Origin of the sequence: Prevotella sp. AM34-19LB, from assembly GCF_003468525.1 — a bacterium.
Taxonomy (GTDB): Bacteria; Bacteroidota; Bacteroidia; order Bacteroidales; family Bacteroidaceae; genus Prevotella.
This window is the reverse complement of record NZ_QSIG01000007.1, coordinates 57672-113049: the sequence shown is the minus strand read 5'-3', so window position 1 is coordinate 113049 and position 55378 is coordinate 57672. Positions and strand designations below refer to the sequence as shown.

The 55378-nt window shown below is 45.6% G+C and carries 41 protein-coding genes, 1 tRNA gene and 9 pseudogenes (1 of these 51 running past the window's edge); 24 read left to right on the top strand and 27 right to left on the bottom strand.

From position 1 onward, the window contains the following. The 5 genes and pseudogenes from DW830_RS16310 to DW830_RS03890 all read left to right on the top strand — a co-directional run. A pseudogene (locus DW830_RS16310) lies at window positions 1–183 on the top strand (hypothetical protein); the annotation flags it as partial. A 795-nt stretch (window positions 184–978) separates the two neighbouring features. Beyond that, window positions 979–1962 carry an adenine-specific methyltransferase EcoRI family protein gene (locus tag DW830_RS03905; protein ID WP_119248937.1) on the top strand — a complete coding sequence of 328 codons (984 nt, stop codon included), beginning with the start codon at window positions 979–981 and terminating at the stop codon, window positions 1960–1962. 5 nt (window positions 1963–1967) lie between these two features. Beyond that, window positions 1968–3086 carry an HNH endonuclease family protein gene (locus DW830_RS03900; protein WP_119248936.1) on the top strand — a complete coding sequence of 373 codons (1119 nt, stop codon included), beginning with the start codon at window positions 1968–1970 and terminating at the stop codon, window positions 3084–3086. Window positions 3087–3907: 821 nt separating this feature from the next. After that, a complete protein-coding gene (locus tag DW830_RS03895) occupies window positions 3908–4528 on the top strand; it encodes a hypothetical protein (protein WP_119248935.1) in 621 nt (206 codons plus the stop codon). A gap of 52 nt (window positions 4529–4580) precedes the next feature. Next, window positions 4581–5339, top strand: coding sequence for a helix-turn-helix transcriptional regulator (locus tag DW830_RS03890; protein ID WP_119248934.1), 759 nt, complete (start codon window positions 4581–4583; stop codon window positions 5337–5339). Window positions 5340–5345: 6 nt separating this feature from the next. On the opposite strand, the gene DW830_RS03885 is transcribed toward DW830_RS03890, so the two are convergent. The 4 genes from DW830_RS03885 to DW830_RS03870 all read right to left on the bottom strand — a co-directional run bounded on the left by DW830_RS03885 (window position 5346) and on the right by DW830_RS03870 (window position 9959). Next, window positions 5346–5939, bottom strand: coding sequence for a hypothetical protein (locus tag DW830_RS03885; protein WP_147487194.1), 594 nt, complete (start codon window positions 5937–5939; stop codon window positions 5346–5348). 54 nt (window positions 5940–5993) lie between these two features. Then, window positions 5994–8321, bottom strand: a complete 2328-nt coding sequence (locus DW830_RS03880) for a TonB-dependent receptor domain-containing protein (RefSeq protein ID WP_119248932.1) — start codon at window positions 8319–8321, stop codon at window positions 5994–5996. A 213-nt stretch (window positions 8322–8534) separates the two neighbouring features. Next, a complete protein-coding gene (locus DW830_RS03875) occupies window positions 8535–9092 on the bottom strand; it encodes a hypothetical protein (RefSeq protein WP_119248931.1) in 558 nt (185 codons plus the stop codon). Between the two features lie 93 nt (window positions 9093–9185). Continuing rightward, window positions 9186–9959 carry a helix-turn-helix domain-containing protein gene (locus tag DW830_RS03870; RefSeq protein ID WP_233544371.1) on the bottom strand — a complete coding sequence of 258 codons (774 nt, stop codon included), beginning with the start codon at window positions 9957–9959 and terminating at the stop codon, window positions 9186–9188. A 204-nt stretch (window positions 9960–10163) separates the two neighbouring features. On the opposite strand from DW830_RS03870, the gene DW830_RS03865 reads away from it, so the two are divergent. Beyond that, window positions 10164–12260, top strand: a complete 2097-nt coding sequence (locus tag DW830_RS03865) for a hypothetical protein (RefSeq protein ID WP_158573431.1) — start codon at window positions 10164–10166, stop codon at window positions 12258–12260. A 44-nt stretch (window positions 12261–12304) separates the two neighbouring features. On the opposite strand, the pseudogene DW830_RS03860 reads toward DW830_RS03865, so the two are convergent. The 3 genes and pseudogenes from DW830_RS03860 to DW830_RS03850 all read right to left on the bottom strand — a co-directional run bounded on the left by DW830_RS03860 (window position 12305) and on the right by DW830_RS03850 (window position 14976). Beyond that, a pseudogene (locus tag DW830_RS03860) lies at window positions 12305–13293 on the bottom strand (DMT family transporter). Window positions 13294–13341: 48 nt separating this feature from the next. Continuing rightward, window positions 13342–14163 (bottom strand): bifunctional hydroxymethylpyrimidine kinase/phosphomethylpyrimidine kinase, encoded by an 822-nt coding sequence (locus DW830_RS03855; RefSeq protein ID WP_117663641.1) that lies wholly within the window; start codon window positions 14161–14163, stop codon window positions 13342–13344. A 45-nt stretch (window positions 14164–14208) separates the two neighbouring features. Next, complete coding sequence (locus DW830_RS03850) at window positions 14209–14976, bottom strand: radical SAM protein (RefSeq protein ID WP_022120410.1); 768 nt, start codon at window positions 14974–14976, stop codon at window positions 14209–14211. A gap of 302 nt (window positions 14977–15278) precedes the next feature. Between DW830_RS03850 and DW830_RS03845 the strand changes: the two genes are divergently transcribed. The 5 genes from DW830_RS03845 to DW830_RS03825 all read left to right on the top strand — a co-directional run bounded on the left by DW830_RS03845 (window position 15279) and on the right by DW830_RS03825 (window position 20388). Then, on the top strand, window positions 15279–15758 hold the full coding sequence (locus DW830_RS03845; protein WP_119248929.1) for a sigma-70 family RNA polymerase sigma factor: 480 nt from the start codon (window positions 15279–15281) through the stop codon (window positions 15756–15758). Between the two features lie 17 nt (window positions 15759–15775). After that, window positions 15776–16462 (top strand): DUF4974 domain-containing protein, encoded by a 687-nt coding sequence (locus tag DW830_RS03840; RefSeq protein ID WP_233544370.1) that lies wholly within the window; start codon window positions 15776–15778, stop codon window positions 16460–16462. 17 nt (window positions 16463–16479) lie between these two features. Then, entirely contained in the window at window positions 16480–19065 is a 2586-nt protein-coding gene (locus DW830_RS03835; RefSeq protein WP_158573430.1) for a TonB-dependent receptor domain-containing protein, read from the top strand. Between the two features lie 636 nt (window positions 19066–19701). Further along, window positions 19702–19884, top strand: coding sequence for a type II toxin-antitoxin system HicA family toxin (locus DW830_RS03830; protein WP_040553868.1), 183 nt, complete (start codon window positions 19702–19704; stop codon window positions 19882–19884). A gap of 78 nt (window positions 19885–19962) precedes the next feature. Continuing rightward, the gene (locus DW830_RS03825; RefSeq protein ID WP_006849315.1) at window positions 19963–20388 is read left to right on the top strand and encodes a hypothetical protein; all 426 of its coding nucleotides are present in this window, start codon (window positions 19963–19965) and stop codon (window positions 20386–20388) included. A 278-nt stretch (window positions 20389–20666) separates the two neighbouring features. Here the strand turns inward: DW830_RS03825 and DW830_RS03820 are convergent, their stop codons facing one another. Both DW830_RS03820 and DW830_RS03815 read right to left on the bottom strand, forming a co-directional pair. Further along, window positions 20667–20996 (bottom strand): helix-turn-helix domain-containing protein, encoded by a 330-nt coding sequence (locus tag DW830_RS03820; protein ID WP_233544369.1) that lies wholly within the window; start codon window positions 20994–20996, stop codon window positions 20667–20669. Then, entirely contained in the window at window positions 20980–21276 is a 297-nt protein-coding gene (locus DW830_RS03815; RefSeq protein ID WP_117664352.1) for a nucleotidyltransferase family protein, read from the bottom strand. The genes DW830_RS03820 and DW830_RS03815 overlap by 17 nt, the downstream gene beginning before the upstream one ends. A 185-nt stretch (window positions 21277–21461) precedes the next feature. On the opposite strand from DW830_RS03815, the gene DW830_RS03810 reads away from it, so the two are divergent. From DW830_RS03810 to DW830_RS03790, 5 genes are all read left to right on the top strand, one after another. Then, window positions 21462–21950 (top strand): RNA polymerase sigma factor, encoded by a 489-nt coding sequence (locus tag DW830_RS03810; RefSeq protein ID WP_233544368.1) that lies wholly within the window; start codon window positions 21462–21464, stop codon window positions 21948–21950. A gap of 69 nt (window positions 21951–22019) precedes the next feature. Beyond that, window positions 22020–22799: a DUF4974 domain-containing protein gene (locus DW830_RS03805; protein WP_119248926.1), complete on the top strand. Its 780-nt coding sequence runs from the start codon at window positions 22020–22022 to the stop codon at window positions 22797–22799. A gap of 1 nt (window position 22800) precedes the next feature. Beyond that, entirely contained in the window at window positions 22801–25359 is a 2559-nt protein-coding gene (locus DW830_RS03800; protein ID WP_119248925.1) for an outer membrane beta-barrel family protein, read from the top strand. 438 nt (window positions 25360–25797) lie between these two features. After that, complete coding sequence (locus DW830_RS03795; protein WP_119248924.1) at window positions 25798–27843, top strand: hypothetical protein; 2046 nt, start codon at window positions 25798–25800, stop codon at window positions 27841–27843. A gap of 136 nt (window positions 27844–27979) precedes the next feature. Further along, entirely contained in the window at window positions 27980–28984 is a 1005-nt protein-coding gene (locus tag DW830_RS03790; RefSeq protein WP_119248941.1) for an alpha/beta hydrolase, read from the top strand. 1 nt (window position 28985) lies between these two features. Here DW830_RS03790 and DW830_RS03785 read toward each other — a convergent pair whose 3' ends face one another. Next, entirely contained in the window at window positions 28986–30272 is a 1287-nt protein-coding gene (locus tag DW830_RS03785) for an NAD(P)/FAD-dependent oxidoreductase (protein ID WP_119248923.1), read from the bottom strand. Between the two features lie 122 nt (window positions 30273–30394). Here DW830_RS03785 and DW830_RS03780 point away from each other — a divergent pair. After that, window positions 30395–32136: pseudogene (locus DW830_RS03780) on the top strand (ATP-binding protein). Between the two features lie 85 nt (window positions 32137–32221). Next, on the top strand, window positions 32222–32620 hold the full coding sequence (locus tag DW830_RS03775; protein ID WP_022121977.1) for an FKBP-type peptidyl-prolyl cis-trans isomerase: 399 nt from the start codon (window positions 32222–32224) through the stop codon (window positions 32618–32620). A 51-nt stretch (window positions 32621–32671) separates the two neighbouring features. Here the strand turns inward: DW830_RS03775 and DW830_RS03770 are convergent, their stop codons facing one another. Beyond that, window positions 32672–34888, bottom strand: a complete 2217-nt coding sequence (locus DW830_RS03770) for an outer membrane beta-barrel protein (RefSeq protein ID WP_158573429.1) — start codon at window positions 34886–34888, stop codon at window positions 32672–32674. A 162-nt stretch (window positions 34889–35050) separates the two neighbouring features. On the opposite strand from DW830_RS03770, the gene DW830_RS03765 reads away from it, so the two are divergent. Both DW830_RS03765 and DW830_RS03760 read left to right on the top strand, forming a co-directional pair. Continuing rightward, window positions 35051–36469 carry a sensor histidine kinase gene (locus tag DW830_RS03765; protein WP_158573428.1) on the top strand — a complete coding sequence of 473 codons (1419 nt, stop codon included), beginning with the start codon at window positions 35051–35053 and terminating at the stop codon, window positions 36467–36469. A 34-nt stretch (window positions 36470–36503) separates the two neighbouring features. Further along, window positions 36504–37190, top strand: a complete 687-nt coding sequence (locus DW830_RS03760; protein WP_118201233.1) for a response regulator transcription factor — start codon at window positions 36504–36506, stop codon at window positions 37188–37190. Here the strand turns inward: DW830_RS03760 and DW830_RS03755 are convergent. The 6 genes and pseudogenes from DW830_RS03755 to DW830_RS03730 all read right to left on the bottom strand — a co-directional run bounded on the left by DW830_RS03755 (window position 37174) and on the right by DW830_RS03730 (window position 42948). After that, complete coding sequence (locus tag DW830_RS03755; protein WP_119248920.1) at window positions 37174–37596, bottom strand: hypothetical protein; 423 nt, start codon at window positions 37594–37596, stop codon at window positions 37174–37176. The two genes, DW830_RS03760 and DW830_RS03755, sit on opposite strands and share 17 nt — an antisense overlap. A gap of 38 nt (window positions 37597–37634) precedes the next feature. After that, on the bottom strand, window positions 37635–38570 hold the full coding sequence (locus DW830_RS03750) for a hypothetical protein (RefSeq protein ID WP_119248919.1): 936 nt from the start codon (window positions 38568–38570) through the stop codon (window positions 37635–37637). A gap of 84 nt (window positions 38571–38654) precedes the next feature. Continuing rightward, entirely contained in the window at window positions 38655–39161 is a 507-nt protein-coding gene (locus tag DW830_RS03745) for an RNA polymerase sigma factor (RefSeq protein ID WP_119248918.1), read from the bottom strand. A 140-nt stretch (window positions 39162–39301) separates the two neighbouring features. After that, window positions 39302–40207: a Ppx/GppA family phosphatase gene (locus DW830_RS03740; protein ID WP_119248917.1), complete on the bottom strand. Its 906-nt coding sequence runs from the start codon at window positions 40205–40207 to the stop codon at window positions 39302–39304. A gap of 15 nt (window positions 40208–40222) precedes the next feature. Then, window positions 40223–42248: pseudogene (locus DW830_RS16880) on the bottom strand (RNA degradosome polyphosphate kinase). A 22-nt stretch (window positions 42249–42270) separates the two neighbouring features. After that, window positions 42271–42948 carry a leucine-rich repeat domain-containing protein gene (locus tag DW830_RS03730; RefSeq protein ID WP_119248916.1) on the bottom strand — a complete coding sequence of 226 codons (678 nt, stop codon included), beginning with the start codon at window positions 42946–42948 and terminating at the stop codon, window positions 42271–42273. 308 nt (window positions 42949–43256) lie between these two features. Here DW830_RS03730 and DW830_RS03725 point away from each other — a divergent pair, with 308 nt between their 5' ends. Then, window positions 43257–44318: a porin gene (locus tag DW830_RS03725; protein WP_119248915.1), complete on the top strand. Its 1062-nt coding sequence runs from the start codon at window positions 43257–43259 to the stop codon at window positions 44316–44318. 60 nt (window positions 44319–44378) lie between these two features. On the opposite strand, the pseudogene hisB reads toward DW830_RS03725, so the two are convergent. The 3 genes and pseudogenes from hisB to DW830_RS03710 form a co-directional block, all read right to left on the bottom strand. Next, window positions 44379–45454, bottom strand: a pseudogene (gene hisB, locus DW830_RS03720) (bifunctional histidinol-phosphatase/imidazoleglycerol-phosphate dehydratase HisB). Window positions 45455–45508: 54 nt separating this feature from the next. Next, the gene (locus DW830_RS15645) at window positions 45509–46006 is read right to left on the bottom strand and encodes a hypothetical protein (RefSeq protein ID WP_147487190.1); all 498 of its coding nucleotides are present in this window, start codon (window positions 46004–46006) and stop codon (window positions 45509–45511) included. A 181-nt stretch (window positions 46007–46187) separates the two neighbouring features. Beyond that, window positions 46188–46942, bottom strand: a pseudogene (locus DW830_RS03710) (RNA methyltransferase). Between the two features lie 130 nt (window positions 46943–47072). On the opposite strand from DW830_RS03710, the pseudogene DW830_RS03705 reads away from it, so the two are divergent. Further along, window positions 47073–49216: pseudogene (locus DW830_RS03705) on the top strand (BamA/TamA family outer membrane protein). Here DW830_RS03705 and DW830_RS03700 read toward each other — a convergent pair. Then, the gene (locus tag DW830_RS03700) at window positions 49170–49625 is read right to left on the bottom strand and encodes a hypothetical protein (protein ID WP_119248913.1); all 456 of its coding nucleotides are present in this window, start codon (window positions 49623–49625) and stop codon (window positions 49170–49172) included. The pseudogene DW830_RS03705 and the gene DW830_RS03700 overlap by 47 nt on opposite strands. Window positions 49626–49762: 137 nt before the next feature. On the opposite strand from DW830_RS03700, the gene DW830_RS03695 reads away from it, so the two are divergent. Beyond that, window positions 49763–50566 (top strand): MBL fold metallo-hydrolase, encoded by an 804-nt coding sequence (locus DW830_RS03695; protein ID WP_119248912.1) that lies wholly within the window; start codon window positions 49763–49765, stop codon window positions 50564–50566. Between the two features lie 368 nt (window positions 50567–50934). On the opposite strand, the pseudogene DW830_RS03690 reads toward DW830_RS03695, so the two are convergent. Next, window positions 50935–52217 (bottom strand): annotated as a pseudogene (locus tag DW830_RS03690) (O-acetylhomoserine aminocarboxypropyltransferase/cysteine synthase family protein). A 146-nt stretch (window positions 52218–52363) separates the two neighbouring features. Beyond that, window positions 52364–52732: a DMT family protein gene (locus DW830_RS03685; protein ID WP_089545349.1), complete on the bottom strand. Its 369-nt coding sequence runs from the start codon at window positions 52730–52732 to the stop codon at window positions 52364–52366. A 246-nt stretch (window positions 52733–52978) separates the two neighbouring features. On the opposite strand from DW830_RS03685, the gene DW830_RS03680 reads away from it, so the two are divergent. Then, window positions 52979–53051 (top strand) — tRNA-Lys (locus DW830_RS03680). A gap of 108 nt (window positions 53052–53159) precedes the next feature. Here the strand turns inward: DW830_RS03680 and DW830_RS03675 are convergent. The 4 genes and pseudogenes from DW830_RS03675 to DW830_RS03660 all read right to left on the bottom strand — a co-directional run. Further along, on the bottom strand, window positions 53160–53585 hold the full coding sequence (locus tag DW830_RS03675) for a Fur family transcriptional regulator (protein ID WP_119248911.1): 426 nt from the start codon (window positions 53583–53585) through the stop codon (window positions 53160–53162). Window positions 53586–53607: 22 nt separating this feature from the next. Continuing rightward, a complete protein-coding gene (locus tag DW830_RS03670) occupies window positions 53608–54306 on the bottom strand; it encodes a hypothetical protein (protein ID WP_119248910.1) in 699 nt (232 codons plus the stop codon). Next, window positions 54284–55101: pseudogene (locus tag DW830_RS03665) on the bottom strand (metallophosphoesterase). The gene DW830_RS03670 and the pseudogene DW830_RS03665 overlap by 23 nt, the downstream one beginning before the upstream one ends. 250 nt (window positions 55102–55351) lie before the next feature. Further along, window positions 55352–55378, bottom strand: partial view of a DNA-binding protein gene (locus tag DW830_RS03660; protein ID WP_119248909.1) — the 3' portion only. It continues 573 nt past the right edge of the window; only the last 27 of its 600 coding nucleotides appear in the window; the start codon falls outside the window, past its right edge — the gene reads right to left on this strand; the stop codon is at window positions 55352–55354.

Genomic DNA, 55378 nt, shown 5'->3' with positions numbered 1-55378 from the left:
ATAAGCAAAATGGCCCTCTCCATCTTGAAAAATGACAAGGCGACCAAGGGAAGTCTCAACCTGAAAAGATTGAAGGCAGGCTGGGATGAAGAGTACCTGTCAAAACTTTGGAGGGCAGCGCAATTTAATGCGTCTGCCCTGAGCCTTTTCTATTCCTTTTGTGATAGTTGCTTTCTCCTTTAGACTAAGTTGCCTTCTCCTTATATTAATAGTCCTTTCGGCTGATTATTATAGTTGTTTCAGCTCAAGGTAAATGGTGCGGTGGTAAGCGCAGTTGGTTCTTTTGTCGTTTCCCATGATAGCCGTAGTACTATTGGGGTGTTGAATTCTCCTTTCACACTTAAGTGGTTGATTATTAGCATACTCTGATGTTTGTGAAAGGAGAATGAAATTTTAATTGCTGTTTTTGAGAAGCTATTTCTGAAGGTGGCTTTGTGTTGAATCGGCTCAAAATACCATTGTATATTCAAGTTTTGCAAGTTCAGAAGTTAAAGAAGTTATCGCTCGTTGCGGTCGTTGAGGAGTTAAGACAATAGTCTTTTTGGCGTAGTTTTTTGTTTGCAGGCATCTAAAGAAGAAAAAAGCATGATTTAATAGAAGTTTTTCGGTGAAAGGTGCGCTCGTTTCAATAAATTGTTGTATCTTTGCAATTGGATTTGGCTACTGCCATTTCCAAGACATCGTTGGTAAACAAAAGCATTCGCTATTATTTCGCGTTCAGCCAAAAGCCTCGGAAACTTATTGGAAATAACGTAACAAGGAATAATTGTGATAAGGCATTCGGTATGGGGTGCCTTGATCCTTCATGTATTAGCAATGCATCTACGCATAGGCGTGGTGCATTCTTATTTGAAGGGTTGAGGTTTCCATTCCGAGGCTGCCTCATAGCTGAACGCAATAAGAGCATCACGCCCTTTTTGCGTCTTGGCGTGATTGATAGTTAGTGCTTGTAACTCATTAATTATCAATCAAAACATTATGGCAAAAAGAACCATAGATAAAGCTAAGGCTGCTAAAAAAGATGAATTCTACACGCAGCTAGAAGACATCAATAATGAACTCCGTCATTACCGTGAACATTTTCGTGGTAAGACTGTGTTATGCAATTGTGATGATCCTCGTGTGAGTAACTTTTTTACTTATTTCGCATACAACTTTGAATTTCTTGGTTTGAAGAAACTAATCACTACTTGCTATAAAAATCAAGATATGGATTTGTTCAGTATGAATAAAAGTGAGCAAGCAGTATATCTTGTTTATGAAGGTGACAAAAATGAAAATCATATTCCTGATGCGGAAGAAATAGGAGTGAAGCCATTAAAGGGTGATGGTGATTTCCGTAGTAAAGAGTGTATTGAACTTCTGAAAGAAGCAGATATTGTAGTAACTAATCCTCCTTTTTCTTTGTTTCGTGAGTATGTGGCTCAATTAATGGAATATGATAAAAAGTTCTTGATAATTGGACATCAAAACGCTTTGTCCTACAAAGAGATATTTCCTTTGATTAGAGATAACAAAATGTGGTTGGGATTTGGCTTTAAGGGAAATGCTGGTCATTTTATTTCCGCTTATGAGGATGTTGCTACTGCTGGAGACCATAGGAAAGGAATGATCAGGGTATCTGGCGTGACATGGTTTACCAATCTTGATTATAAGGAACGCCATGAAGATATTATTCTTTATAAATCTTATTCTCCTGAAGAATATCCTACTTATGATAATTACGATGCTATCAATGTTGGTAAGACCGCAGATATTCCGTGCGACTATGAAGGGGTGATGGGAGTACCGATAACATTTATCGATAAATATAATCCAGACCAATTTGTAATCTTAGGTATGAGTGCTTCGGCTGGTTATAATGCTGATATTGTTGGTATTCCTTTTAGAGGAGATAAAGATGCGCGCCCTTTGATTAACGGCAAGAATACTTATGCAAGAATATTTATCAAGAAAAAATAACTAATATGGATATAAAACAAGAAAAAGTAGCAATTCGTGACTTGATTGCAGATTATAGCAATGACCCAAATAATGGTGTCTACGGCTATCATGGTAAGTTGAATATTCGTCCTCCTTATCAGCGTGAGTTTCGTTATGAGCTAAAACAACAGCAGGCTGTGATTGAAACCATATTGAAAGGATACCCTCTTAATATTATGTATTGGAGTGTTGGCGATAAAAGTAAATATGAAATGATAGATGGACAACAACGAACACTGTCTATCTGTGAGTTTTACCAACATGCTTTCAATATTGTTGATAAAGACCGCCCAGTGCTCTACTTTGACAATCTGACAGAAAAAGAAAAGAAGGACTTTCTTGACTATGAGTTGACAGTCTATTTCTGTACTGGTACAGATATGGAAAAGCTTGATTGGTTCCGTGTGATAAACATTGCAGGTGAGCGTTTGCTCGATCAGGAGTTACGTAATGCTGTATATGTTGGTCCCTTTATTACTGACGCTCGCCGTTATTTCAGTAAATATGGGTGTGCGGCTTATAAGGTAGGTGGTGATTATATGATTGGCAAGCTTGAGGAGCAAGCATATTTGCAGACCATTTTGAAGTGGGCTGCACGTCACGATTGTATTTCGGATCCAGCTCCGATAGATAAGTATATGGCTATTCATCAAAATGATCCGAACGCCAATCAGCTTTGGGCTTACTATATGCAAATAATCACTTGGGTTAAATCTACTTTTCCTAAATATAGAAAGGAGATGAAAGGCTTAGATTGGGGTGCTATGTTTGATGAGTTTGGAAGCAATATCTATGATACGCAACAATTAGAATCAGAAATACATCGCCTGATGGAAGATGATGAAATCATGAAGAAGTCTGGCATCTATAGATATGTGCTGAGTGGAGATTTGCGCGATTTAAGTTTCCGTACTTTTGATAAGAAACAGAAACGTGAGGCTTATGAGCGACAAAAAGGAGTCTGTGCCCATTGTGGTAAACCTTTTAAGTTAGAAGAAATGGAAGCTGACCATATCACTCCTTGGTGTGATGGTGGAACGACTGTTGCCGAGAATTGTCAAATGCTTTGCCGTACTTGTAATAGAATAAAAGGAGGAAAATAAATGATGGATTTGAGCTTTTATAACGATGGACATAAAATGGGGCATCTGAACAACTCATCGTAACGATAGTACTTACAAGCAATAGCGATAGTACTTACAAGGCGCAAAGACGTTACTGAGAGGTCGCCATGATAGTACTGACGATGCGTAAAGCGGCTTGTATCGCTTATTGCCTCACTATGGCACAACATTGCCCCTTGCCAGGGCAATAACCTGCCATTGCCAGGCACAAAACGATACGTCGGGAGCTGGTATAAACAACCACTCTCTTTTTTACTCTTCACTCTTCACCAAATCGGCTGAAACCCCGATAAACACTGGGGGTGCGAGAGGTGAAGAGTTACGCACCACTCTTCACCACTCTTCACCTTCGGATTACGCACGAAATTGAAACGGAAGCTCGCCCTGTTTGGTCGGGGGGCTGAAACCACTTTTTTACGTCCCACAGATTTACACAGATTTTTTCGGGTGAAGAGTGGGTGAAGAGAGGTGAAGAGTGGGGCAGACTCTTCACACGTGCAAGCTTCTAAGTTACAGACATTTATGTTCTTTCTGTGAAGAGTGAAGAGTGTTTTTGAAAGTGGCTTACTATTGCGACGGATTGCGAAGATACGATTTTATTTATGGATATACAAATGTTTGGGGCTATAAAATTATACGTAGCCACACACTTTTGCTGGTGATCCGAAAAAGTTCTGTTAGTATCAATTAGCACCTAGTCAATAACTTTAATTTAGTTAAAAAACAGAAAAAATCTCCTCTGATATAATAATACAGACGATAAAACGTTTTTTTGTTAGAACAATAAATATTGATTAATTATGAAGACAATTAGATTTTTTGTTGGATTAGCATTCGTTCTGTTTGCATCCTTCTTTGTGGTATCCTGCAATGATGATTCCGAGGAAACATTTGAACAGCAATGGGCTTCGGTATTGGATAATCATGGAAGCAACTACGACTTTAGTGAAGGTGGAAAATGTTTTGGTGCTGGTGGCGGCATTAGCAAAGAAAACTTCGACAAAATGTTTATTGGTCATGGCTGGAAGCACTATGGCACATGGGAAATAGACAAGTATGGAAAAAGGTTGCCTCTCGAATATTATCACAATGAGATTGGTGCATCTCCAGATAATTACTATTTTGATAGCAATACTAAATTAACAATTTATCATCGTTCAGCTCTTGCTAAGAACGATATGAAAAAGAAAGAAGTAACATATTCTTTCAATAATAATTACAACGGAATGGGACACACAGTCCTGTTGCTTGACAATAAAGAATACATTCAGATAACAGGCTGGACAATGGGTACTCAACCCTCTTTCTGTATGGTTCATCCTTTGGGAGTAAAATCCAATGGTGAAACCGTCTATGGTGTTTCCATCTATTTGCAAATGACAGATTCTGAATTAAAAACAATGCAGGAGGGTGTAAAATAAAAATGTTAGAATTAATCTCTTTCCTTCAATGATGCAATATTCAGAATAGCTTATGAATAAAGAAAAAGAAGATTTCTTCCTCCATTCCAACGAGGTGAATCATATCAACAGAGAAGATTACGACAAGATAGAATTATTGGTGAATGCGGCAAAGGCTTTTGCCCGCAGCACCTACCAGTGCGTCTATGTTATCGATTATTTTCATCAGGACTTCATCTATGCATCAGATAACCTCGCTTATCTCTGCGGATTGGAACCGGAGCAATTGATGGAGGCTGGCTATCAGATGTATATAGACCATGTTCCGGATGCCGACCTGCAGATGCTGCTCGAAGTGAACAAGAAAGGTTTTGATCTTTTCAATGAATTGCCTGTGGGCGACCGCCTGGACTATACCATCTCGTACGACTTTCATCTTACCAATGGCAGACATAGCCGATTGATTCATCATCACCTCACTCCGATACTTCTTTCTGATGATGGAAGAATCTGGCTTGCTCTCTGCACCGTATCATTGGCAGCAACCGACGAACCGGGACATATCATCATGCAGAAGAATGGTGAGCGCGGCTATTTTGAATATTCTACATTGCGCCACAAGTGGGAAAAGAAAGAAGGCATAACCTTGAGCGAGACAGAGAGAGATGTTTTGAGATTGTCTGCCCAAGGTTACACGATGAATGATATTGCCGACCGACTATGCAAATCGGTGGATACGATAAAGGCTTGCAAGCGCAACCTTTTCGCCAAGATGGGTGTGAAGAACATTGCCGAAGCACTGTTTCATGCCACAAACTATCAGATGATATAATCGCAATCATATCTCTTCCAACAAAGGCGAGAGATAGAACTTGGGGAAGTATTTCACCTCCTTGCCTTCCAAAAGGTTTACGAGGATGTTGGCACAATAGCCGGCGGCAATGTATGCCCCGATGCCCAGTTGCGGGAAAGACTCCTTGGAATAGTGCCTGATGGCTTCATCTACCCAAGGCACAGGCATCTGCCAGAACATACCGTACTGCGAGATATACTTGCCTAATGAGCACCGGAAATCATCCGTTCCTTTTTTCACTATTTCGCTGAAAGGATAGCCTTTCGGTTTCTCTACAGCGAGAAAGGCAGCCTTGCCAAGATTGACGGCATGGATAACGGTGATGCCCTGCTCCTTACATTTCTCATCGAAAGCAAAAGAGGCTTCGTTGTCATGCAAGGTTGCATTTACCGCATACCGGATGCCCGACAAGTCGCATGCATCCACATCTTCCATCGTCAGCGTATCCTTTTCTATGAGATAGATTTGAAATCTATCTTCCTGCCAAGAGCTTTCATGGAAGTTATGGCGCAAGGCACAGGAAGCTATCAAGCTTCCCAAGTCTGCGCCACTAATCAACAATTTTATTGGGTTGTTCATTTATAGAGAGATTTATTGTCATTATACCATTACCGGATGCTGCAGATAGGCAGATTACATTCTGTTCTTCTGACTTTCTCCTGCACCCGTACCCTTATATTTGCTTCTTGTAGTATTGAACTTATATCGTACAGTAAGCGACACTTTACTTGTTGACAGTCCATCATACACCATTTCCTTTATTTTGCCAAAATGAGCAATCATGTGGCTATCGTTTGTCCCGAACAAATCATAGATGAAGAGCTGAAACGACAAACGGTCTTTCAAGAAAGCCTTATATGCAGAAACATTCGTGCAAAACATTGGCTTGTACAGATACTGATTCTCTTCATGGCCTTTCGTGATATACGACATCATCAACGTAAACATTCCCAATTTGGTGTTGAGCGTATTGTCAAAACGGAAAGAAGCCATTGGCTTGTTGAGCGCTTTTCCATCGTGCGTCTCCATATCAAACCATTGTTTGTCGACGGATGCGGTAAACGAAGGATACCAAATGCCAAACGAAGGGCGCAAGTTGATGGATGCCTCTACGTCATTATACGAATTCCCATTCACAGGCTTCATCAAGCTTATTGCAGGATTATCCTTATAAGTCTCCACTGTTGACATAATTGGATGTGAAGTATGACTGTAGGTCATATCAAATGTCAACCATTTGTAAGCCAGCTCGTAGTTGAGATTTCTGCTTATCTGAGATACCAGAAATGGATTTCCCGTTTCATATGTGTATCGGTTGTCATACTGAATGCCGCTGCGCAAATTATGATAGGAAGGACGATTGATGTCGGCTGCATAGCTCAGCTGCATCTGTACCTTGCCCACAGGCATTGACAAGCTGATGGATGGGAACCAATTGCCGTACGACTTGCTTTGCCCAGGCACATACTTGCCATATTCATAGTAATTGAAGTCGATGTACTCGTATCTCATACCTGCCTCCAAACTCAGATTACCGAAATCTCTTGAATAGGTCAAGAATGAGGATGTCATGCTTTCCGTTATACGGCTGTCGTCATCCGATACCAGGTTGGTTGGCACCACTTGATACTTTGAGGTACGATGGGTATTGGAATATTCACCGCCCAAAGACAAATTACCACCTAATAATGGGTAAGAAAGCACCAGTTTGGAAGCGAGCAGATGATAGTCCTTGTTAGTCAAGCTTTGAGCCGTTTGGCTTTGTGCATTCATCCCCACTTCCTGGTATTGCTCTTTGGTAACATCGTTCTGGTATTCCTTCGACCATAGCCAGTCGGTATTGAAATCGATGCCGAGTTTGCCAATCTTTCCTACATAGTAAATATTGCTTGAAAGATTATTCTTCTGCCAAAAGAAATCAGCATGACTATCAGAACTTTCAGACAATTCTTCGTCTTGCAATATCAAAGAACTCATATCGCCGTTCCATGTTTGCTTAGGATTTCTTAGAAAACCAAAGTTGGCTCCTATCGAGTTGTTGGCATCCAACTGGTAGCTGGCATCCAAGCGGAAGTTCATGGCTTCGAGAATACCTACTTGTCTGATTTCACTCTTCTGGTTCCAAGTCTTGTCAAGATATGTCTTCTGCTGTAAATCTTTATTGTCTGGCTGGTATTGTCTTGCTCCAAAGGCGTATGCGCCCAGCTCTAAGCCATTCTTGCGATAGCTCATATTCAATTGGCCAAATCCACCGAAGTTTTTCTTCTCATCATATTCACCTGTGGTTGAGGCATCAAATCCGAAGCCCTCGCCTTGTATCTTCTTCGTTGTGATACGGATGACCGCCTTGGTGCTGGCTGCGTAACGAGCACCAGGGTTAGTGATGACTTCCACCGACTTGATGTTGTCGGAATGCAAACGGTCCAGCTCGCTCTTGTCTCTCATTTGTCGTCCATTGATATAGATAACAGGCTCACCGCGTCCGAATACCTTGATGCTGCCATTCTGGGCAGAAACGTTAGGGATGCGGTCGAGCAGGTTCTCCATGGTTCCTGCCTTCTCAAGTACGGATTCGACAACGGTTGTCGTCATTCCGCCATTCTTCAGGATAGTCTTAGGCAGGGATGATTTTACGACTACTTCGCCGAGCATCTTGCTGTCTTCTTCCATCTTGATGATGCCCACATTCTCGCCCTCGCAATCCTTGCAGATTGTCTTATAGCCTACGGATGTCACCTTGATGATTCCGCCGTGGCAGGAAGAGTCGATGACAAAGCTGCCATCCTCTCCACTCACAGCACCCTTGACGAAAGCCGAGTCAGTTCTATTCAATAATACTACATTGGCATACGCCAAAGGTTCTCCCTTGGTGTTCATCACCTTGCCGGTGATATTCTGCGCCATCATCGGAGTCATAGCCGAGAGGCACAACACTGTGGTAAAAATTACTTTTTCCTTCATATTGCTACAGTTTTGCTTGATTTTTTTATTTTTCTGCTGCAAAAGTATAGCTTTTAAGTAAAAAGCCTTTGACACAAAAGTGTATTTCTCAAGAGTGCGGCTTAAGAATTACACTTTTGTGTATAAAAAGAAAGGATAGATAGCGTTTGGTGATAGGGGATAAATATCGAAGTTGATGCCTACCTTGGTTATTGGCTTGCCGCTTAGCACAAATCAATATGCTCCCAATACTCTCCAGTCGTCTATGAGTTTGAACAGTCGGGGCATGGCTGGCTTGTAGCTGTCGGGATAGGTGAGGGAATAGACGAAGAGTATTCTGCCACTCTTGATGAATTTATCGTAATGACTGTAGCCATCTACTCTTACTCCGTTTTCATAGACAGGACCGGAGAGGATGAATGCTTTATCCGATGCCTGCATCGTCCTTTCCGAATGAAGCTTCTGGGCTAGAGAATCGGCACAAGCCTGGAGGGTGTTGCTATAGTTGGGGGTAACGTAACTCTCCAGGATGATGTTGGCATGGTTGGTGAATGAGAAGCGGGCATAGCCCTGGTATCCCGATACCGAAGTATCCTCCTGCTGGAAGAAGCAAGGATATTTGACAACGTAGCCGAAGTCCGGATCATTGTATTCCTTCATGGGCGCCATCTCTACCTTGGTCTTGAAATCCGCCATCGGTGTATGCTTCTCTTTCGTAACCTCATGGTGGTAGTTGATGATGAAGTTTATCATCATCAGCAAGACAACTGCTATCAAAAAATTCTTCTTCATATCTTTGCTACTTTTATATTTTAGATGCAAAGGTATGAAGAAGATGAGAAACTGCCAAATAATAAGTATGACATTTGGCTGACATTTCTGAACTTATCTGATTATCAGTCGGTAAGACTTGCCTCTTTCCGATTCTATCATGAGGTTGCTATTCAGCTCAATCACCGGTTTGATACGGCGAATCAAGGTATAGAGCGTTTCGCTGGCATCCGGTTTCTTGGGCCAAAGAGCATCACAAATCTCCTGTTTGGAGAGTTGGTGATGCGTATTGTTGAAGAAGAGTTGCATCAGCTGGTGCTGCATCGGAGTAAACTTGATGGCTTGTCCGCTTTCTTGATTGTAGAAGGAATCCTCGTCTTGAGAATAGCACATGGTGCCGAACATATCAGCCTCATGATTCCAGGGTTGTTTTCTGCGATGATAGTATAGCGATGCAATTGCCCAAATCATAGCCATGAGGGTAAGCGTCAAAGATGTCCGCTGGTTGCTCATACTCAAAACATCTGCCATCGAACAGTTAGCATAACTTTGGATAGAATGCTCGTTGAGGAGCATCTGTTTGCTGCTGAGCAGGTTGGCGCTATTTACCAACTGGGAATTGTTCTTCCCTCTTCTTCTGTCTTCCATCACATAGCAGAGATTACTGGTCGATTTCAGTAGGTTGATGCTGAGATGTGAGCGGTAGCTCTGGATGGTATCAGGCGTAATCCATTGATATTTATTTTCCTGAAGAGTCAGAGCCAAAGCTTTGTTCATATCTTGTACAATGGCATACTGTGCCTTGCGGTAGTTGCTTACGCTGGAGAATGCCGCAGACATCACAAGGATGGCGAAGATGAGGATGGAATGATATGCTTTCAGTTTCATATTATCTATTCTGTTTAAATGATATACTGTTTAAAGATTCAAATGCAAAAGTACAGAAATTCTATGAAAGATGGTATAAAACTAGATATAATATTCGTTAATTGATAAATGTCAGACTCATGTCAGTCATATTTTTCGCTTTGGTCTTCTCTTTTTGATACCTTTGCAGCAGAAAACAAGTTTTAGAAAAAGTATATGATGACAATGAAGAAAAGTAAATTGTTAACAGCTATGTTGATGCTGTGGGCATTGATCTCTTGTGCAGAAATAAGTGCCCAGGAGATCCAGAAGGTATCGAATGATTCTATAGCCTTGCAAGAGGTTGTTGTGAAGGCGGCACGAGTAGTCAACAAGGAAGATGGCAAGTTGATATTCCCAAGCGATATTCAGAAGCAGCGTTCTTTTTCTGGTTTTTCGCTTTTAGGAAAGTTGGCTTTGCCTCATATCAGGGTTGATGAGGCTGGCCGTTCCATTTCTGCTACCGATAATAAAGGAGAAGTGCAGATTCGTATCAATGGCATTCTCGCCAATATGCATGACGTGCAGATGCTGGATGTAGCTTCTATTATGAGTGTAGATTATATCGACAGCCCTGGCGTAAGATATGGAAAGAATATTGCATACGTGATAGATATTCATACCCGCAGGGCTTCATCGGGTGGCAGTTTGGGCTTCAACCTGACTAATGCGCTAACTACCAAGCTCGGTTCGAACGATGTCTATGCATCTATCAATAGGGGCAAGAGCCAATTGAATATTTTATATGAGCAGACTTATGTGGATAATAAGGCATCCGAATATAATGAGGATGCTCAGTATCTTCTACATGATGGTTCTGAGTATCAGATATCTCGAAAAATCATGAATGTGGCAACTCGAAATTATGATAATACATTGCAGTTGAAGTATAATCTGGCTGATTCTGCCTTATATGTATTCCAGACAACGCTTACCACGGATTTCAGCAATCAGCCTTATACATCGAATGAGATGTGGTTTTCTGAATCTGGAAAGCCTGCGTATCCTGTTTACAGAACCAGCAAGGGTAGGGATTTTACTCCTGCTCTCGATTTGTATTTCTATCATCAGCTGGGCAAGCATCAGTCTTTGTCGGCAGATGTTTTGGGCACTTATATCCACACCAAAGGAGCCTATTATGAAGGTGAGGGCGAACCCTATCAATATCAGGTAGATGGAAAGACCTATTCGCTCATAGCCGAGGCTATCTATGAAAACCGGTTGAAACCCTTTACTTTTTCTGCAGGAACCAACTTGAACTGGAAATATATGGATAATCAGTATTTGGGTGATGTGGTTAGCGAGAATGGTATCCGTTCATTGGGTATTTATGGTTTTGCACAAATCAAGGGAAGTTTGGAACAATTCAAGGAAGGAACATCCCGTTTAACTTATGTGGCTGGCTTCGGGTTGAGTAATCAGTCTTATCGACAGGGAGATGAGGATTTTAGTTTTTGGCTTTGTCGTCCGAAACTCACATTGGCTTATTCCTTGACATCTTCGTTTCAGATCCGCTTGGGAAGTGAATTATCACAGCATATTTCGCAGATAGCTATGATTTCGGATACCCGTATTCGAAAGAACAGTATGGAATGGACTGTGGGTAATCCTTCGCTTAAGCCTAACAGTAGATATGAGAACTGGGTTGCGTTCTCTTTCAGTAAACCAAGGATAAATACTGATTTTACCTTGAATTATCGCATCAATCGTCATTGCAATTTGGCGAAATACATCCGTACCGAAGATGATCAGTTTCTTTATACCCAGACGAATCAGCCCCATTGTAATATGTTGTATCTTACGAATGATACCCGGTTTGACCTTATTCCCGACCACCTTATATTATCTGTGAATGCAGGTATTTACCGTTTTTTCAATAAGGGCGATGAGTACAGTCATTGTTATACCGCTTATAATTATGGTGGAACATTACAGGGATATTGGGGAAAATGGACTGTGATGCTGTATGCTGATAACGGTTGGAATTTTATGGAGGGAGAGAACATCGGGCATAATCCTCCTTCATTGGCTGCCTCAGCCAGTTATCATATAGGTGATTTCGATTTTACGCTCTATATGCATAATCCGTTTATGGCTCATCCGAAATCCTATTCTGCAGAAATCGTCAACGCATTACTCCGCAAGCAGGTTCGTGGATATGACAATTCGGGAGGTAATTTGTTCCGTATCGGTGTTGCCTGGAATATCAATCGGGGAAAGGAATACCGTAAGATACAGCGGAATATCAACAATGAGGAGCGCGAAACGGGTATCTTGAAATAGGTGGCTTTGCTTTCTATATGGGTTGCATGGGCAACAGCCGGAATTTATTTCTTCCCTTTATTGATGATATAAATTCCGACAGTAGCCAATGCGCCTGCTATCAGATACTTCCAGTAGAAGGTTTCGCCCAGACAGAGACAGGAGGTTATGGCTCCTACTACGGGGATGAGCGAATTGTATATCGCTACTTTTCCTACGGGATTGCAGCTCAATAATTTGTTGTAGAGAGCGAAACTGATGGTTGAGATGGCGATGAGTAGCAGAAGGATAGTGATGCCCCAGAGGCTGATGACTGGCAGATAGCCACCCATTAACAATGCAGGAATCACCAGCAAGGCTCCACCGATGCTCAGCGAATAACCGGTTCCTACGAAAACATCCACTCTTTTGCTCAATCCTCGGGTCAGCAGGGAAGCACTGGCTCCACACAGGGCATTGAGGATAATCATACCATCGCCCAGGAATGTGAAACTTCCGCTTTCCTTTCCGCCAAGGTTCAAGCTAAGATGCCCAGGAATCCGATGATGCAGCCCAATGCCTTTCGCCACGTCATTCTGTCGCTCTTGAAGAAGATGCAGGCAAAGATAACCACCGTGAAGACGCTCATCGAATTGAGTATCGCCGAACGGGCTCCTGCATTATGCGAGAGTCCGAAATAAAAAAAGGCATAATGCAGAGTGGTGTTGAGGAGTGCATAGAGGAGAAGGAACCAGACATTTGAATTTGTCAGGAAACTGAAGCTTCCATTCTTCTGAACATCATGATTCTCCTTCCGGACAGCTTGCTTCTTGAATCCGAATTTTCGATGCGAGCTTCTGGCGATGGCAAGGATGATGATGCCGGAGATGAAGAAGCGGATGCCTGCAAAAAGCATCTTGCTTCCGGTCATGTCTGCTGTAATCTGATATTCTTCCATTCCCATTTTGATCAATGGGTAAGCCCATCCCCACGAGATAGCAGCCGTAAGAGCGAACAGGCTTACCCATATCGGGCGCTGAAATATACTGAGTGTATTTGTTTCTTTCTTTTCCATTATAACTTAATTGGTATTCCCTTGCTTCTGTGTTTGCTAAATGGCAATCTACAAGTCACCCAGATGTCTTTCTATAGGAATACCGCGGTTCTTGTCCTTATCATCCTTGTTGATGTCTATCCAGTTGCGCAGGGTATCCATGGCTATACGGGTGGCATGGCGGAGATGATCGCCATCCTTCAGTCTGCCCACGATGATGCTGGAGAAGATGTCGCCGGTGCCTGGGAACTGAACGGGGATTTCTTCGTAGGGCAGGAGGAAATACTCTTCTGTAAGATGATTGAAACCTACAACGGCATGCTGACCCTCTACGATGCACGAGGTGATGAGCACGGAGTGGGAACCAATGGCTCTCAGTTTATCTATCAGTTCATAGGCTTCCTTCTCCGAGATTCCCTCTTCCTTGTATTCCGAATCCGTCAGCAGGCAAGCCTCGGTATAGTTGGGAAAACAGAGATGCGATACGCTCAGCATCTCCTTCATGCATCTCACGGTACTCTCACTGGCTCCACCATAGAGCTTGCCGTAATCGCCCATCACTGGATCCACATAGATGTCGGTGCCCAGTGCTGCCTGTTCTCTGCAATAGCGTGCCACCAGCTTAGCCTGACGCTCCGAAGCCATGAAACCCGTGGTGATGGCATCGAAGTGAATGCCTAGTTCGTTCCACTTCTGCAAGGCTTCCTCGATATATGAAGTGCATTCTAGAATGGCATACTTGCCGTATGGGAAGGTGTTGCTGATAAGCATGGTGGGCAGATTGAACACGTCGAGTCCCATATAAGAGAGGATTGGCATCTGAACTGCGGCAGATACCTTTCCGTAGCCACACATGTCGCTGATAATAAGGATATTACTTTTCGCTTTCATTCTTTCTTTTTTCTACTTGCTTTTCTTTCTTATCCTGATTATCTCTTAATAGCTGGCTGTACACTTGATGCCCAGTGCCTCTACACGCTCCTTGATGGCATCGAGTACTTCCTTTGGTGCCTTTTCCAGCAACTTGTCTGGTGTTTCGCGGGCGATGGTATAAACCATTACCTGCTGAGGCTGGATGTCTTTCACTGCCTCCAGCCAAGGAGCTACGAAGTGCTCGCTGGTATTGTCCAAACCGTCACCTCTCAGGAACATGGTTTGGATGATGACGTGCCCCTTGAACATCTTCAGATATTTGATCACATCCTTCACGTCGTAGTTAGGCTGCTGAGGGCGGTCCAGCTTCTTGATGTAATCCATATCCACGGTATCCAGTTTCAGGATGTTGTTATCCACGAGCATCAGCGCCTCTCTCACTTCCTCCTTATATATATAGGTGGCGTTGCTGAGTACGGATACTTGTGCTTCAGGGAAATATTTCTTGCAGAGTTCCATCGTATCTTCCACGATTCCCTTGAAGTCTGGGTGTCCCGTAGGTTCACCGTTTCCGGCGAAGGTGATATCGTCCAAAGGCTGGTTGTTGTCGTGGCGCTCTTTCAGAACCTTCTCCAATCCTTCTCTTACCTCCTCGCGGGTAGGGCGCTTCTTCTTAGGACGGAAGTCGGCGTTGAATCCGCATTCGCAATAAACGCAGTCGAATGAGCAGACCTTGCCATCAGATGGCATGAGGTTGATGCCCAGTGAAACTCCCAGACGGCGGGAGTTTACTGGACCGAATATCGGTGATGGATAAATAATCGTTGACATAATCTTATTCTCCTTTATCTAATCTATTCTTTATTTTATCTTGGTAATACCTATTTTATACCAATCTTATTTACTTGTTCGTAATTTGGTGGGCAAAAGTACTAAAAAATGTTGGAATGAACAAATAAATCAACAGAAAATCGATTTATCCTTACCATTTGTCTTCTATCTCCGATAGTTTGTGTACTTTTGCATTCAAATCCGGGGAGATTCTTGGTGATTTCGATTCGGATTTAAAGGAAAAAACAAAAAAGTTGATGTTTTGCTTAGTTTTTCGCTTGGCTCAACTGTATAGATAGTATATGAACAGAAAAAAGGACATAGAACAGTTATTCCGTCAGCATTACGCGAAGATGTACAATCTGGCCAGATGCATTCTTTCGGATGATGACGAGAGCAAGGATGTGGTGAGCGAAGTATTCGCCCAGATTCTTGCCGATGATGTGGTTCTGGTGCCTGGGAGTGAGGATGGTTACTTGATGCGGAGCGTACGCAACCGCTGTCTCAACCTGATAGCTCATAAGAGCGTGAAAGAAAGGGTGGCGAAGCTGCTGCTGGATGATGCCGACGTGATTCTCTCGGAAGAGACCGACGAGCGACTCGACCGGCTGATGCTTCTCATCGAAAACCTGGAACCGCCTATCCGGCAACTCATTTTCCGTCTGCGCTATCTTCAGGAGAAATCTTATCAGGAGGTGGCTGATGAAGTGGGAGTGAGCAAGGTGACGGTATTCAACCATCTCTCGAAGGCGATGGACTGGATTAAGAAACAATTTAAATGAGCAAGACAATGACAAACATGAGTAAAGAAGAAAAGCGGATGATGCTCTTTGACATGCAGGAGCATCCCGAGAAATATACCGACGAGCAGGTGGAGCACCTGCTTGCCGATGAGGAAGTGAAGGAGTTCTTCCATGAACTGGCGATGGCGAGAATGGCTGGCAAGAAAGCCAATCCGAAGGCGGTGGATGTGGATGGGGCTTGGAAGGAGTTTGTTCAGGCACATCACGAGGATAAGTTGGCGATAGATGCCGGCAAATCCAAGGGCGCTTATCGCAACCGGGTGAAGATTGCTGCATCCATCGTCGGCATCATCTTCCTTTCGGGTGTAGCCTTGGCTGCGATTCACAATGGCTGGTTGGGGTTCTCGGCTTCTGATCAGGCAGCGGATAACAAGGCTGCGACAGAACAGCTGGCAACAACCCAGGCGTTGCCGAATGACAGTCTTCGTGCTGCAACAGTAGAGAACAAGGATTCTCTTGATATGAAACCCGAGGTGTTTGATGATGCTGAATTGGGAACCATTCTGGCTCAGTTATCCGGTTTCTATCATGTCAAGGTGGAGTATGTGGATGCCGGTGCCCAGCACATCCGTCTCTTCTTCAACTGGAACAAGACGAAGACTTTGGAGCAGAACCTGGAGATTTTGAATGCTTTCGACCGCATACAGATAGAGTATATTGACGGTATATTGATGGTGAAATAAGATAGGAGGATATGTTTATGAGAGATTTTTGGAAACCAATGCCCGTTAGCGGCAAGCTTATCAGAGAGCTTCTTCTTCTCTTCCTGCTGTTTGGGGTTCAGCAGTCTTATGCCCAGCGCATCACCCGACAATATAATAATGTGTCGTTCTCTGCGGCGTTGAAGGATTTGAATGCCCGCCAGCATAAGTACACCATCAACTTCGTGTATGATGAGCTGGAGGATTTCAGGGTGACCAAGAGCATCAGAAACCAGAGTGTTCCCGATGCCATCATGCAGCTGATAGGATTCTATCCCATCAGAATGACGCAGGTGGAGGATAATATCATGGTGGAGTGTACGCAGAAGACTCCCACCAAGATGATAGGTCGCATCATAGACAATAAGAAACGCCCTGTAGATTTCGCCAATGTTGCCCTACTGAATGTTCGTGACTCTTCATTGATTAATGGCGGCGTGACAAATGAGAACGGCCAGTTCGTGATTCCCTGCGGAGCCAGAAAGGCGATAGTAAGAGTAAGTTGCGTGGGCTATATTACGACAAGCAATACATATAATATAGGTAAGATAGGGACTATCGTGTTGCATGAGAATACGATAAACCTTAAAGGCGTGAAGGTAAAAGCTATGCGCCAGAATATAAAGTTGGGCAAAGAGGGAATGCTTGTGGATATAGAGCACTCAGAGCTAAACAAAATTGGTACTGCAACTGATGTGTTGCGCGAAATGCCTCGCGTTGATGTCAGTTCGGATGGAACGGTGAATGTGTTTGCCAAAGGTTCACCGCTTATTTATATCAACAACCGACAGGTGAACGATCTCAAAGAGCTTCATCAACTGAAGTCGGATAATATTAAGAATGTAGAGATTGTAACCGCTCCTGGTGCCAAATACAATGCAGAGATTAAGTCTGTAATTCGTATCAGAACAATTCGCCGTCAAGGCGAAGGATGGAGTGGCGAGAACTATACTACTACAAAGTTCAACAAGTGGTGGGGTGGTTCGCAATACCTATCGTCAACATATCGCACAGGAAAAGCAGAAGTGTTTGGCGAACTTTGGGGAACAACGACACCAGGCGGTGAGGATAATGTATTGTCTACCGAAATCAATGGCACGAAGAATATATTTATAGAACAGACTTCACCGATTAAGTATCGCTCAAAGGGAACTGGCGCAAAGGTTGCTTTTGCTTATTCTATAGATGATGACAATACATTTGGATTGAGCTATGAGAATCAGTATGGTTCGGGCAAAGGAGGAACGACCGACTCTTATCAGAAGATAATGGAAGACGGGGTGCAAACAGCATTCGTAAACGAAGCGGCCAATATAAGTGATTGCTTTAGTCCGGTGCATAATGCTAACGCCTATTATGTGGGTAAGATTGGTAAATTGGGTGTGGACTTCAACGCCACTTATTTCTGGAAAAAGAAAGGCAGGACTATGTCAATCAAAGAAAGCAGCGCAGATATTGAGAGTCGCGACGTTCATACACGTAACAGACAGCATAGTGACATGGCTGCTGCTAAACTCATTTTGTCTTACCCCGCTTGGAAGGGAGCACTAAGTGTAGGCTCCGAATTTATTTCATCCCGTATTCGTGGCGAATATGCCAATGCCGAGCAATATGTAGATGCATCGAATACAAAGATTAACGAACAGAGCATAGCCGGCTTTGCTGAGTATGGTTTGAAGTTTGGAGCATTCTCTGCAAATGCAGGTGTAAGATACGAGTATGTAAAGTCCGATTATTATTATTTCGGAGGATTGCAGACTGAGCCGAGTCGTAGATATTCCGATTGGTTTCCTTCTGCTTCTATGTCATGGAACAGTGGCAAATGGGTATTGCAACTTGCCTATACCTGCAAGACACGGCGCCCAAGCTATAACAGTCTGCGAGATGAGGTGCAGTATGACAACCGCTATACTTATGAGGGGGGAAATCCTTATCTCCGTCCATGTATAACAAATAATGTTGATTTGAATGTGGCGTACGACTGGTTGTCGTTGAATGCTGGCTACAACTATATAGACAAGCCGATAGTGTGGGTAGCCACACTCTATCAAGGCAAAGACATTGTTTTTCTACGCAATGTCAACTTCAATAATAGTCAGGATGTGTATGTTTCGATAGTGGCTTCGCCCCGTTTTGGTTGGTATAATCCTATGGCAGAGATAGACTACACACAGTCGTTCTTGTGTACTGACGGTTTTGATGTCAACAAACTGTCAAACAGACCATGCTTCAACTTCCGTCTAAACAATCGTTTCAACATAACGTCTACACTAAAGGCTTTTCTCAATATGAGATATAAGACGGGTAGGCTTAATGACCTGCAAAAAACAAAGTCATTTGCTCGTGTGGATATGAAATTCACAAAGTCGTTCCTCAACGACGCTCTTGTAATAGGCGTTTATGCCAACGACTTGTTCAAGACCGACACGGAACAATGGACAATGTATGGCAGCCATACTGTAATGGAAAAAGACTGTTATGGCTATGAGCGTTGTGTAGGTATGAGCTTATCTTATAACTTCAATGCCACCAAGAGCAAGTATAAGGGTACAGGTGCTGGTAATGCAGAAAAGAGCCGCTTGTAGTTTTTGTTAGGAAGAAACTCTCTTAATAAACAATGAATATATGATAATCGGTCAAGCGAAGGCAAAACCATATTGGCTTGCTCTTTGCTTGACCGATTAAAATTTTGTCTTGTGATGGAATCTTTACAGGTGTGGCGTGGGCAAAAAAAGCCTTTAAGGGGATTTGTTCCTTCCCTTAAGGAAAAATATTTTTTCCCTTAAGGATATTTTTATTTTTCCTTAAGGGAAAATTCTAAATCTCTTTATGCCCTGTTTTTCTAGCATTTCAGGCGAATATGTATTTCTTGGAATATTGTTTACATAGATATGTCTTTTATCTCTGTTACTTCCTCTTTTTGGAGGTTGAAATAAGGATATTAACGAAATAAAAAGGCAGACGTTTAGCATATCTCTATTTGTTTTTGTACCTTTGCATAGGTTTTTCGAAAATAATCTATGTTTTGCTTAGTTTTTCGCTTGGCTCAACTGTATAGATAATAAGTAACAGAAAAAAGAGAGACTGATATTTGCGCCCACAAATGTTAAATCTCAGTTAACGTAACAAAATAGTTACCGAAATGTTTGGCGGTAAATAACTTTATTGTTACCTTTGCATCGTCCAATGAGGACAAAGTGTTCTTTAAACGTACTAAGATTATGAAATACAGCGAGCTGTATCGGAAGTTAAAGAAAGCGGGGTGCTTTCTACTTCGTCATGGAGGCCGACACGACATCTGGTCCAACCCTGCCAATGGGAAGAGCGCAGTCGTTCCTCGGCATGGAACTGGAGAGGTGCCGCAAGGCACTCTCAAATCTATCTATCAAGAACTTGGGCTTTAGCCCAGGTTCTTCTTCCATGAGAATCTTGGTATGCGAGAAGAACACTTTTGATTATGAACTTATAACAATATAGAAGATATGGCAAGGAAAGTTACCGTTGTTGTGGAGTCTGGCAAGGATTTATATTCTTGCTTTATGACTGGGACCGATGACCTGACGTTTGGTCTCATCGGTGATGGCAAGACCGCAAAGGCTGCCATGGAGGATTTTCTTATAGCAGATAAGGAGATGAGGGAGTTCTACGAGGAGGAGGGCAAGGAATATCCAGACTTGGAGTTTCACTTCGTCTTCGATGTAGGGGCATTCTTCAACTACTATCCGCTCAGCATCTCGGCGTTTGCCAAATATATCGGCATGAACGCTTCTCTTTTGCGACAGTATGCGGCTGGCATCAAGTCGCCGCAAGGCAAGAGTCTGGAGAAAATTCGCCAAGGCATTGCAAAGATCAAGGAAGATATAGACACTGGACTCTTGATAGATAAGCCAGTTCTACAGTACGTTTAAAGAGCAGTCTCTTTCTAGCAAAGATGATTGTTTCATTTTTATTGTAAAAAGAGCTCGAAGCCCTGGTGCGTGACGCATCGGGGCTTTTATGCTTTGCTTTCAGCCTTCTTTGCCGCATTAACGGCAATCGTTTCTCGTGTGGCTCCTATCGATAAGTTGAGTGTGGTCAATACTCTTACCAGTTGCATAGTTATTGCAAATAGAGGGGTAATATATGACAATCGGTCAAGCGAAGGCAAAACCATATTGGCTTGCTCTTTGCTTGACCGATTAAAAAATCACACACATATTTCTAAATCCTGATGAACTACATTTAATATCGGAGCTTGGAGAGCATCCTCAATAGATACAAGAGTGTCTATTGTAAAATTATGTGTTCCCCGCATCCATTTGCTTATTTCCGCTTCCCGTTTTCCGAGTAGAAGGGCTAGGTCTTTCTGCTTCATCCCTTTAGAAACCAGAATGTCATGTATCTTATCTACGATTTGGAAAGACAAATCTACAGACCTGCGAATCTCAGGATCAACATGTTTGCGGCGTTCTTCTAAAATCTTACTTCTTCTGAGCATGTGCTCTAGGCGGTTTTTATCTCTACTTCGTTCTCTCATATACTAAGATTTTATCACGTTCTACTGATTCCTGTGCAAAAGGGAGTAAGGTTCCTTCTGATACCAAATCAACTTTTCTACCTAAGAGTTCTTCCAAATCGTTCCACATGCCGAAGAATTTTAAACCTATAGGTTTGCTCTTGTCCAAAGAAACCATAATATCGACATCGCTATCCTTCGTTTCTTCCCCTCTGGAGAAAGAACCGAACAGCCAGGCTTTCAGTACGGGTTGGGTGCTGAAATAATGGCGTAAAGCTTCTATGATGGCTCGTTTACCCATAATATAATGATGTTGTTTCTTAGCTGCAAAGATACACTTTTTATTCGAAAGAGCAAGCTTTTTTCTAGTTTTTTATTACCTTTGCATTGCTTTTCCAAAAAAAAGTAGAAGATTTCTTCATTTTAGGGGTAATTGATTTCAGGAAAGCTTGTATATAAGAGTAGAAACAAGAAGAAAATGACGTGATGACAGAAGAAAATGAACAGCGGATGGAACGGCTGTTCCACGACCATTACGAGCAGATGTATCGCTTCGCCTTTGCCTTGCTCCATGATAATGAGGAGGCGAGGGATGTGGTGAGTGATGTGTTCTCCAGATTGTGGGATAAACAGCTGGTTCCAGACCGGGCTTACCTGATGCGGAGCGTGAAGAATGCCTGCATCAATCTTATAGCCAGAAAGAAGAGAGATGAACGACTGAAACGGCTTCTTCCTCTCTCGGAAGAGAAATTGACGGAGGAAGAACCTTCTCGCCTGGAAGAGCGATGGCAGGCTGCCGTGGATTGCATCGACCACGAACTGACCGACCAGACTGCTTCCGTCATCCGATTGTGCTATCGGGAAGGAATGTCGTATAAGGATACGGCGGAGGAGCTGGGCATCAGCGTCTCGGCAGTGAACAAGCATATCGTAAAAGGTTTGCGAACGCTCAGAGAAAAGTTGAAAGGAAAATAGCATAACCATGATTCTATTGTCTGAAGACGTCCTTACAATGGAACCCTAAAATGAAGAAAGGAAAAGAAAATGAAACATGAATTATCTGACATAAATCCTCAGAAGATGGATTCTCAGAAATGGGATATGCTCCTCGATCTCCTGGAGCATCCCGAAAAGTATTCCGAAACCCAGAAGGATGAACTTTTGGGCGATGAGGAAGTGAACGACCTCTATCAGCAGTTGGTAGAGACCCGACAGTCTCTGGATTTCGGCAAGTCGAAGGAAGAGATGAAGATGCCTTCGATTGATGCAGAATGGGAGAAGCTGAAAGACGAGATGAAGCTGAAAGAAAAGCAGCAGAAAGAAGAAAAGCAGCAGAAAGAAGAGATGAGTCAGAATGCAGAAACCCAGCAAACTGCCAAGCTGTTTCCTCTCTGTAGTCCGATGAGAAAGGTGGCTGCCGTTGCTGCCGTCCTTGTCGTCTCCGGCATCACCTTTGCTGCTATTCATCTGGTAACCCGTTCCCATCAGCCATCTGATAAGAACAATACCGAACTCGTGGCATCCCGAAAGGATTCTATCCAGCAGGTTTCTGCTCCTCAGAAATCCAACATAGAAGAAAAGGCAGATTCTGCAAGTCTTGCCCAGCTCCCATTGGTTTACGAAAACGCTGAGCTTCAGAATATCCTGACTCCTATCGCCGGGCATTTCCATCTCCAGGTAACTTATCAGAACGAGTCGGCTCGCCACATTCGTCTTTTCCTGCAACTGGAGAAGAACATGAGTCTGGATGATATCATCGAACTGTTGAATCATTTCGAGAAAGTGAATATTCGTCAAGAAGGTCAAACTTTAATCGTGGAATAAGATGAAAAGATTAAGATATATCATGCTGCTGGCAGGTCTGATGAGCCTTTCTCTTCAGACCATCTATGCCCAACGCATCACCCGCAGCTTCCGCAACACTTCTATGTCAGAAGCGCTCACCATCCTTGCCAAGAGCACCAAGGATTATCGTATCAACTTTATGTATGATGAACTGGAGGATTTCACGGTTACAACAAGTATCGTGAAGCGAACAGCTCCGGATGCCATCCGCCAGATCATGGGTTTCTATCCGATGAAGATGACGATAGATGGCGAAAACATCTTTGTGGAGTGTACGCAGAAGACTCCCACCAAGATGATAGGCCGCATCATCGACAATAAGAAACGCCCAGTAGATTTCGCCAATGTAGCCCTGCTGAATGTTCGTGATTCTTCATTGATAAATGGCGGCGTGACGAATGAGAACGGCCAGTTCGTGATTCCCTGCGAGGCGAGAAAGGCGATAGTAAGAGTAAGTTGCGTGGGCTATATTACGGCAAGCAATACATATAATACAGGCAAGATAGGAACAATAACTCTGAAGGAGGCAACAATGAACCTGCAGAAGGTGATAGTGAAGGCGGTTCGCCCTCGTACCAAGTTAACCCATGGTGGATTCCAGACCCAGGTTCAGGGTACATTGTTGAGCGATGTAGGTATGGTTTCCGACTTATTGAAACAGATTCCTCGTGTAAGAGTGAACGCCGATGGAGGTTGTAGCGTATTCGGAAAAGGTACTCCTGAAATTTATATCAATGGCAGAAAAGTTAACGATACCAAGGAATTACAGCATCTCTCTTCTAAGGAGGTGAAAAGTGTGGATGTCATTACCAATCCTGGTGCACAATATAGTGCCGAGGTGGGGTCTGTTATTCGCATACATACCATCAAAAAACAGGGAATGGGTTTGAGTGGCAGTCTCTATTCCAAGTATTCCTTTGCCGAAAAGAATAATTGGATAGAGAATTTAAATCTCAATTATCGTATGGGTGGCTTAGATATCTTCTCGCTCTTGGCGTGGAATGATACCTATCGTCATCTTTCTCAAACTACGGAGACCACTATTATGGGTAATCAGCATCAGGTAAACTTGGCGATGCCCTATTCAGGAACGTTGCGTTCCCATAATCCATACGGAAAATGGGGAATGAACTATCAGATAGATGATAACAATTCATTGGGTATCTTCTATAGTGTCTATAATAATACCTATGAATATTTCAATCTGCAGTCAGACTATGAGGTGAAGAAAGATGGGAAGCATGTAGGCAAAGTGAAGTATGATGACGATGAAAGTAGTACGATTCAAGGTCCTGTTCATGAGGCGGATGCCTACTATGAGGGAAAACTGGGCAAGATGAGTGTGAATCTGAACGCTACCGCTCTTTGGTCTTCTGATAAGACTTATCAAGATGCCGTAGAAATGAGTGAGGAACTTGGCTCACGTGATGTGAACAGTATAACAAGAAACAAACGCCGCATGTTGGCTGGTAAGTTGGAATTGGGTTATCCTCTTTCTGAAAAAGTAAATCTCAATGTTGGAACAGAATATACCAATAGTCATGTTCATAATTTCTATCAGAACGAACAGGAGTATATCGCCACTTCTGACAGTAGGATAGAAGAGCAAAACTTTGCTGCATTTGCCAATATCGATCTTGCTATAGGCAATCATATTGGCTTACAGGCTGGAGCTAGATATGAGCATGTAAGTCATGACTGCTCTGAACGGGAGATGAGTAGGACATACGATAATGTGTTCCCTACATTCTCTCTTGGTTATCAGAAGGGGAAACTTCAGATGGAGTGGAGTGCATCGATGAAAACTCAGCGTCCTTCTTATGATGTCCTTTCCGGTTTTACCAGATATGACAACCGTTATATTTACGAGGGTGGTAATCCTTCTTTGCTTCCTACCAATATATATAATTTAGGATGGGATGTTCAGTATGGTTGGTTAGGATTTTCTGCCAATTATGGTTATAACAAACATGCCATCACCACTCTTGAAATGCTATATGATACAACCTCAGATATTCTGCTTAGTAAGCCCTATAATATAGATTATTTACAGGTAATGGACTTATCTTTAGTGGCAACTCCTGTGGTTGGTTTCTGGCATCCGATGTGGGAGTTGGATTTTGAACAACAGTTTGTGAATGGTGAGAAGTATGGTTATCATGGTAATCTCCGCAAGCCTCAATTCTCTGTTCGGTTGAACAACTGGTTTTCCTTGAGTCACGATTGGTCGGCTAATGTAGATTATTTCATATCTTCATCTCATAGTTCTGGCTTCTCAGAAGTGGGTAGTGTCAGTGCTTTGAATCTTTCTGTCAAGAAGATGTTCCTAAAGAAAAGTCTTAGCATTCAATTGGAGGCAAACGATCTCTTCCATGGTCTGAACGATAATCAGAAGTCGTTTGCTACATGTATGTCTATGTTCAAGAAGTGCAAGATGAATTCTCGTTCTTTTGTTCTGACGGTAACTTATAACTTCAATGCCACCAAGAGCAAGTATAAGGGTACGGGTGCTGGTAATGCAGAAAAGAGCAGATTATAGCTCATTTTAAAAACACGGACAGATTGAATTTGTCCGGACAAATTGTCCGGTTGGTTCTAAGTATCTGATATTTAGGATATTATAAGCCGACGGACAAAGGGTTCGGACAAATTCAATTTGTCCGTGTTATTTTTTTCTGTGGTTTTGGAGTCAAAATCAGGCTTTTTTAGCTTTTCTCCCTATAGTTTTCTTCTCGTAACCCTATGCTTTTCTCCCCGTAACTCTATGACTTTTGGATGCTATCTCTATGAGTTAGTTTTTTTAAGAGATGATGTATAACAAAACATGGGAATGCATTCCGGGTAGGAGGGATGAAGAACTGGATGGAATTGGTAATTTGATGCAGTTATACAAATTTAACGGAAGAGATGTAATGGCTTTGGATAATAATGTGTACTTTTGTACTAGATAATGATGAAATAAAAACATATTGTAAGAATGAAGACGGTTTTTTGCTCTTTTGGACTGCTGATGGCTGCTGTGCCCGTGTTCGCTCAGAACACTGGGAAGGACTCTATTGTCTCTACTAAAGCTTTGGATGATGTGGTGGTATCAGCCTCCAATATCAGTCGTGTGGGTGATCATCTCGTCATCTATCCCAACAGCCAGCAACGAAAACATGCGGTCAATGGATTCGGGGTGTTGGAAAACCTGAATATCCCAGGACTCATCATCGATGCAAAGTCGAATCAGGTGGATGTGATGGGACTGCAAGCCACCTTGTATCTGAATGGGCAGGAATGCGACATCCGGGAAATACAGATGCTCCGTCCTCGTGACATCGAGAAGATAGAATATCATGATGCTCCATCGGGAAAATACGCCAAGGATAAGCTTGTCGTCAACTTCATCACCAAACAATACCGATATGGAGGATATGTGCAGGCTGACGGACTGCAGATGATAGGATATGACCATGGCGACTATAACGTTGCCACCAATTATGTAAAAGGTAACAATTCCTATACTGTGTTTGTTGGTGCAAACTATAGTCATGTGGATGGTACTGAGACCTGGAACAAAGAGAACTATCAGTTTCCACAATCCCTATTTGATAGGGAGAGCTATAGTAAGAATTCTTACCAGAATCATCAGGAATATATGCAGTTCCGCTATCAGAACCAGAAGGGAAAGAGATATTGGGTGGGCAAGTTTACGCTCGTCAACCTCTCTACTCCAAGAAATGCATCTTCTGGTTTTGCGAAGGAAAGCACAGAGACGGACATCTTCTCAAATATCCGGAAGAAGAGTCTGTCTCCTAAGATTGACCTGAACGCCAACTTGCCATTAAGCAAGAATCAGACGCTTACCTTGGGAGTACATGGCAAGTATTCTGCCAACTCCTATCATCGTCTTTACCAGGAACAGCCTTTCGAGGCAATGACCGATGAAGACGAGAATGCGCTGTCGTTCCAGCTGTCTGCCATCTATAATTATTTCTCTCAAAAGCATTCCTTATCCGTGGAATTGTTTCATTATCACGATGTCTGGAATGCCGATTATTCCGGCAATTGCGAACTTTGGCAGCATCTGTGGAAAGGGGAGTCGTTGGCTTTCTTCTCCTATAATTTCCAGGCTAGCAGGCGCTTGAGCCTGAAAACCCGCATCGGATTGGATTGGCTTCAATATCATCTGCATGGAGACAACAGTTTTAGCCAACTGTCTCCTCGCATCAATACGAATGTGCAATACCAGCTGAATAAGGGAATGCTCTTGTGGTCATTCAACTTTGTGAACTCCAATCATGGTATGGATGTCATCAATCGGGCTATGATTCAGGTCAATTCCCACATGATGGAAAAGGGAATGCCCGAACTGAAGAAATCGCATGACATCAACACCTATTTGTATTATATGGGGCGTTTCAACAGGTTGAGTGTTTCTGCCATCGGACAATTCCGTTACAATCATCATCCTGTAACTGATGATTATTACCTGGATGAAGCAAACGGGAAAATAGTGAAGACTTACTCGAACGGTGGAAATGCTCAATATTATTCTGCTATCCTCGCTTTGCAGTACAAACTGTGTAAGTTTGCCAATCTGTCGGGAGATATCAGATATAACCATGCGGAGGTGAAGACTACCTGGTCGAAGCATAACAACAATTTGACGGGTAATCTTGGGTTGAATATGTTCATGGGTGATTTTGCCTTGAAGCCTTACCTTCATTTTGGCAAGAAGTCTTTGGATGAAGCAGCTTTGGTGATAAGCAAGACTCCTATCGACTATGGAATGTCGTGTTCTTACAGCAGGGGCAACCTCTATGTAGAACTTCAGGTAGTATCGCCTTTCAAAAAGCAGGAGAAGCAATATTGGTTGGATTTGCCTATCTGCAGTTACAGTAAGAGCATCAAAGACCAGACGGCTTCGCAATATGCCAGCATCAAGGTTGCTTACTCCTTAGACTTTGGCAGGAAGACCCAAAAAGTAGAGAAGGATGTTAATAAGAATATAAACAGCTCTTTGTTAAGAGTGGAGTAGAGTTGAATGAATCTGTCGTTGGCTGTGGAATTTACAGGATTTTTCCCTCTGTTTCTTTGCCATTTCCATCTTTTTCCTTAATTTTGCAGCGGAAAGTCTATAATAGATATATGTAATAGCAATAAGAATGAAGAAGATGAAACAGAAGAAGATGAAACAGAAAAGGATGAGAAAGATAGGCATCGCTTCGGCTTTGGGCTTGGTGGTGCTTGTGGTGCTGGGACTGTATGGCGCCAGCAACTATATGCTCAATTATTCGCTCAACTATCCGAAGGAGGAGAGAATGACGGCTGAGCATTGGAAGAACAGAATGAAGAACGAGTGCCCCTGGATGGTTGGCTGGATGGATTCCGTGTATCAGCACCATTGCGTGAAGGATACCTTTGTCACGATGCCATCGGGCTACAAGGCCCATGCCATCTATCTCTATGCACCGAAGACTACGGAAAAGACTGCCGTGGTGGTACATGGCTATCAGGTGCGCTCCGAGGGAATGCTGCACATCGCCTATCTCTATAATCACGATATGGGGTATAATGTACTCTTGCCAGATCTGTATGGACATGGAGAGAGTGAGGGCGACCATATCCAGATGGGATGGAAGGATAGATGGGATGTGATCAGGTGGTCGGAAATCGCCAATGAGATTTTTAAAGTGAAAAGTGAAGAACGAAGAGTGAAGAATACTCAGCAGGTGATTCATGGTATTTCGATGGGTGCGGCAACCACGATGGCAGTATCGGGAGAGAAGACTCCCGATTACGTGAAGTGCTTTGTGGAGGACTGCGGCTATACCAGCGTGTGGGATGAGTTTTCCGCTCAGCTCAAAGACCAGTTTGGCTTGCCTGCCTTCCCGCTGATGAATACCACTTCCGCCCTTTGCCAGCATCGCTACGGCTGGTCGTTTGCCGAGGCTCAGCAGATAGAGCAGGTTCGCAAGAGTACCAAACCGATGCTCTTTATCCATGGCGACAAGGATGCCTTCGTGCCCTACGCCATGCTTCATCCGCTTTATGAGACAAAGACGAAAGGCAGAAAAGCCATCTTCATCGCTAAAGGCTCCGTTCATGCCATGGCATATCGCGACCATCACGAGGAATACACCCGCATCGTGAAAGACTTTGTTTCGAAAGAGGAATAGGCTATTCTCCGATATGTTGTCCCACCACATACCCCGTGGTCCAGGCGGCCTGCAGATTGAAGCCGCCGGTGATGGCATCGATGTCGAGTACTTCTCCGGCAAAGAAAAGGTGAGGGCACACCTTGCTCTCCAGAGTGTGCAGGTCGATGTTGCTGAGGCTGATGCCGCCGCAGGTAACAAACTCCTCCTTGAAGGCTCCCTTGCCATTCACCTGATAGAGGTCGTTGGTGAGGGTTTCTATCAGCAGGTTGCAACCCTTCTTTCCCATTTCGCTCCATTTCTTTTCGGGTGCATATCCCATCTTCTGAATCAGGAAGAGCCAGAGGCGGGATGGCAGATTATAGGGGCGGATGCTTGCCAGCTGCTTCTGTGGGTTGGCGATGATGATGCCCTGGATGTTCTCTTCCACCAGCGAGCGATTGCTTTCGTGTACCCAGTTTACGGAAATCCTGATCTGATAATTGTTCTCGTGTAGATAGCGGGCTGCATGGGATGAGAGCTTTAGCACGGCAGGACCGCTCATGCCCCAATGGGTGATGAGGAGCGGACCCTCTGCCTTCAGTTTGGTGCCCGGAATGCTGGTATATACAGGTTCTACCACCGTGCCCATCAGATTCTTGAAAGCCTTGTCGGCAATGTTGAAGGTGAAGAGCGATGGGATAGGCTGCTCTATTGCATGTCCCAAGTCTGAGAGATGCTTGAAGCTTTCCAGCTTCGGATGACCGCCCGTGGTGATGGCTACCCGGTGGAAGGCAATCTGCCTGATTTCGGAAACGGGATGAGAGGCAGAAGATGCACCCGATAGATTTCCCTTTCCTTTTGAAATCTTGAAATCTAGGAGCAGGCGCTCATCCTCAAGTTCGGTGATGGCGGTGAGCTGGTGGTTGCATTGTATCTTCACCCCCAGTCGCTTGGCGGTATTCACCAGACAGTCGATGATGCTGTGAGAATCCTGCGATTGTGGAAACACGCACTGGTCTTCCTGCGTAACCAGTGGCACGCCGTTCTCCTCAAACCAGTCGAAGGCATGCTGGTAGTCGAATCTCTTGAAGAGTCGCTTCATCAGTTTATGTCCTCGGGGGTACGCCTGTTTCAGGTCGGAAATCTCCTCAAAGGAATTGGTAAGATTGCATCTTCCTCCTCCCGTGATTTCCACCTTGGCGAGAACCTTCGAATTCTTCTCGAATATAGTGATGTCGGCGTGAGGGAAGTTGCGCTTGGCCTCTATCGCCGCAAAGAATCCTGCGGCACCCCCACCAATAATTGCAATATGTAGTGATTGTGGCATATCGTATTTTTTGATGATTAGGGTGCAAAGGTACTGCTTTTCTTTGATAAAAGACGAAAAGTTCCCCTTTTTCTTTTGCAGATACGATAGATTTTTGTAACTTTGCGCAAAAATATCAGTACATGGAAGCAAAGAGAATACCATACGGCGTATCTGACTTCGTTGACGTGATGGAACGGAATCAGTATTATGTAGATAAGACTATGTATATTCCACAGTTGGAAGAAGAAGCGGATAGTTTATTCTTTATCCGCCCTCGCCGCTTTGGAAAGAGCATATTCTTAAGTATGTTGCATGCCTATTACGATTGTCATACCAAGGATAAGTTCCAGCAATGGTTTGGCAATCTCTGGATAGGCAAGCATCCCACACCTTTGCAGGGCAAGTTTCTCGTCTTGCATCTAGACTTTTCGCAGGTGGGAGGAACAATAGAGAAGTTGGAGGATAACTTCAACAGTTATTGTCGTATCAAGCTAGACAGCTTTGTTGATATTTATCGCGACTTCTATTCTGAGAGTTTTGTAGGAAAGGTGCTGGCTTCTACTGAAGCAACAGAGAAACTCAATATGATAAACGATGAGAACAGAAAGCTAGGACTGGATGTTTATCTCATCATAGACGAATACGATAATTTTACCAATACCGTGCTCAATGAGCAGGGTGAGGACATGTATTGGGCAATAACTCATGCAGAGGGTTTTTATCGCGACATCTTCAAGAAGTTCAAGGGTACTTGCCGTCGTATCTTCATCTCGGGTGTAAGTCCTGTTACGCTCGATGATGTTACCAGTGGGTTCAATATAGGATGGCATATCTCTACCAAACTCAAGTTTAATCAAATGCTCGGCTTCTCCGAGGAGGATGTGATGGAACTGTTTGGGTATTACAAAACGGCAGGAAAACTGCCTGCTGACTGTGATATTCAGAGAATGGTAACGGAAATGAAGCCGTGGTACGACAACTATTGCTTTTCAAAGATGGCATTAGATAAGCAGAGCAAGGTGTTTAATTGTGATATGGTGCTTTATTATCTTCGCACGTATGTAAGCACGGGGGCTGCCCCAGAGCAGATGATAGATCCGAATACCAAGACCGACTATAATAAGATGAAGCGCCTTTTGCAGTTGGATAAGCTGGATGGAGACCGCAAGGGAGTAATTCGCACCATTGCTGAGACGGGGCAGATTATCACGAATCTTCGTGAAACTTTTCCTGCCCGTTCCATTACCGACCCCGGCGTGTTCCCAAGTCTGCTTTTCTATTATGGAATGTTGACCATCAAGGATACTTTTGGCGACCAGGTGATACTGGGTATTCCCAACAACAATGTTCGCAAGCAATATTATGAGTATTTGCTGGAAGAATATCAGGATGTAAAGCATGTAAATATTGATGAGCTCAAGACTTTGTTCACTTACATGGCATTCCAGGGGAATTGGTGTGAGGCTTTGGGGCATATGGCAAAAGCATACGCCGAAGTCTCTTCGGTGCGCGATACCATCGGGGGTGAGCGAAATCTGCAAGGTTTCTTTATGGCCTACCTTAGTTTGAACAATTATTATTATACTGCCCCCGAATTAGAACTGAATCATGGCTATTGCGATTTCTTCCTCTTGCCAAACTTGTCTCGTTATCCTACCAAGCACAGTTATATCATAGAATTGAAACTTGTGCCTAAGAAAGAAAAGGGAATTTCGAAACAAACTTTCGAGAAGATGATAGGAGAGCAGTGGGATGCAGCTAAAGATCAAATCAATCGTTATGCCGTGGCTCCAAGGTAGAGGCCTTGCGACAAGGTACCCAACTGCATAAGATTATCATGCAGTTTGATGGCTGGAATCTGATTCGTATGGAAGAGGTGTGAAAAAGGTGTTGTGAAAAAGGTGTGAAAGTGGGTAATAAGATAACCCTATAGATTATTTTTAGATTTAGGATATAAATAAAGTTTTATGGCAAAAAGAGAATATGTTGAGGCCAACAAGCGTTGGCTGGAGGAAAAGGCAAAGGAGGAGGGCGTTATGGCGCTGCCTCGTGGTATATATTATAAGGTGTTGAAGCAGGGCGACCCGAAGGGAGCACAGCCTAGCCGACGCAGCATCGTAACGGCCCATTACACCGGTTGGACCATCAATGGCAAGAAGTTTGATTCCAGCCGTGGCGGTACGCCGTTCGCCATGCGATTGAGCGACCTGATAGATGGCTGGATTGTTGCCATGCAGCAGATGCACGTGGGCGACCAGTGGGAACTTTACATCCCTGCCGAGATGGGCTACGGCAAGTTCTCGCAGCCGGGCATCCCAGGCGGTTCTACCCTGATATTCGAAGTAGAACTGCTGGGTGTGGGATAACCCGGATACTTGAAATTATAAAGATCATTAAGATAAGAGAGTCTTGTCCGGCTATAGTCGGTTCAATTCATCTTCCGCACTGTTCATGCCGTTGTATCTTCCCTTACGCTTGTTGAATTTCCAGGTTACGGTCAACTTGTAGCTCCATAGCTTGTAATCCTCAGTCTGGGAGAAGTCAACGGCATGCTCGTGGGTTCGCTCCTTGAAGAGCTGCTGATGGAAGAGGTCGTTGGCACTGAAGGCAACCTGTAATCTGCCGTCCATCCACGATTTGTTGGCACCAAGACTCCAGTTCTGAGTGGGGCTGAACTTCGTTTTTCCCACTTGTCCTCCGTTGTCAAAACTGTAGAAGAGCGACAGCTGATACTCGTTTGGTAGCGTGAAGTAATTATCAAACGATGCATTCCAAGTTGCTCCGTTATAGCTGATTAGCTCTCCATGATCATTTACGGAGAAGCGCTGGTAAGTGATGCTTGCATTTACATTTGGGCGCCAGCAGCCGAAGACGTGACCCCAGTTGAGATATGTCATGTATTTCTGCATCTTGTTGAAGTTCATGAATGTACTCACGTATCTTACGGGCTTGTCTTCCGGCACTTTATGCACATACATGATGGAGTGGTCGGTACGGGTGTATCTCAGCATTCCCATGAAGTCTTTCCACTGCACGGAGTAGGTCAGACGATAGGTGTTGACAGGCTGTAGCTTCGGATTACTGATCTGATACTGAAAGCGCGAGGTATAGTAGATGTTCCCGCTTAGCTGACTGAAAGAAGGTCGGGCGGTGGTAGTGCGGAAGCTGAGCGAGTGATGCCACGACGGTTCTTTGAGAGTGATACCGAACGATGGAAACCACTGGTCGTAATGGCGCTCCATATTGTCGGGAGATTCCTCCGACAGATTGGTGTATCGGGATGTGAGATGCTCGTATCGGATGCCTGCCCACCAGCTCCATCTGCCAGCTTCACCCTGATATTGCAGGTAAGCTGCCGTCTTGGTATCGTGGTTTTTGTATTCCGTAGTTCCAAGCATATCGGCAGAACTTTCGGTTTTTCCCTTGCCTTCCATCAGGCTCCATTCGCCACCATAGTTGATGGAATGTTTATCAGAGATGAGTTGCTTGACTTCAATTCTTCCACTATAGATATCGTAGTTGGAATTGGAACGGTTGAGGGTTTCCTGCATCTCGCTACCTTCTTTCTCCGTGATAGGCTGGCTGTCAGAATTCTTGTTCCTTGCATAGTCCAGATAAATCTGTGATGAGAAATGCTTCGACCATTTAGCCAGATGGAAGAGGTTGAAGTGGTGACTGCGCTGGTGTCCCCATTGCTGGCTCTCCGCATCAAAATACTTCATCTCGCCATCCGCATCAGAAAGCTTCATCTCTCTATTTGTATCTTCTCCTGCTGGGTTAGGATAGCGATAGTACTGCTGCTGTTTCTCGCTTCTGCCGCCATTCAGCCAAAGCCCTTCCCATTGTATTCCCACTTCGTGTTGCTTGCTGAGCAACCAGTCGAAGTTGAGTTCTGTAGCGTTATAATTTGCCTTGTTCTTGCCATGGCGGTCGGTTCCGAAGAGATATTCGCCATCTTTGGCTCTTACGAGCGCTTCCTGTGGCTGATGCACATTGTATCGGTTGTCTGTGTAGCCGTAAAATCCTGTGAGCGAAATCTTCTTCGTTACCCAACCCAGAGTCAATTCCTCGTGGTTGGTGTTCACCTCGCTCAACTTATCATACACCTGCATCTTGCCGAATATACCCTCGTCTGTTCTTCTCGTCAGGATTCTCAGTACGGCTCCCGTCGTTGCATCATATTTTGCACCAGGAGTGGTAATGAGTTCTATTTCATCTATCAGCTTCACATCGAGATGAGAGAGTTCGGCAGAGGTAGCCTTTTTGTCGTTGAGATAGATGGTGGGTGCTCCCAGTCCGTTTACTTCCAGAGTTCCATCGGCGGTTTGTTTCATGCCGGGGATGTGCTTCAATACATCTTCCAGCGTTGGCTCCTTTGCCAAAGGAGTGTTGCGGACACGGGTAACCAGGGCATCGTTTCTCATCTTGTACATCGGGCGATGACCTATTACGGTTACGGCTTGAATCTCGGCCTCCTTATCAGCTTTTGTCTCAGCCTCCTTATCAGCTTTGATCGAATCTTTTTCCGTCTGTACCGAGTCTGCGGAAACTCCAGATGTCGGGAATTTCCCATTTTGTGCTGTAGCACAGGTGGCGGTAGCTAGCATCGCGCATAAAACTGTTTCTTTCTTCATTTTCTTCCTTGTTTTTTGTTTTCGTCTGCAAAGTAACAGCTTTTCGGGCTCAAAATCGCAAATAATCATTACTGAAACATTACGCTGGCAAAATAATCTTGCTTCACCTTATTATATATAATGAAATCTTCGTACCTTTGCATCGAAAAAAGAAAAAATGATATGAATAGAAGAATCAAACAAGTCTGGCTGCTCGCCATCCTTTCCTCTTTCCTGCTGATAGGCTTGCAGACCTATTGGCTCTACAATAGTGTAACCTATTCGATGGGAGAGATGGGGAAGAAAAACGCCGAAAAGGCGGAACAGGCAATAGTCACTTATCAGACAAATATCGGAGAGGCGGTAAAAGAAAAATCACATATCGGTTATGTCGTCACGGCATATTTTTCAGACTACAAGCGTCCCGTTACAACGGTTTGCTCTCCGCTGGATACGGATACAATCATAGGTGGAGTGGTGTATAGCAAGCCGGGATTCAGCAACGTGATGCAGAAGAGAGATACTTTCGATTTGCGTGAGACGGATTCCAACAATTCTTTTGATTGCCTGAGTACTTACATCACTTACCAGCTTACCCGCTTTGACAAGGCGCATTTTGATCGTTTCATCAGTAGGAAACTGGGCAATGATTTCATCGGGGCAGAGATGAAGACGGGAAAGCATCGTCTGTGGCAGACAAGAATCGTGGAACCTCCTACCTTGTTTCATCACGAAATGTTGGTGGAAGTGCCTTTCAATCCTATCCAGTATCAGTCGATGCAAATGAGGATGCAGGTGCCGATGCTGCCCATCCTGAAGGGAATGATGTGGCAGATGATAGGAAGTCTCCTGGTTACCATCATGCTTCTCCTGAGCATAGCTTATCTCATCAAGGTGATGCTTCTGCAGAAGAAGGTGGATAAGATGCGAAGCGACTTTGTGCATACGATGATTCACGAGTTGAAGCGCCCCGTGCAGACGCTGAAGATGTGTGTATCCGTATTCTCTGCTCAAAAGACAGATGAGAAGGATGAGAATGCTCTCATCATGGAGACGGTAAGAGAGGAGAGCGATAACCTGACCGCCTATCTCGCCAAACTTCGTGAAGTAATCAGGGCAGAGGAACATATCCCGCTCCAGATAACTTCTTTCGATATCCATGCCGCCTTGCAGAATCTGGTGGCTGTGTATCGAAAGAACAGACAGAAGGAGGTGAATGTTTCGCTCGATTACCTGCGCACTGCCGATAGGATGAGGGGAGATAGAGACCAGCTTCTGAATGTGGTCAGTAATCTGATGGAGAACTCGGTGAAGTATTCCGGCGACATAGTCAATATCCATGTTGCCTGCCGAGATACCGAGAAGGAGGAAGTCATGATTTCTGTATCTGATAATGGCATCGGCATCTCGTCCGATGAACAGCAGAGAGTCTGGACGAAGTTCTATCGCAGCAATGCTTACCCGGATATGATGCAGCCGGGCATCGGATTGGGTTTGAGTTTTGTGGATATGATTGTGAAGGCCCATGGGGGTAGAAAAATGATGCAGAGCGAAGTGGGCAAGGGAACCAGAATTTCAATCGTCATCCCGCAGCACTCCTGATGCATCCGGTTTAACGCTATAAACAACAGAAAAAATGATCAAGATATTATTTGCAGACGATGACTTGAAGTATTCCATGTTGCTGAAGAGTTTCCTGCAGCAGCATGGCTACGATGTGACTTATGCCGGCAATGGCAAGAAGGCATGGGAACAGTTCCCGGAAGTGAAGCCCGACCTGGTATTGCTCGACATCAATATGCCGGAGATGGATGGCTATGAGGTGGCAGAACGCATCAGAGCCATCGACCCGAAGGTGCTTATCTTCTTCCTCACCGACCGTACGGAGAAGAACGATCGACTGAAAGGTTTCTCCCTGAAGGCAAACGATTATCTTGCCAAACCCTTCTATCCGGAAGAGTTGCTGGCAAGAATAGAGGAGCGGTTCTCCATGAATGAGAGTGAGACGATAGAAGAGGAGGTGTATCATTTCGGAGAAACCACCTTCTGCTATAACAACAATGAGCTTCGTACCCGTTCATCTCGTGTGCTCATCACCAGCCGACAAGCCGACATCCTCCGTCTGCTGGCGAAGAATATCGGCAATGTAGTAAGCAAGGAGATGATACAGGAGGCGGTGTGGGGTACCGTGAGCTATGCCAACTCCCTGGCTGTGAATGTGCAGATGACGTATCTTCGCCATGCTCTTCAGCATGATGCGACCGTTAAGATTGAGTCGCTGAAGAAAAAGGGATACGTCTTATCTGTTATTTCTCCAGAGTAACGATGATGTAGCTTCTGCCATCCTCCTTCAGACCTCTTTCCTGAATGGCTTTGGTGCCCTCTTTCAAGATCTCGATGGCTTTGATTTTGCTGGGAGAAATCTTGTAGAATTCCTCTTTAGTCAGCTCCTGCTCTCTGCCCTTGATCAGATAGTGAGGGTCTGGCTTGGGGGCAGGAGGTGTGGTAGTGGTGATGATATGAATCTCTATCACATCTCTTTTGGGTGCCGGCAGGACGTTGGTGTTTATCTGGTAATTCTTGATGGTTTTACCGATGAGTTCCTTGCCGGTGAAGTTTGGAATGCGCTCGCCGTCGATGCTGTAGATACGCAGGGTATCTGCCTTGGATGCCATACTGCTGGTTATGCCCAGCAGGGCAAATGCAATGGTGAAAATATACTTTTTCATAAGCGTGAAATGTTTATAATTCAGCGTGAAATGTTTTATCATTCGTTTAACTGTGCCAATGGAAGTAGCTGATAACTACCATCTTGTGTTTCTTTGATATTGATGGTGTAATGCTGCAAGTTGCCATCGTTGTCGATGGTGGAGATAACGATGTTTTCGCCTTGGCGGTTGATGGTCAGCTGCTCGGCAGAAGGCAGGGCGGCAGAGGCTACTTCATAAATCTGATTGAAATCTTCATGAATGCTTCTTTCTGTTTCAGAAGAGGTCTCTTCGGCATTGCCGGAAGTCTTTTCATTTTTTCTTGAAGTCTTCCCCGTATTTTCTGCAGTCTTCTCCGTATTGCCAGAAGAGGTCTCTTCTGTATTTTCTGCAGTCTTCCCTGCATGGTTCTCACTTCTTTCTGCAATATCCTTTCTTTTGGTAAGGGCAATCTTGCTTGACTTCATTTCTTGCGGGGTCACGATATCCTGGGTTGCTGCCAGGAAGAGGGAGTCGGCACGTTCCATCTTTTCGTACGCATTCAGATTCCCGTCTCCATCCTCGGAAGATGGCTGCGAGCGAACCACCTGCTCTGTAGGAATCAGGTTGGTGAAACCAGGTTGTTCAGAAGAGGATGAGAAATAATCCTTGATAGGGAAGAGCAGGAAGATGAGGCCTGCCAGCATCGCCGTAGCGAGAAGTATCGCAGAGAGGCGTACCCATCTTGTTTCGTGCTTCTTGGAAGCAGCAAGGGACATTTCTTCTTTTCCGTCCAGTTCTTCCATCATTTCCATTTCTGTTTGATGGAAATTCGGAGTATAGTTCTCCATTCCCAGCATCAGGTTTCTGATGTCGAGATCCTCATCCGTTAAATCCTTATCCTCGCAATGGCGATAGAATTCAGCCAATGCCTGTTCTTCCTCCACGCTGGTATCCGCATCGAGGTAGCGCTCTATCAGCTCATGGCGATAGGTTATATCTTCTAGTTTCTTCATTTCTTTCATTTTTAGAGTTCCTTTTTTAGAGTTCCTTTTAAGAATTTCCTTTTTAAGAATTTCCTTTTCATCATTTCCTGCCTTTTATGATTTCATCATTTTCAGCAATGATCTTCTTGCTGCAGAAATCATCGTCTTGGTGCTCGTCTTGTTGGCACCGCAGATTTCGGCAATCTCATCGAGGCTCTTTCCCTCGCTTCTCAATAGCAGCATTTTTCTCTGCGTATCCGGAAGTCTGTCCATCGCTTTGTCGAGTCGCCTTTGCGTATCCTCACCAATAATGTTCTGGTCGGTACACTCGGTTGCCGTACAGATTTCTGCAGGATGCTTCATCTGTTCCAGCGATGTCGTCTGGGCTTTGTTGCGTCTCAGATGGTCGATGCAGAGATTCCTGGCTATCGTCATACCTAGGGCCTCGATGCTCTGGTATTCAGAGAGCCTTTCGTGCATCTTCCAGAGCTTCACCAGGGTTTCCTGCACGATGTCATCGGCTTCTTCGGCAAGGGTTCCTGCCGAGAGATAGCGTTGACAATGTGCCGTCAACCTGGTGCGCATTTCCTGGACGATATGTTCAAATTCTGTTTCTTCCATTTGTTTCTTTTTATGTGTATGACGCAAGAAGAGGTGGAAGGTAAACAAAAAAAATGCTACCTTCGCACATTTCCGTGCAAAGATAGCATAAAAAATTGAGATATAGACATATCTTTTATTTTATTTGTGGATGAAGTGGATTATTCTTCTGTTTTAGTCATCATCTTCTCATAGAGTCCATCCACGATGGAGTCGGCGAGTGAGATGTTGGGCACCATGATGCTTTCACACTTCAGGTATTCGCATGCCTTGAGGAAGATTTCAGCGGCAGGAATGATGACGTCGGCACGGTCTTCCTTCAGAGAGAAGGAAATCTCGCGCTCCTCGATGCTCAGGGGCTGCATCATCGAGTAGAGGCGCTTCAGCTCGGCAAGCGTCAGGTTCTTGGCGTCCTGCTTGCTGTGGCGTGCCAGTTTGTTCAACTTGTTGATGTTGCCACCCGAACCGATGATCCTGATGTCGCCGTATTGCTCGGCATATCTCGTCAGGTTCTCCTTAAAGAGCTTTTCGGTTTCGGCAGTCACCTTGCCGCTCAGCATTCTCAGGGTACCCATGTTGTAGGAATAGCTCTCGGCGAGCACACCGTCGTGGATGATGCTCACCTCCGTGGAACCACCGCCCACATCAATGTAGGCAAAGCTGCCCTCGTTGGAGTCAGTTTTCTCTACCAGGTTGTTGTAGAGGAGCTGTGCCTCCTCCTGACCCTTGATGATTTCGAGTTTGATGCCGGTTTGCTTCTCTATCTTCTTGAGCACCTTCTTGCCGTTCTCGGCATCGCGCATGGCTGAAGTGGCACAGGCGCGAAATGCCTCTACGTCGTTGAGTTTCATGAATTGCTTGAAGCCCTTCATCATGTGGAGCATCATCTTCTCACGCTCCTTGGAAACCTTTCCCAGGGTGAAAACATCCTTACCCAATCGCAATGGGATGCGGATGAACATGAGTTTCTTGATGCGGTCTTCCTCTCGGATTGCCTCGGGATCGAAGCGCTTGATGAGGAGTCGGGCTCCGTTGGAGCCGATATCTATGGATGCTAAATTCATCATTATTTATATGCGTTATTATTTATAAGCTTTATAGAGTTCTTCCTGACTGCGGAATGGTTCGCCTTCTACAAACTCGTTGCCGCCCTTGCCATCTACCACTCGGCCGTTCATCGTATCTCTCATGCCGTAGGAGATGGTGCGGAGCAGGTCTGCCTGCATATCCTCGTCATATACCGGGGTGAGCACCTCGATGCGGTTGATGAGGTTTCTAGGCATCCAGTCGGCAGAACCGATGAAGTATCTTGGCTTGCCTCCGTTGGCAAAGATGAGGATGCGGCTGTGCTCCAGATAGCGGTCGATGATGCCCACGCAGCGGATGTTGTCGCTGAGCTTGGCGATGCCTGGCACCAGCGAACAGTTGCCACGGATTACGATGTCTATCTTTACGCCAGCCTTTGAAGCCTGATAGAGTTTGCTTACCATATCGGTATCGGTGATGTGGTTGATCTTCATCTTCACCCAAGCCTCCTTGCCTTCGTTGGCATTCTTGATCTCGGTGTCGAGCATACGCAGGATGCGGCTCTTCATGGAGTTAGGAGATACGAGCAGCTCGTTGAAGCGGAATGGTGAGAATGGGCGGTCGATGAAATCGAATACCTTAGCCACCTCGTTCACCAGCTTGGTACGGGCGGTCATCATCAGATAGTCGGTATAGATCTTGGCGTTGCCTCGTGGAAGTTTCCGGTTCCCACGCAGGCGATGTTACCCTTCTTTGACTCGATATAGAGCAGTTTGGAGTGAATCTTCAGTCCTTCTACACCGAAGATCACGTTTACGCCCTCTTCCTGCATGCGTTTGCTCCACTTGATGTTGCTCTCCTCGTCGAAACGTGCCAGAAGCTCTACCACGGCAGTTACCTTCTTGCCGTTGCGGGCAGCGGTGATGAGTGCCTTCACTACCTTTGAATCCTTGGCCAGACGATAGAGGGTGGTCTTGATGGCCTTCACCTCGGGCTTGGTTGCAGCCTCACGGAGCACACGGATGTAGCCGTTGAAGCTATGGTAGGGTACATGGATGAAACGGTCTTTCTCACGAATCTGGTCGAGGATGCTCTCGTTTGAGAGGAATTCCGGTTTCATGATAGGAGCCCATTTTTCGTACTTCAGTTCCTTGTGGCCGCAATCTGGGAACGACATCAGATCCTTGTGGTTCTGGTATCTTCCGCCAGCTAGAGAAGCATCCAACTCCTTGGTGTTCAATCGCTCACGCAGCTTCTTCTGAAGTTCCTTCGGCATCTCCTGGTCGTAGATCACGCGTACGGCTTCACCCTTCTTGCGGCTGCTTACACCCAGGGCAATCTTTTCCATGGTGCCGAAGTCGGCATCGTTGTCCATCTCCATCTCGGCATCCTTGGTAAACTTGAAACTGAGGCACGGTAGGTGCTCTTCTTGAAACCGAGGAATACCAGAGGCAGACAGTATCTGATTACATCGTCCAGATACATGATGTTGTCGAAACCATCGCTTCCCGGCACCTTTACCCAGCGTCCATAGACTCTATCCGGTACCTTTACTACGGCATATTTCTTCTTCTTGTCATCCTCACTCTTCTCTACGGCTAGGTAGATGCGGTTGTCCTCCAGTGCGGAGAGGTCGTCTATCTCGTTGAGCCAGATAGGGTTGACAGAGCCATTGAGTTTGTCGTAGAAGAACTGCGTGAGGAACTCCTTCTGCTCGTTGTTGAGCTGGTCTTCGGTGAGCAGGCGAACCTTGTGTACTTCAAGCTCTCGGAAAACTGTATCCACCGCTTCAGTGTATTCTTTCGAATAAGATTCATTGAGTTTATTAATTGTTTTGAGAGATTTCTTAATCTGCTGTTCGGTATCCTTGTCGAGTTTCTGGTCGAGCATTCGGTTGAGCGATGCTACTCGTACGCGGAAGAATTCGTCGAGGTTGTTGGAGTAAATACCGAGGAAAGAGAGGCGTTCCAACAGTGGCACATACTCTTTCTCTGCCTCCTGCAGAATGCGATGGTTGAAGTACATCCAACTGATGTCGCGTTCTACATAAGCTTTCTTCATCATATCTTCTTTAGTCATGATTTCACTGGTTTAATCTTTAGAGTTACTTTACTTTTGCAGGCTCTTTCTTAGCCTTCTTCTCAGAATCAGCCTTCTTTTCAGAAACAGCGTTCTTCTCTGAATCAGCCTTCTTTTCAACCTTCTTTTCAGAATCAACCTTCTTTTCAAGATTCTCCAAAACCAGGTAATCGGTGTCTCCGTCGATAAAGTGGAGTTCCTTGCGGAAGAACTTGCTGCTGCCTACAGGCACGATGATGTCGTGCAGCTGGTCGCAGTCGGCAAAGGCATGACGGCTCACCTTGTTAGGAGTACCTGCAAAGGTAACCTTCTTCAACTTGTCGCACTCTGCAAAGGCGTAGCTCTTTACCACCTTTACGCCCGCAGGCACATAAACGTTATCCAATTCGTCACAATCGTAGAAAGCATCGTGCTCAATTTCCTTCACGCTGTTGGCGATGATGATGTTCTTGAGGGCCTTCTTGCCGCGGAACGCCATCTCGCCGATAATCTCCACTCCCTCTGGAATGGCAAAGCTAGCTTCCTGGCTCATGCAATAAACCAAGCGCTTCTTGTCGTTGGTGTAAACTGCATCGCCATCGAATTCAAAACTGTCGCTGTCAATCTTCTGCAAGGCGAGATTGAGCACTAAGTTCTCAAATTTACCGTCTTTCTTAGATTTCTTCTTAAGAATATCTAGGATTGCTTTCTTGTTTTCCTTCATCCTATTATATATGTTAATGTTGTTTTTTCCGGGTGCAAAGGTACGGCGATATTTTCAAACGGGGGAGAAAATCAAGTTACGTGTTTATGACGATGATGTTACGACCGTATTACTGATATTACAGAAGCATTACGGGTGTTACAAATGTGTGATGTAACATCTTTGTAATACTTATGTTTTACGGTAGAAATATCTTCTTCTTACCTTTGCAGTCGAAATGAAGAAGATGTCTTTCCGCATCAGTAGGAAAAGATTTCATTCGGAATAAGCAAAATCAGATTTACGTGTATATAATAATAAGGTAAGAAATGAAGAAGAAAACGTATTTGTTGATGGCACTCTCGATGGTGTCGATGGGAATGAATGCCCAGAATTCAGAAAGCAGCTCTCTGGAGAAGGGCATTGAGGAATTCGCCAAGTCGATGACCATTGGTGGAACCATCCGCTCTAAATATGAGTACCAGACCGAAGAGGGGGAGGGACGTTTCGAGGTGCGCACAGCACGTATCAATGTGGCTGGCAATATAACACCCGTGGTAAGCTATAAGGCGGAAATCGACCTCTGCGACGAGGGTAAGATCAAGATGCTCGATGCCTATACACGCATCAAGCCTTGGAAGACCCTGCAGTTCACCATCGGTCAGGAGCGTGTACCATTCACCATCGATGCTCACCGTTCTCCTCATCAGCAGTACTTCGCCAACCGTTCGTTCATCGCCAAGCAGGTGGGTAATGTGCGCGACGTGGGTGCTGAAATCGGATATACCTGGAATGTAGGTTTCCCTATCGTGGTGAATGCCGGTATCTTCAACGGTTCGGGCTTGACCAACCAGAAGGATTACTGGACCAAGGGCGTTAACTATTCTGCCAAGGCTCAGTTCCTCTTTCCGAATGTGAACCTGGTGTTGAGTACCCAGAAGATCAAGCCATCTGATATTATGGTAACGATGTATGATGGCGGTATCACCTTCCACAAGGGTGGTTTCATAGCAGAGGCAGAGTATCTTTACAAGCATTACAGCAAGGATGCCTTCCACGATGTGCATGCTTTCGATGGATTCGTATGCTATGATATTCCGGTTCGCAATCAGAAGAGCATCATCAGAAAGGTTTCGCCATTGGCAAGATATGATTTCATGAGCGACCACAGTGATGGTATCCGATATGGGGGTTCTGATACAGAGCCTGGTGCCTTGAAGATCAACGATTACAAGCGCCATCGTGTTACGGGCGGTGTAACCCTGAGCCTTGCCAAGCCATTCATCTCGGATATCCGTATCAACTACGAGAAGTATTTCTATCGCAAAGGTGGCATTGCCAAGACTTCAGAAAAGGATAAGATTGTTGTGGAGTTCATGACAAAGTTCTGATAATAAAAGCCCGGCAGGATTCAGTGAATCTTGTCGCTTTTATTATCAATTGTCAATTGATTACAGCATTCCCTTAGAGCTAGGAAGCTCGAAGTGATAGATGTCTCTCTTCACCGCCATTTTCAGCGAGCGGGCAAGCGCCTTGAAGATGCCTTCTATCTTGTGATGCTCGTTCTCGCCCTCAGCCTTGATGTTGAGGTTCATCTTTGCCGCATCACTCAGACTCTTGAAGAAATGCTTGAACATCTCGGTTGGCATTTCGCCCACCTTCTCTCTGTGGAACTCGGCATCCCAGATCAACCATGGACGACCACCGAAATCCAATGCCACCTGACAGAGACAATCATCCATCGGCAGACTGTAACCGTATCTTTCGATGCCACGCTTGTCGCCCAGCGCCTGCAGCAGGCATTCGCCCAGGGCAATACCCGTATCTTCAATGGTGTGATGCTCATCCACATAGAGGTCGCCCCTGGTGTGGATGGTGAGGTCCATCATGCCGTGCTTGCCTATCTGCTCCAGCATGTGGTCGAAGAAGCCGAGACCGGTAGAAATGTCGCATTTGCCGCTGCCATCGAGGTTTACCTTGATGTAGATATCCGTCTCCTTGGTGGTGCGCTTCACCTCGGCGATGCGGTCGCCGGCAAAGAGAATTTCTGCAATCTTATCCCAGTCCATACCGTCTTTTCCGAGAATCAGACTCTTGCAACCCAGATTTTCTGCAAGCTGGGCATCGGTTTCACGGTCGCCGATTACATAACTGTTTGCCATATCGTAGGCTGGATTGTCGATATATTCGGTCAGCATGCCCGTGCCTGGCTTTCTCATTGGCGAGTTATCCTCCGGGAAGTGGCGGTCGATATGCTGCTTGGCGAAGTGGATGCCTTCGCTCTCCAGGGTCTGGATGATGAAGTTGTGTACAGGCCAGAAGGTGTTCTCCGGAAAGGAGTCGGTGCCCAGTCCGTCCTGGTTGCTCACCATCACCAGCTCGTAGTCGGTGTGCTGGGCAATGAAGGCGAGGTTGCGGAATACGCCCTTGGTGAATACCAGCTTCTCGAAGCTGTCAATCTGTTCGTCCGCAGGTCCTGAATCAGGGTTCCGTCGCGGTCGATGAAGAGTAATCTTGTCTGTTTCATGTCTCTTTCTATCTCTTTTATGTTAATATGATTAATACTTCTTGTTTTCCTTTTTTATTCTGCAGCCATTTCTGCAGCCATCTGCAGCTGACTCTCCTTCAGTTTTTTCTTTTCCTCATCCTGCACCTTGTAGGATGCATACTGGTAAGCCAGTGCGATGCCGAGCCAGGTGAGGGCATAGATGATGAGCAGGCTGGTGAGGGTGAAGACGAGGAAGAGGAGTGGGGTGAAATAGCCCGGTACGCCGAGCGGATCGCCCTGAAGTGCACCCAACTGTGAGTAGAGCTGGGCGATGATGAGGATGATGGTAGGCACGGCTGCGATAAAGGTGGCGATGCTACGATCATCATGCCCAGGAAGCAGGTCATGAGGAAGCCTCCGAAGTGGCGGAGGATGCGGACCAGCGATCTGCCTGGCTTGCGCTTTTCGCCCTGAGGGCAGAGCTGCTTGTGGGGCAGGAGATGCCAGAATGATACTGTCGCCATCACAAGGGTGGCTGCGTAGATGATGGTTTGCAATATGAATGAAGCCATCGGATTCGCTTCTCCCCAATCGTGAAGCGACTTGTTGGGGAGGAGAAAGTAAAGTACGATTGCCAGCAATACTGCGAAAGGTACGTGGGTAACCCAGGTCTGCTTGACGAGCGAACGGATATCGCTCGTTACGGTATTGTAGGATGCTTTCATGCAGGCAGTTATGCTGCGTTGCTTAAATAATTCATTTACTTCCATAGTTATAATGATTTAGTTCTTCTGAATTCAGAGCAGGTGATGGCTGTAGCGATAGCTACGTTCAGACTGTCGGCAGTGGCTCTTCCTTCCGGGAAGTTCGGGATGAGCAGTCTGTGGTTCACCTTCTTGGCAAGGGCGGGCGAAATGCCTTTTCCTTCGTTTCCCATCACGATGAGTCCCCGGTTTTCCAGCTGCTGCTGATAGATGTTGTCGCCATCGAGCAGGGTGCCATATACGGGTACATCTGCTGGCAATGACTCCACCAGAGCCAGCAGGTTGCCATATTCCACCTTCACTCTCGCTATGCTGCCCATCGTGGCCTGTACTACCTCGGGTTATACACGTCGGCAGTATCCTGACTGCAGTAGATGTGGGTGATGCCAAACCAGTCGGCAATGCGGATGATGGTGCCCAGGTTGCCCGGGTCTTGTACGCCATCGAGCGCCAGACTCAGTTCGTTGGTGTTAATAGAGTAATCTCCTGATGTTGCCTGTCCGAAAACAGCCAGCACCTGCTGCGGATGCTGCAGGAAGCTCACCTTCTTCAGCTCCTCCTCGGTCACCTCTATCACTTCTGTCTGAGCCGCAAGGTGCTTGCCGTGGAGCCACTCCTGGGTAGCCACAATGAGGTCGGCTGGTTGCAGGGCGAGCAGGTCATCTACTACCTTGAAACCTTCCGCCACGAACTTTCCTTCCTTGTTGCGGTTCTTCTTCAGTTCGAGCGAACGAATGTATTTTATCTTATTCTTGCTAATCATTTGTTGTTGTTTCTAATCTTTAATGGATGCAAAGGTAGCATAAAAAGCAGACAATACAAAATAAAAAGTGCTAAATATTTTGTATTTCCTTCGATTTACACTATCTTTGCAATCTAAAAGGATTAGATTCGTGAAAATACAGAAGATTTCAGTTCTCGCCCTGCCACTGGTTCTGGCTGGATGTTCTGCCAGCAAGTATGTGCAGGAGGGAGAGTATATATTAAATAAGGTGGAAGTGAAGAGCGACTCTGCGGAATATGATGCAGGGGCGCTCAAGCAGTATGTGCGACAGAAAGAGAAGCCGAAGCTCTTTGCACTCTTTAAAAACCCGTTCAGCAAGAAGCCCGTCATCTATGATTCCATCCAGGCTCGACTCACTTGCCAGGACCTGCTCACGGCGATGCAGAACCAGGGATTCCTGCACGCTGGCGTATCCCTCTATACTACCAAGCGGAAGAAAGCCCCGAAGCTGGATGCCACCTATCTGTTGCATCCCGGTGAGCCGTTCCTCATCGGCAAGGTGGAATATGACATTGAGGATAAGAACATACAGGATAGACTGCAGCTGGATAATCCTGATAACCAGATGCTGAAGCCGGGAATGCGTTTCACGGTAGAGGCGCTGGATAATGAGCGCAAGCGTATTTCCAATCTCCTTATTGATGATGGATACTTCCGCTTCAACAAGGATTTCATCCACTTTTCTGCTGATACCATCACGGGCAGGAAAGACATCGGCGTTACCCTGCATCTGATGAACTACAAGGCCAACAGTAATGCGCCGGAAACCCCGCACTCACGATACGAGATCAGGAAAATCAACTATCTCAGCAACGACAGCGACCGCATCCACCTGCGCCATCAGGTGCTCCTGAATGCCACTGCCCTGAAGGAGGGAAGTCCCTACAGCGCCTCTGACCTGCAACGTACGTATAATAATTTCGCACGCCTGCAGGCGGTGAAATATACCAATATCCGATTCGTGGAAGCTCCCGATAGCGGAAAGCTCGATTGCAATATCCAGATCAGCACCAACAAGCCTTCTACCATCTCCTTCCAGCCGGAAGGAACCAATACGGCTGGCGACCTGGGTGCTGCGGCTTCACTCACCTATACCAACAGAAACCTCTTCCGGGGTAGCGAACAGTTGAGTATCGAGCTGCGTGGTGCCTACGAGGCTATCACCGGACTGGAGGGCTATCAGGACCAGAACTATCAGGAGTATTCGATAGAGAGCAAGCTGGTGTTCCCACGCTTCGTGGCACCGCTGCTGTCTAAGAATTTCAGAAGAAGACAGACTGCCAATACGGAGTATTCGGTGGCCTGGGACCTCCAGAACCGTCCGGAGTTCCATCGTCGCGTCTTCTCCATGGCATGGCGCTACCGCTGGGCTGAACCCCGCCATCATCTCAACTGGCGATTCGACCTGCTCGACCTCAACTATGTGTATATGCCTTGGATTTCAGAGACTTTCAAACGTGACTATCTGGATGATGTAGATAACAGAAATGCCATCCTGCGCTATAACTACGAGGATATCTTCATCATGAAGATGGGATTCGGATTGACCTATAGCGATGGGGTAGATGCCTTCCGACTGAATGTAGAGTCTTCGGGTAATCTGCTCAGCGCATTCTCCAAGGCGCTGAATTTCAAGATAAATTCTCAGGGACAGCGTACCTTCATCAATATCGCCTATGCCCAGTATGCCAAGGCTGATTTCGACTACACCCATCTGGTGCGCTTCGACGACCGTAACGTGTTGGCGCTGCATGCAGGCATTGGCGTGGCGTATCCTTACGGCAACAGCAAGGTGCTGCCTTTCGAGAAACGGTATTTTTCGGGTGGTGCCAACTCGGTGAGAGGCTGGGGCGTAAGAGAGCTGGGACCTGGCGGATACAAGGGCAATGACGGGCGCATCGACTTCATCAACCAGACGGGTGATATGAAGCTCGACCTGAATGCCGAGTACCGCACCCCTTTGTTCTGGAAATTCGAGGTGCCCTGTTTGTGGATGCTGGTAATATCTGGACGCTCAGAAAATATGATGAGCAGCCTAACGGACAGTTTAAGTTAAATAAGTTCTACAAGCAGATTGCTGCGGCGTATGGTATGGGTCTGAGGTTGAACTTCGATTATTTCATCCTCCGATTCGATATGGGTATGAAGGCAATCAATCCTGCCTACGAGAGTGGGGATGAGCATTGGGCGATCATTCACCCAAAGCTCAGTCGTGATTTCGCCTTTCACTTCGCGGTAGGTTTACCATTCTAATCTTCCATACCCCGTTCTCGATACGCATCGGCAGGTGGAAGTCGGCCTCTTCTACGAGGTGGGCTTCCTGCCCGATGGTGTCCATCTGCAGAAAATTATATACGGTGATGCTGACGGTGGCGTTTGCTCCGTCGTCGCTGAAGTCGATGTCGTTGATTTCTACCGTGGCATCTTCAGCCTTGGCACGCAGCAGATCTACATCCGCCTGATGCACGTTGCTGGCAGCATAGCGTAGCCAGGGTTCCGAGCTCTGGGTGCAGTACTTCTGAGTCTTGGGGAACTGCCAGTTGAAGTAGTAGGTGGCGAATGAGTCAATGTCATTCTCCAGCTGATTTTCGTCACCCTGATGAGATTGGCATCCCGTAAGGGTGTAAACGCTTGTCAGTATGGCTGCTACGGCGATTGCCATACAGGATATTGTTTTCCTAATCATGTTTTCGAATTCTTAAAATTTCTATTTATTTGCTTATTTTGGGCACAAAGATAGTAAAAAACTTTGTAATAAGAATCTTTTTTGCTAACTTTGCAGGGAAAATAACAATTAAAATGCTAAAATTTATATCCTTTGGCAGTGGAAGCAGTGGCAACAGCTACTATCTTTACACTGAGACGGATTCGCTATTGATAGACGTAGGAGTAGGTATCAGAACCCTGAAGAAGCACTTCCATAACTATGGATTGCGCTTCGAGGATGTGCATCATATCCTCATTACCCATGACCACGCCGACCATGTAAAGTCGGTGGGGAGCTTGAGTACTGACTATCATCTACCAGTATATGCAACCCGTAAAGTTCATGCAGGTATCGAGCGCAACTATTGCGTCCGAAAGAAAATCGTGCCCAATCATGCGCACATCATAGAGAAAGGTGTGCCGTTCCTGGTGGGCGAGTTCAGGGTTACTCCGTTTGGGGTGCCTCACGACAGTACGGATAATGTGGGCTATTTCGTGGAACACGAGGGCGTCACTTTCTGTCTGATTACGGATGTGGGACACATCACGGAGGAGATTCAGGAGTTCATCGGCAAGGCGAACTATCTGGTGCTCGAATCGAACTATAGCGTGGAGATGCTTCAGGCAGGAAAATATCCTCAGTATCTGAAGGACAGAATCCTGGGACCGAACGGTCATCTCAGCAATGATGAGTGTGCCCATGCGCTTGCCGATTTCGCCACTCCGAGCCTCCGCCACGTATGGCTCTGCCATCTCAGCGAGGAGAATAATCATCCCGAACTGGCGAGAAAGACCGTTGAGCAGATTCTCAGGAGCAAGGGCATCGTTGCCGGAAAGGACTTCGAGCTGGAAGTGCTGAAGCGGAAGACGCCTAGCGAGATTTTTAAATTGGTGTAATAAAAGCAGTCTTCCAAATGCAGAAGACTGGCTTTTATGTTTCTGAGGGTGTGTTAAAAGTCCAAGACACACCCTCTTTTTTTGTTGCTTCATTGTTTTTCTTCATCGGATTACGCTGAGTTAACGGAACATTCTTGCTTCACGGATTACGCACGGAATTTAAACGGATTTGGCCTTACGGCCATTGGGCTAGCGCATTCGCATTCCAGCTTTAGGGGGTATCGCCACGACCGCCAGGTCGAGTTTCCGTTTAAAATCCGTGAGTAATCCGAGGAAGGCGGTTAAGGTTCCGTTTATTCCGCGTAATCCGATGAATAATGACACCCCCTCATCTTTCTAGATATTTATGTATCTATGTTTCAATCTTTCTAGATTTTATCCAATGCCTGCTTGATATCATCCAGAATATCCTCTACATCCTCAATACCTACCGAGAGGCGGATCAAGTCTGGAGCAACGCCTGCCTCCTTCAGCTGCTCGTCTGAAAGCTGACGGTGGGTGTGGCTGGCAGGGTGGAGCACGCAGGTGCGGGCATCTGCCACATGGGTTACGATGTTGATCATATCCAGTGAATCCATGAACTTGATGGCAGTCTCACGGTCGCCCTTCAATCCGAGGCGATGACGCCGCAGGTGCCGTTTGGCATGTACTTCTGGGCAAGGTCGTAATACTCGTCGCCCTTCAGTCCGCTATAGTGAACCCAAGCCACACGCTCATCATTCTGCAGGAACTCAGCCACCTTCTGTGCATTCTCGCAATGCTGGCGCATGCGCAGGTGCAGGCTCTGGAGACCCAGGTTCAGGATGAATGAGTTCATCGGAGCAGGGATGGAACCCAGATCGCGCATCAACTGTGCCACGAGCTTGGTGGTGTATCCCATCTTGCCGAAAGCCTTCACGTAGGTGAGTCCGTGGTAGCTCTCATCTGGTGTGCAGAGGCCAGGGAATTTTTCGGCATTCGCCATCCAGTCGAAGTTGCCGCTATCTACTACTACGCCGCCTACCTGCGATGCTGTACCGTCCATATACTTGGTGGTAGAGTGGGTAACGATGTCGGCACCCCACTCGAATGGGCGACAGTTGACAGGTGTGGCGAAGGTGTTATCTACGATGAGAGGCACGCCGTTCTTGTGAGCGATGCGGGCGAACTTCTCGATGTCGAGCACGGCGCAGCCCGGGTTGCTGATGGTTTCGCCGAACACTACCTTGGTGTTAGGGCGGAATGCCTCCTGGATTTCCTCCTCGCTGGCGTTAGGGTTTACGAAGGTGCACTCGATGCCGAGCTTCTTCAGGGTAACGCCGAAGAGATTGAAGGTGCCGCCGTAGATTTCGTTAGAGGTAACGATGTGGTCGCCAGCCTCGCAGATGTTGAATACGGCATAGAAGTTGGCAGCCTGACCGCTTGAGGTCAATACGGCACCCACGCCACCTTCGAGCTGAGCGATTTTCTTTGCCACAGCATCATTGGTAGGGTTCTGGAGTCGGGTATAGAAGTAGCCCTCCTTCTTCAGGTCGAAGAGCATCGCCATCTCCTCAGAGTTGTCATATTTGAATGTAGTACTCTGATAGATAGGCACTTCTATCGGCTCGCCGTTTTTCGGCTCATAGCCTCCCTGCACGCAGAGGGAAGCAACACGTAATTTCTTTTCCATTGTCGGTTATTCTTTTATTTTGTGTTGTTATAATTGTTCTTCTTTCTTTGTTGTTAACGCCCTGAAAGGGCAGAAGCTCTTAGCCCAGGGCATCGCCCTGGGTATTCAGGACGCAAGTCTGTCGCCCTGTAAGGGCAAAAGCTTTATTATTTCATGAAGACGAAATACACGGCAGCGATGAGGCAGACGAATGCGGCAAAGTGATTCCAATGCAGGCCCTGCCCCTGGAAGAGGAGGTTGGCGATGATGGCGAAGACGATGAGCGACACGCACTCTTGTATCACTTTGAGCTGTACCAGATTGAATGGACCGCCGTTGTCGATGAATCCGATGCGGTTGGCTGGTACCTGGCAGCAGTATTCGAAGAAGGCGATCGCCCAACTGAAGGCGATGACTCCGATGAGTGGCCAGTTGCTGCTGGTGCCCGTCTGCTGGAGTTTGAGATGTCCATACCATGCGAGCGTCATGAAGATGTTGCTCAGCACGAGGAGCAGGATAGTGTATATTCCGTTCATATTCTCTTATGTTTTTGATTTCTTAATTGATAAGATTTCTCTTATATTCTCTTATGTTCTTTGATGCTCTACATATATAATAATGTATAAGTGGCTGCAAAGATACACTTTTTCTCTTGAAAATGTATGGAAAATCAGGAAAATGCGCATGAAAAAGAAAAAAGTTGCCGAAAAATTTGGTGGTGTCAGAAAAAAGCAGTACCTTTGCAACCGCTTTTGAGAAATAACTCAAATGCCAAGCTTGCTGCACCCTTAGCTCAGTTGGTAGAGCAACTGACTCTTAATCAGTGGGTCTAGGGTTCGAATCCCTAAGGGTGTACAAAAAAGCTCCGAAGAAGTTCATCTTTCTTCGGAGCTTTTTTTGTTGTTGTAAAAAGAATAGGCATTGCTTTCAGCGATGCCTCTTTCTTTTGAATAGGCATTGCTTTCAGCGATGCTTTTGTCTACATTCAGGGCATTCTCCCTTGATGACGAAGGAGACGGAGTGGGGATAGAATCCTTCCGGCAATTCGAAGCTCGGAATATGGATATCCTCCATGCAGAACGAACGGTGGCATGATTCGCAGTAGAAATGAATATGACCATCATGATGATCACACTCTCCTTCCTCCTCACACACTTCGTAGTTCAATATCCCCCTTCCATCCTCGAAGGCATGAACGGCATCATGCTCCAGGAAGAGCGTCAGCGTGCGGAAGATGCTCGACTTATCCATCGACACCATCTTCTGCTCCAAATCCTTCAGACTCAGTGGATTCTGCTCATTCACCAGAGTCTTCATCACCAGTATGCGGTTGGAGGTGGGCTTGATGCCCTTCGCCTCCAGCTTATGGACAATCTCTTCTGTTTCCATCTTTTTTTCTTTTAAAATAAACTTAGAGTATCTGCATTTTTGCGCCAAACGACAGTCCGAAGACATCCCAGAAACCGGCATTGCCGTTGCGGTAGAACCGCATGAAATAGATATCATTCGTACTCAACTCATAGAAGAGCGTGAGGCTCTTCACGCGCTTGCGCCTGTTGTTCGGAATCTGATACGTAAACCGTTCGCCAAATCCCAGATTCGGGCGGATTCGGGTAGAGAAGGGATAATATCCGCTCTCGTATTTGGTAGGCTGCTTTGTCCAGAAATCGTGACCCAACACCGTGTTCAGGTACAGCGTGCACTCCAGAGGTTCAAACTGCCATCCCTTTCCCCAGTCCTTTCGCCAGGGAATGAAGTTCTCCTTCAGCGTGATTGTCATTTTTACTTCATCCGAATCATATTTCGGAACGATACCGAAGAGCAGATGCGTCTCCCACTGGCTTCGCTTGCCGTAGTCCCATCCGATACCCAGCGAGATGATACCCATGTTGCCGCAGCTCTGTATCACGCTCTGCGTAGGCATCAGCACATCCCAGTGCTTGCGATAGCGGAGGATGCGCCTGTCGTATCGGGTGAGTGAATCTTTTTCTGAACTCTCCTTTCCTAAATTCTCCTTTCCTAACCCCTCCTCGCCGGCGCTTGCCGTTGTGCTTGCCGATAGCAGGAGGATCGCCCATATACTGAACTTAAAAATCGATGACTTCAACATGATAATCCTTTGGTGTGATGGTGAAAATGTAATATTGACGGAAGTGTACGCTGCTTGCCATATAGAACAGGGTGCCGTTGTTGTAAAGGTCTTCCTGCCTAGTATGATGACCGTGACCGTCCAGGCAGAACAGCAGGCGAGGGAAGTCGTGGATGTAATAATTGAATACCTTCGCTACGTTGTTGTAAAACTGCTCGGAGTAGGGAGGTGCATGCATGCATACCACGGTGCGGTCGAAGTCGAGCGAATCGGCAGAGCGTTCCGCCTCCATGAAGTCGAAGTTGGGCACCGGACGGGAGTAGTCGTACTCGATGGCATTGGTGTTGAGGCATACGAACTTCACCTTTCCGGCGATGAAGCTGAAGTCGGGGTTGCCGTAGATGACCTCATAGGTCTGGTTGCCCGTGCCCAGACAGTCGTGATTGCCCAGCAGCACTACCGAGGCATCTGCAGTTTCTGCATTCTTTCTCGTGTCCACTTCATTTCGCGGGTAGCGCCGAAGTCGGAGATGTCGCCGCAGTGAATCACGAAGTCGATGCTGTCCTTGCGTCTGTTGATATCCTTTACGGCATCCGCAAGGTCATCGAGCCACTGGTGGCTGTCGCTGATCACGGCAAAGCGGATGGTGTCCTTGCTCTTCACCGCCTGCTCTATCTTCTGTATGTTCTTGGCATTCAGGTCGGTTTCGCCCTTAATGCGAACATCGTAAGGGTGAACGTCGAATACGGTATCGCAGCCCGTAAGGAGTAGGGCGGCGATACAGACAAGTAGATAAATTTTGATGTGAGATTTCATATCTTATACCTTATTTTAAATACATATTCATATTCTAGTCTATTTGATATTCTAGTCTATCTGATATTTCAGCCTGTTTGATATTCCAGGCTATTGATTTCGCGTGCAAAGTTACAAAAAAAACTTGAATAAAAATGAGGTTTTTACAAAAAGACCATTTTTAAGGAGAAAAAGATAAAAAAGAAGGTGCGCCAGATTCACTTCCTTGTGATCTGGCACACCTTGATGATTTTAGAGCTCTACATTGTTTTTAGAGACTTACGTTGTCGTCGCCTCC

What these genes read in the sequence shown, in the direction of transcription:
- DW830_RS03905 (WP_119248937.1), top strand. Translation starts at nt 979, where the DNA reads ATGGCAAAAAGAACCATAGATAAAGCTAAGGCTGCTAAAAAAGATGAA.
- DW830_RS03900 (WP_119248936.1), top strand. Translation starts at nt 1,968, where the DNA reads ATGGATATAAAACAAGAAAAAGTAGCAATTCGTGACTTGATTGCAGAT.
- DW830_RS03895 (WP_119248935.1), top strand. Translation starts at nt 3,908, where the DNA reads ATGAAGACAATTAGATTTTTTGTTGGATTAGCATTCGTTCTGTTTGCA.
- DW830_RS03890 (WP_119248934.1), top strand. Translation starts at nt 4,581, where the DNA reads ATGAATAAAGAAAAAGAAGATTTCTTCCTCCATTCCAACGAGGTGAAT.
- DW830_RS03885 (WP_147487194.1), bottom strand. Translation starts at nt 5,939, where the DNA reads ATGAACAACCCAATAAAATTGTTGATTAGTGGCGCAGACTTGGGAAGC.
- DW830_RS03880 (WP_119248932.1), bottom strand. Translation starts at nt 8,321, where the DNA reads ATGAAGGAAAAAGTAATTTTTACCACAGTGTTGTGCCTCTCGGCTATG.
- DW830_RS03875 (WP_119248931.1), bottom strand. Translation starts at nt 9,092, where the DNA reads ATGAAGAAGAATTTTTTGATAGCAGTTGTCTTGCTGATGATGATAAAC.
- DW830_RS03870 (WP_233544371.1), bottom strand. Translation starts at nt 9,959, where the DNA reads ATGAAACTGAAAGCATATCATTCCATCCTCATCTTCGCCATCCTTGTG.
- DW830_RS03865 (WP_158573431.1), top strand. Translation starts at nt 10,164, where the DNA reads ATGAAGAAAAGTAAATTGTTAACAGCTATGTTGATGCTGTGGGCATTG.
- DW830_RS03855 (WP_117663641.1), bottom strand. Translation starts at nt 14,163, where the DNA reads ATGAAAGCGAAAAGTAATATCCTTATTATCAGCGACATGTGTGGCTAC.
- DW830_RS03850 (WP_022120410.1), bottom strand. Translation starts at nt 14,976, where the DNA reads ATGTCAACGATTATTTATCCATCACCGATATTCGGTCCAGTAAACTCC.
- DW830_RS03845 (WP_119248929.1), top strand. Translation starts at nt 15,279, where the DNA reads ATGAACAGAAAAAAGGACATAGAACAGTTATTCCGTCAGCATTACGCG.
- DW830_RS03840 (WP_233544370.1), top strand. Translation starts at nt 15,776, where the DNA reads ATGAGTAAAGAAGAAAAGCGGATGATGCTCTTTGACATGCAGGAGCAT.
- DW830_RS03835 (WP_158573430.1), top strand. Translation starts at nt 16,480, where the DNA reads ATGAGAGATTTTTGGAAACCAATGCCCGTTAGCGGCAAGCTTATCAGA.
- DW830_RS03830 (WP_040553868.1), top strand. Translation starts at nt 19,702, where the DNA reads ATGAAATACAGCGAGCTGTATCGGAAGTTAAAGAAAGCGGGGTGCTTT.
- DW830_RS03825 (WP_006849315.1), top strand. Translation starts at nt 19,963, where the DNA reads ATGGCAAGGAAAGTTACCGTTGTTGTGGAGTCTGGCAAGGATTTATAT.
- DW830_RS03820 (WP_233544369.1), bottom strand. Translation starts at nt 20,996, where the DNA reads ATGAGAGAACGAAGTAGAGATAAAAACCGCCTAGAGCACATGCTCAGA.
- DW830_RS03815 (WP_117664352.1), bottom strand. Translation starts at nt 21,276, where the DNA reads ATGGGTAAACGAGCCATCATAGAAGCTTTACGCCATTATTTCAGCACC.
- DW830_RS03810 (WP_233544368.1), top strand. Translation starts at nt 21,462, where the DNA reads ATGACAGAAGAAAATGAACAGCGGATGGAACGGCTGTTCCACGACCAT.
- DW830_RS03805 (WP_119248926.1), top strand. Translation starts at nt 22,020, where the DNA reads ATGAAACATGAATTATCTGACATAAATCCTCAGAAGATGGATTCTCAG.
- DW830_RS03800 (WP_119248925.1), top strand. Translation starts at nt 22,801, where the DNA reads ATGAAAAGATTAAGATATATCATGCTGCTGGCAGGTCTGATGAGCCTT.
- DW830_RS03795 (WP_119248924.1), top strand. Translation starts at nt 25,798, where the DNA reads ATGAAGACGGTTTTTTGCTCTTTTGGACTGCTGATGGCTGCTGTGCCC.
- DW830_RS03790 (WP_119248941.1), top strand. Translation starts at nt 27,980, where the DNA reads ATGAAACAGAAGAAGATGAAACAGAAAAGGATGAGAAAGATAGGCATC.
- DW830_RS03785 (WP_119248923.1), bottom strand. Translation starts at nt 30,272, where the DNA reads ATGCCACAATCACTACATATTGCAATTATTGGTGGGGGTGCCGCAGGA.
- DW830_RS03775 (WP_022121977.1), top strand. Translation starts at nt 32,222, where the DNA reads ATGGCAAAAAGAGAATATGTTGAGGCCAACAAGCGTTGGCTGGAGGAA.
- DW830_RS03770 (WP_158573429.1), bottom strand. Translation starts at nt 34,888, where the DNA reads ATGAAGAAAGAAACAGTTTTATGCGCGATGCTAGCTACCGCCACCTGT.
- DW830_RS03765 (WP_158573428.1), top strand. Translation starts at nt 35,051, where the DNA reads ATGAATAGAAGAATCAAACAAGTCTGGCTGCTCGCCATCCTTTCCTCT.
- DW830_RS03760 (WP_118201233.1), top strand. Translation starts at nt 36,504, where the DNA reads ATGATCAAGATATTATTTGCAGACGATGACTTGAAGTATTCCATGTTG.
- DW830_RS03755 (WP_119248920.1), bottom strand. Translation starts at nt 37,596, where the DNA reads ATGAAAAAGTATATTTTCACCATTGCATTTGCCCTGCTGGGCATAACC.
- DW830_RS03750 (WP_119248919.1), bottom strand. Translation starts at nt 38,570, where the DNA reads ATGAAGAAACTAGAAGATATAACCTATCGCCATGAGCTGATAGAGCGC.
- DW830_RS03745 (WP_119248918.1), bottom strand. Translation starts at nt 39,161, where the DNA reads ATGGAAGAAACAGAATTTGAACATATCGTCCAGGAAATGCGCACCAGG.
- DW830_RS03740 (WP_119248917.1), bottom strand. Translation starts at nt 40,207, where the DNA reads ATGATGAATTTAGCATCCATAGATATCGGCTCCAACGGAGCCCGACTC.
- DW830_RS03730 (WP_119248916.1), bottom strand. Translation starts at nt 42,948, where the DNA reads ATGAAGGAAAACAAGAAAGCAATCCTAGATATTCTTAAGAAGAAATCT.
- DW830_RS03725 (WP_119248915.1), top strand. Translation starts at nt 43,257, where the DNA reads ATGAAGAAGAAAACGTATTTGTTGATGGCACTCTCGATGGTGTCGATG.
- DW830_RS03700 (WP_119248913.1), bottom strand. Translation starts at nt 49,625, where the DNA reads ATGGCAATCGCCGTAGCAGCCATACTGACAAGCGTTTACACCCTTACG.
- DW830_RS03695 (WP_119248912.1), top strand. Translation starts at nt 49,763, where the DNA reads ATGCTAAAATTTATATCCTTTGGCAGTGGAAGCAGTGGCAACAGCTAC.
- DW830_RS03685 (WP_089545349.1), bottom strand. Translation starts at nt 52,732, where the DNA reads ATGAACGGAATATACACTATCCTGCTCCTCGTGCTGAGCAACATCTTC.
- DW830_RS03675 (WP_119248911.1), bottom strand. Translation starts at nt 53,585, where the DNA reads ATGGAAACAGAAGAGATTGTCCATAAGCTGGAGGCGAAGGGCATCAAG.
- DW830_RS03670 (WP_119248910.1), bottom strand. Translation starts at nt 54,306, where the DNA reads ATGTTGAAGTCATCGATTTTTAAGTTCAGTATATGGGCGATCCTCCTG.